Origin of the sequence: Umezawaea sp., from assembly GCF_036375055.1 — a bacterium.
Lineage (GTDB): Bacteria > Actinomycetota > Actinomycetes > Mycobacteriales > Pseudonocardiaceae > Umezawaea.
In genome coordinates, this window is record NZ_DASUSQ010000133.1 from 1 (window position 1) to 56,670 (window position 56,670).

Sequence of the window (56,670 nt, forward strand, 5' to 3'; positions counted from 1 at the left end):
GCGGATTCAGGACAGCGACCGCAGGTGTCGCACCTTCGCAGGCCCGTCGACGTGGCCCGCGGTGATCCGCCTGGTGAGTTCTTCCAGCCGTTCCCCGGTGATGTGGTCGTCGGGCTGGTAGACGACCACCCTGGTCTGCGGGCTCTCCTGGAGCAGCATCGTGATCGGGCGCAGGGCCAGCATGCCGACGTGCAGGGACAGGATGCGCTTGGCCTTCCGGGAGTCGGTGACCACGTCCGCCTGACCCCAGAGACGCGCGAACAGCGGTGAGTCGGCCCGGAGCCGAGCCAGCAGTGGTTTCCAGGCCGGATCGGTCACCGACTCGCCTTGACCCGCGCGGAGTGCGGCCACGATCGCGGCGCACTCCTCCTCGTGGTCCGCGTGCCCGGCGATCCAGTCGGGGTGGGTGAAATTCAGGTACGCGCAGTTGCGGTCCGCCTCGGGTACCGACTCAAGGTCGTCGATCATGAACCGGAACGGCGCGTTGTGGGCCACCGACTCGAACCAGGGTGTCATCACGACCGCCGGGTACGGAGCGAGCTGGTCCAGCAGCCCCTGCACCAGGCCGTCGACCCTCTCGTAGGCGGGTGCCTGTTCGGCGCCGGGATGCCCGCCGAGCAGCAACAGGTGACGTCGCTCGCCCCTCGACAGCCGCAGGGCGTCGGCGATGCCGAGGAGGACCTCCAGGCTCGGCTGGACGTCGCGCCCCTGCTCCAGCCACGTGTACCAGGTGCAACCGACGTTCGCCAGAACCGCCACCTCCTCCCGGCGCAGTCCTCTGACCCGTCGCCTGCCACCGCCGGGCAGGCCCACGTCCTCCGGCGAGAGGCGGTCGCGCCGCGCGCGCGGGTAGGCGCCGAGTTCGCGCGATCGCACGTTCGCCATGGCGATCACCATCTCACGGACCGACCGGTCCAGGCTGGTGGTCCGGCCACCAGCATCGAGCGGCCCTGGGCACTCGCGGGAGAGCCCGACAGGGTTGACCACGTGCGGAGCATCCGACCGGTCCCCGTCGCCGCCCACGGCACGACGTGCACCTCCAGCAGCGGCGACGTGACCGTCCCGAGCCTCGGAGAGCACCCCCGCGGGCCGCCGCGCCCGCGCGCCTCACCGGACAGCGCCGATCCCGAAACCCGCGAAGGACCCGAACCATGATCAAGATCATTGTCGCGCTCAAGCGCGCCGAGCACATGACCCACGACGAATTCGTCGACCACCAGAAGAACAGGCACCGGCCGCTGCTGATGTCGATCCCGGAAGCCGAGCAGTACCTCCGCCGGTTCGTCGTGTCCTACCCGGTACCGGCGCCCCGGTTTCCCGAGCCGGAGTTCGACTCGATCGTCGAGGCGTGGTTCGACGACATGGCCGACCTCGAAGCCCTCTTCCTCAGCGACAACTTCCTGGAGGTCGTCGACCCGGACCACGAGAACTTCATCGACCTCACCTCGGTCCAGCAGGTGGTCTGCGAGGAGGACGTCGTGGTCGATCGGGACTGACGAGGTCCTCGCCCCGTCGAAACCGCTGTCCGTGTTCCCGCTGGTCGCGTCCTCCCCGCACGGAGGTCGTCCGGACCGCCCGGGGGCAGCCCGCGGAGGCGGGGAGGTGGCACCGCGCACCGGTCGTGCGCATTCTCGTGGCCGGTGCTGCCGGAGGAGGCCGTCAGCGGGCGGGTGGGGAGAACGGGTCATGGGGTCGCCCATCGGGAGCTTCCCCATGACCCCTAACTGGAACGGGCGGGGCTCCCGAACCATGTCTGGTGTACGCGGTCCGCCCCCCTCGACGCCTCCCCTGCGCACCGGGGAGCGGACCGCGGTCGTGCGGCTGCCGTCCGCCCCGGACGACCCCCGAACCGCCGCACAGCACCTGTCTAGCCGCTCGGCGTTGTCCGGTGTCGGCGGGCGGAAGCCTGACAACCACTCCGGACAACGGTCAGGGCCCGTTGACCCCCGAGACCCAGCTCGTGGGCAGGCCGCTCTCGGTCAGCAGGAGCTGCCAGTCGCCGAACCCGGCAGGCGCGTCCGGCTGCCACGGCCAGTGGCCCTGCGGGGTGGGGACGATGATCTGCACGGCCGGGAAGTCGCCCTTGCCGTAGAGCAGGAACGCGCTGCCGAAGAACTCCGGGTAGAACCCCTTGAACACCTTCTCGACGGTGATCGGGATGCCGGTGAAGACGTCGTGGTGCAGCCGGCCCGGCACGAACCGCTCACCCGCTCGGGCACGGGAGACGTAGGTGGCGAGCAGGATCGTCGCGGCCTCCGACGGCAGGCCGACGACCACCGCCTCCGCCACGCCGAACCGCCGCCAGGCGCCCACCGTGAACGAGTACGGCGCGCCCTCGGCGTCCTGGGGCACGCTGATCGTGGCGTGCCCGTGCAGGTCGGCTTCCCTGAGCAGCCACTCGCGGAGGCGGATTTCCTCTTCGGGGTACGGCGGAATCGTCACGCCGCCCATTGTCCCGCAACGCGGAGGGGACCCCCACCACCGGTGGAGGCCCCCTCGGGACGGCGTCCTAGTCGATCTCGGCCATGACCTCGTCGGAGACGTCGAAGTTCGCGAAGACGTTCTGCACGTCGTCGCAGTCCTCCAGCGCGTCGATCAGCTTGAAGATCTTGCGGGCGCCCTCGGCGTCCAGCGCGACCGTCACGGACGGGAGGAAGTTCGAGTCCGCGGAGTCGTAGTCGTAGCCCGCGTCCTGGAGCGCCTTGCGCACGTCGACCAGGTCGGTCGCCTCGGACACCACCTCGAAGCTGTCGCCGAGGTCGTTGACCTCCTCCGCGCCCGCGTCGAGGACGGCCATCAGCACGTCGTCCTCGGACAGGTCGTTCTTCGGCAGGATCACGACGCCCTTGCGGCTGAACATGTACGACACCGAGCCGGGGTCGGCCATCGAGCCGCCGTTGCGGGTCATCGCGGTGCGCACCTCGCCCGCCGCGCGGTTGCGGTTGTCGGTGAGGCACTCGATCAGCACGGCGACGCCGTTCGGGCCGTAGCCCTCGTACATGATCGTCTGCCAGTCGGCGCCGCCCGCCTCCTCACCGCCGCCGCGCTTGCGCGCGCGCTCGATGTTGTCGACCGGCACGGAGTTCTTGCGCGCCTTCTGGACCGCGTCGTACAGCGTCGGGTTGCCATCGAGGTCGCTGCCACCGGTCCGCGCGGCCACCTCGATGTTCTTGATCAGCTTCGCGAAGAGCTTGCCCCGCTTGGCATCGATCGCGGCCTTCTTGTGCTTGGTGGTAGCCCACTTGGAGTGGCCGCTCATCTTTCCTCCGTCACATGCGACACAACACGCTCAGCCCGCTGAGCGAACGATTTCCACGAAAAGGCTGTGCACCCGACCGTCACCGGTGAGTTCCGGGTGGAACGCGGTGGCGAGCACGGGACCCTGCCGGACCGCGACGATCCTACCGGCGGCGTCACCCGCCGTCGGGGATTCCGGGACCCTCGCGAGCACGTCGACGCTCCCACCAGCGGATTCGACCCACGGAGCGCGGATGAAGACGGCGTGCACCGGGCCGCCCTCGACGCCCTCGAAGTCCAGGTCCTCCTCGAACGAGTCGACCTGGCGGCCGAACGCGTTGCGCCGGACCACGATGTCGAGCCCGCCGAGCTGGTGCTGGTCGGGGCGGCCGTCGATCGCCTTGTCCGCCAGCAGGATCATGCCCGCGCACGACCCGTAGGCGGGCATCCCGCCCGCGAGGCGCTCGCGCAGCGGCTCCAGCAGCTCGAACGTCGCCAGGAGCCTGCTGATGGTGGTCGACTCGCCACCGGGCAGCACGATCCCGTCCAGCTCGGCGAGTTCTTCCGGACGACGCACCGGGCGGGCGACCACGTCGCACTCGGCGAGCGCGATGAGGTGCTCGCGGACGTCGCCCTGGAGGGCGAGCACACCGACGACGGGCTGGGCTGCGGACACGGCTGCGGTTCCTCGGAGTGGTCGTGGACTGGTCGCACCACCCTAGTACCACCGGTGATCACGGCTGGTGAAGGGCTGTGGAACCACGAACGCGGGGAGGCACCCCGAGCACGTGGCCCGTGGTGCCTCCCCGGACGGGGGGTCAGCGCTCGCCGACCGCGACCGGCTCCGGATCGGCCGCGGAGCGGCGCGAGACGACCTTCCAGCCGACGACGAGCACGACGACGAGGACCGGGATGGACCAGAAGGCCACCCGCTCCGCCGTGCCCGCGAAGGCCATCAGCACGATCACCAGCGCCAGGAAGCCGAGGGTGCCCCAGTTCGTGTACGGGGCTCCCGGCATCCGGTAGGACGGGCGTTCGATCTCGCCGCGCAGCGCGGAGGCCCGCAGCCGCATCTGGCAGACGATGATCGTCGCCCAGGTCGCGACCACGCCCAGCGAGGCGACGGCGATCGCGATGTCGAACGCCTCCTTGGGCACCAGGTAGTTCAGGATCACGCCCGCCAGGTAGACCACCGAGGTGAACAGCACGCCGCCGTAGGGCACGTGGTTCTTGCTCATCCTCCCGGTGAACGCGGGCGCCTCGCCCTTCTGCGCCAGCGACTTGAGGATGCGGCCGGTCGAGTAGAGGCCGGAGTTGCACGAGGAGAGCGCGGCGGTGAGCACGACGGCGTTCATGACGTCACCGACCCACGCGATGCCCAGCTGCGAGAAGACCGTGACGAACGGGCTCTCCAGACCGCTGTAGGCGGTCCACGGCAGCAGCAGCGTGAGGAGCAGCACCGAGCCGACGTAGAAGACCGCGATCCGGTAGACGACGCCGTTGATGGCCTTCGGCATCACCTTGTGCGGTTCCTTGGTCTCACCGGCGGCGATACCGACGAGTTCGACGGCCGAATAGGCGAAGATGACCGCCTGGAGCGTCATCAGCGCGATACCCACACCGGCCGGGAAGAACCCCCCGAATTCGGTGATGTTGTGCACACCGGCCGTGGACCCACCGATTTCGGTGCCCTTGACGACCAGTGCGATACCCGTGAACAGGAACGCGACGATCGCGGTCACCTTGATGACGGAGAACCAGAACTCCAGTTCGCCGAACAATTTGACCGAAAGGAGGTTGACAACGACCAGGAACGCGAGCGCGACCAGCGCGGTGATCCACTGGGGCAGGTCGGGGAACCACCGGTGCATGTAGATGGCGACCGCCGTGATCTCGGCGATGCCCGTCATCGCCCAGTTCAGCCAGTACATCCAGCCGGACGCGAACCCGGCCCACGGGGCGATGAACTCGCGGGCGTACTCGACGAAGCTGCCGGTCGTCGCGCGGTGCAGCACCAGCTCGCCCAGCGCTCTCATCACGAAGAACGCCGCCAGACCGCACAGCGCGTAGGAGAAGACGAGCGCGGGCCCGGCGGCGGCGAGCCTGCCACCGGCACCGAGGAACAGGCCGACGCCGATGGCGCCGCCGATCGCGATCATCTGCACCTGGCGCTTGCTCAGCGCCTTGCTGTACCCGTCGACGTCGGGCAGGTGTTCGTCCTTTTCGGGCGAATTGGTCTGCGAATCCACGAGGCGGTTCCCTTCCCCATAAAACACGTGCGTCGGAACCTCCCGCGCTCCGACCCGGACCAGTGGAGTGACGCCGACCACCCCACTGGTCGCAGGACGTTAGAGGTTGTGCGCACTCAGTGGGAAATCACTTGGGGAAGACTTGATGTAATCGAGATCACAAGGCGCGCTTTTCCCGGAAAGGGCCCGGTCCAGGTCGTCCCAAATGTCTTCCACGTCCTCCAGACCGACACTCACCCGCAATAGGTTCTCCGGCACTCCGCACGCATTCCGGTCGGCGCTGGGCACGAGTCGGTGCGTGAGGGCGGCCGGGTGCTCGATCAGCGTGTCGACCGATCCCAGGCTCACCGCGGGCGTGATCAGGGACAGGCCGCGGACCACCTCGGTCGGGTCCTCGCGGGTGGTGAACGCCAGCACCGCGCCGGGGCCGCGCAACTGCCGCCCGAGCAGGCCCGCCGGGTCCGCGCCGGGCAGGCTCGGGTGCCGCACCACGCCCACGGCGGGGTGCTCGGCGAGCCTGCGGGCCAGTTCGACCGCGCCGCGCTGGGCCGCTTCGACGCGCAGCGGGAGCGTCGCCAGCCCGCGGTGCATCAGGTAGCCGCCGAGCGGGTGCAGCACCGCGCCGGTGACGATCCGGACCTGCCGCAGCGCGGCGGCCCGGTCGGCGGAGCAGGCCACCACGCCGCCGAGCACGTCGCCGTGGCCGCCGAGGTACTTGGTGCCGGAGTGCAGCACGTAGGTCGCGCCGTGCGCGGCGGGGTTCTGGAGCACGGGCGTGGCGAAGGTGTTGTCCACCATGACGGGAACGGCACCGGCCCGCGCCACGACGGCGGCGATGTCGACGAGGTCCAGGTTGGGGTTGGCCGGGGTCTCCAGCACCACCAGCCCGGTCTCCGGCGTGATCGCCTCGGCGACCCGGTCGGCCGTCGCGTAGGTCGTGCGGACGCCGAGCAGGCCGGAGGAGAGCAGGTGGTCGGTGCCGCCGTAGAGCGGTCGCACGGCCACGACGTGGGGCTTCCCGCCCATGACGGCCGCGGCCTGCACGACCGCCGTGACCGCGGCCATGCCGCTGCCGAACGCCACCGCCTGCTCGGTCCCCTCCAGCAGGGCGAGTGCCTTCTCGAACCTCGCCACGGTCGGGTTGTGCAGGCGGGCGTAGACGGGCGAGGACGCCTCGGCGACGCCGTCGGCGAGGGCCTGGAGCGCTTCGCCGCCCCTGGCCTGGTCGGGTACGGGGTAGGTGGTCGACAGGTCGAGGGGCGCCGCGTGGACGCCGAGGGCCGCGAGGTCGTCGCGGCCCCCGTGCACGGCCTTCGTGTGGAAACCCGCCATGGTGACCTCCGTGTTTCGTGCGGTCCGGTGGCACGATCGTGACAACCGGGGCAGGTTTCGCGGTGGACTTCCGCAGGGACTGCGGTGGGTGGAGGAGATGACCGTGATGGATTCGGTGGACGCCGCGATCGTGCACGAGTTGCAGAAGGACGCGCGGCTGCTCAACAAGGACCTGGCGGACCGGGTCAACGTCGCGGCGTCGACGTGCGTGGTCCGCCACCGGGCCCTGCGCGACCGCGGGGTGATCACCGGCTACCACGCCGAGGTGGACCTGAAGGCCGTCGGACGGCCCGTGCAGGCGATCATCGCGGTGCGGATCCGGCCGCACACGCGCGCCATCGTCGGGCCGTTCATGGAGTACGCGCTGGCGCTGGAGGAGACGCTCGCCGTGTCGCACGTGACGGGTCCGGACGACTTCCTGGTGCACGTGGCGGTCGCGGACACCGCGCACCTGCAACGGCTGGTGCTCGACCGGTTCACCGCCCGGCGCGAGGTCACCGAGGTGCACACGAACCTGCTGTTCGAGCACGTCCGCAAGCACACGGTGCCGCCGCTGGGCTGATCGCGGCACGCCGTCGCGGGTCGCGGTGCCGCTCCGGCCGGGGCACGACGGGCGGGTGGCCCCGACCTGGCGGGCACGACAACGGCGTGGCGCGGACCGCCCGGGGGCTCGGCGGGACCGGGAGGTCGTCGCCCCGCCGCCGCGACCCCTGCGGCGGCTCCGCGCCCGTGTTAGGAAAGGCCATGGCGAACGACGTTCTGCGCGACGTGCTCGACGGCCGCTGGGCCGATCTCCGCCGGAGGTCCCGCGAGCTGCTCGGCACGCTGGAACCGCCGCCGGTGCTGGACCTGGAGGCGCAGCGGGCCCTGGTGTTCGAGCAGCTCGGGCTGCTCGCGAAGGGCGGGCACTCGCTGATCGGGTTCCCCGAGGCCCACGGCGGTGACGACGACATCGGCGGGTCGGTGGTCGCGTTCGAGGTGCTGGGGTTCGGCGACCTGTCGCTGATGGTCAAGGCGGGCGTGCAGTGGGGGCTGTTCGGCGGGGCCGTGCAGGCGCTCGGGACGCGGCGGCACCACGACGAGCACCTGCCCGCGATCATGAACCTCGACCTGCCCGGCTGCTTCGCCATGACGGAGACCGGGCACGGGTCGGACGTGCAGCACCTGCGGACCACGGCCACCTACGACGCGGACGCCGAGGAGTTCGTCGTCCACACGCCGGACGTGCAGGCGCGCAAGGACTACATCGGCAACGCCGCTCGGGACGGGCGGATGGCCGTGGTGTTCGCGCAGCTGGCCTCCGGCGGTCAGGAGCACGGCGTGCACGCGCTCCTGGTGCCGTTGCGCGACGAGCACGGGCAGGTCCTACCGGGAGTGTCCATCGAGGACTGCGGCCACAAGGCCGGGTTGAACGGCGTCGACAACGGCCGGATCGCGTTCGACCGGGTGCGGGTGCCGAGGACGGCGCTGCTCGACCGGTACGGGTCCGTGGCGGCGGACGGCACGTACAGCAGCCCGGTCGACGGGGCGGGGCGGCGGTTCTTCACGATGCTGGGAACGCTGGTGCGCGGGCGGATCAGCGTCGCGGGCGGTGCGGGCAGCGCGACGAAGAAGGCGCTGGCGCTGGCGGTCCGCTACGGCGAGGCGCGGCGGCAGTTCACCCGGCCCGACGGCGAGGAGGTGGTGGTGCTGGACTACCTCGCGCACCAGCGGAGGCTGCTGCCCGCGCTGGCCACGACCTACGCGCTGCACTTCGCGCAGGAGGAGCTGGTGTCGGCGCTGCACGACACCACCGACGACCGCGGTCGGCGCGAGCTGGAGTCGCGGGCCGCCGGGCTCAAGGCGGTGTCGACGTGGCACGCCACGGCGACGATCCAGACGTGCCGGGAGGCCTGCGGTGGCGCGGGGTACCTGGCCGAGAACCTGCTCCCCCAGCTCAAGGCGGACACGGACGTGTTCACCACGTTCGAGGGCGACAACACCGTGCTGCTGCAACTGGTCGCGAAAGGACTGTTGACGAGCTACCGCGACCACGTGGGGGACCTGGACGCGCTGGGCACGGTCCGGTTCGTGGCGGACCAGTTCGTCGGGGCGGTCGTCGAGCGCACGGCGGCCCGGTCGATCATCGCCCGGCTGGTCGGCGGCAGCGGTGACGGGCTGCTGGAGCGCGGCTGGCAGGTCCGCCAGTTCGAGTTCCGCGAGACGCACGTGCTGGAGGGGCTCGCGCGGCGGCTGCGGAGGGCGGGTGCGGGCGCGGAGGACCCGTTCGAGACGTTCAACAACGCCCAGGACCACGTGCTGCACGCGGCTCGTGCGCACGTGGACCGGGTGGTGCTGGAGGCGTTCGTCGCCGCTGTGGACCGGTGTCCCGACGCCGGGACGGCCGCGTTGCTGGACCAGGTGTGCGATCTGTACGCGTTGTCGGTGCTGGAGGGGGACCGGGCCTGGTTCCTGGAGCACGGGAGGTTGACCGCGGAGCGGTCGAAGGACTTGTCCAGGGCCGTGAACGAGCTGTGTCGGGGGTTGAGGCCTCGGGCGCGGGAGTTGGTCGACGCCTTCGCGGTGCCCGAGGCCTGGTTGGCTTCGCCCATCGCCGGGGGAACTGGAGGCTCGTCCTCGGGGATCGGGTAGCCGCTGATCCTCGGGGACCGGGTAGCCGCCGGTCCTCCGAGATCGGGTCACCGCCGGTCCCGGCGTGCTGTGGCCGATTTGACTCGGCGCCCCCTCGATTCGACCCTTGATCGGGCTGGAAGGGCAGTCCCAGAAGCCTGCCCGATCAAGGGTCGAATCCGCCGAGCAAAATCGGCCACTGGTTTCGGGAAATCCCCGTCTTGCTCTTTCTCACCTTATTCCCGCGTACCGCAGTGCCGCTGTTACCGCTGCCGCCAGTAGCACCACCAGTACGAAGGGTGCTTTGCGCCAGGCCGCCAGCGCGCCCGCCGCTACGCCCAGCGGTAGGGCGAAGCCCGCGAAGGAGTGGCCCTTGGTCAGGGTTGCCGTTGCCACGAGTGCTACCAGCAGGACTGTTGCCGCCGTTGACATCGTGGTGCGGGCCCTGTCGGAAAGGGTGATGCGGTCCCTCAGCAGCGGGCCCGCCAGGCGGAACGCGTAGGTGCCTGCCGCCAGGGCCAGGATCGCCAGGATCGTCATCGGCTCGCCGGGACCGGGAGTCGCAGTGCCACCAAGCCTGCCAGTGCCAGCAGCACCGGTACGCCTGGCGGTGTGAAGGGTGTCGCGGCCAGGGCTGTCGCCGCGCCCGCCAGGGCCGCTCTGGTGGTGGCCTTGTCCTTCAGCGCCGGTAGCACCAGTGCCAGCAGGGCTGCTGGGAACGCGGCGTCCAGGCCGAAGGTCGCCGGGTCGCCTATCCCCTGGCCCAGCAGGGCGCCCGCCAGCACGCCCGTGTTCCAGGCGATGAAGAGGGTGGTGCCGCACAGCCAGTACGCGGTCCTGGCCCTGGCCGGGTCTCGCTGGGCCAGGGCGAAGGCGACTGTCTCGTCTGCCATCAGGTGGCTGCCCACGAGTCTGGCCGGTAGTCCTGAGCCGATCACGCCGCCTACCGCCATGCCGAACGGGAGGTGCCTGATGTTGAGGATCAGGCCCGCCAGGACGGCCGCCGGGGGTGAGCCGCCCGCCGCGACTATGCCTACCGCCATGAACTGGGCGCCACCCGCGAAGATGACCAGTGACATGAGGACCGGTGTCCACCAAGGGGAACCGGAGGCCACCGTGATCGCTCCGAAGGAGGCTCCCGTCACGGCCGCGCTCGCCGCTATCGCCAGGGCGTCGCGGAGCAGCCCCGGATCTGGTGTTCGCCATGTCGAACGCATAGTCCTATACAATGAACACTTGGCGAGCGTTCGTCAAGGCGAACGACTTGACCGACATGTCGAACGACTGGAGTGCCGTGAACCGGACCGCGCCGCTGGAGGTCATCTCCGCGTCCCTGCGTCGTGAGCGTGAGCGCGTTGGCCTGTCGCTCAGCGAGCTGGCGAAGCGGGCGGGGATCGCGAAGTCGACGTTGTCGATGCTCGAAGCCGGTAGCGGGAACCCGAGCGTGGAGACGCTGTGGGCGCTGGGCGTGGCGCTGGGCGTGCCGTTGAGCAGGCTCGTCGACCCGCCCACCACGCGGGTGCGGGTGATTCGCGCCGGCGAGGGGCCCGCGATCTACTCCGAGCGCGCGCACTACACGGCGACGCTGCTGGCGTCGTGTCCGCCCGGCGCTCGGCGGGACGTGTACCACCTGGCGCTGGAGCCGGGGGCCGCGCGGGAGTCGGATCCGCACATGGCGGGCACGGTCGAGCACCTGGTGGTGAGCAGCGGGCGGATGGTCGCCGGCCCCGCGGACGAGCCGGTGGAGATCGGTGTCGGCGACTACCTCGCCTACCCTGGCGACCAGCCGCACACGTGCCGCGCGCTGGAGCCCGGCACCACCGGGATCATGCTGGTGGAACACGTCTGACGCGGGCGAGGCCCGCACCGGCGGCGGTGCGGGCCTCGCCTGCGGGGCGTCCTTCTACCAGCCGCGCTCCGCCAGGCGGTGCGGCTCGGGGATCTCCTCCACGTTGATGCCGACCATGGCCTCGCCCAGGCCGCGCGAGACCTTGGCGATGACGCTCGGGTCGTCGTGGAACGTGGTGGCCTTGACGATGGCCTCCGCGCGCTGCTCCGGGTTGCCGGACTTGAAGATGCCGGAACCGACGAACACGCCCTCGGCGCCGAGCTGCATCATCATCGCGGCGTCGGCCGGGGTGGCGATGCCGCCCGCGGTGAACAGGACGACGGGGAGCTTGCCTGCCTCGGCGACCTCGCGGACGAGGTCGTACGGCGCCTGGAGCTCCTTGGCGGCCACGTACAGCTCGTCGGGGCTGAGGTTCTGGAGGCGGCGCAGCTCGCCGCCGATCTTGCGCATGTGGGTGGTGGCGTTGGAGACGTCGCCGGTGCCCGCCTCGCCCTTGGAGCGGATCATCGCCGCGCCCTCGGTGATGCGCCGCAGCGCCTCGCCCAGGTTGGTGGCGCCGCAGACGAAGGGCACGGTGAACTGCCACTTGTCGATGTGGTTCGCGTAGTCCGCGGGGGTCAGCACCTCGGACTCGTCGATGTAGTCGACGCCGAGGGACTGGAGGACCTGCGCCTCGACGAAGTGGCCGATGCGGGCCTTCGCCATGACCGGGATGGACACGCTGGCGATGATCTGGTCGATCATGTCCGGGTCGCTCATCCGGGACACGCCGCCCTGCGCGCGGATGTCGGCCGGAACGCGCTCCAGCGCCATGACGGCGACGGCGCCCGCGTTCTCCGCGATCTTCGCCTGTTCGGCGTTGACCACGTCCATGATCACGCCGCCCTTGAGCATCTCCGCCATGCCGCGCTTGACGCGCGAGGTCCCGGTCGCCTGACCGGTGTCGGAGTTGGAAGAAGTGGTCACGGCCAGCCTTTCGAAAAGGGGTGTTCGGGCCAGGCCATCGTACGACCGACGTGGACCGCCGGCGCGGGCCAATCCACCCCGTTCCCGGCAGGCCACTTCACATTCCGCCGCAGGTGGTGGCCTACGACACGTCGCGTGGCCGCCGCGCCAGCGCGGCCAGGCCCGCGCGGGGGACCCGGCACCGGGAATCGACTCCACGACTTGTCCCCTCCACCCGTCCGGGTGTGAGATCGAACACTAAACACTTGCAATCGAAGGCGTCTGCGAGTTGTGGAGGGCAATTCCATGGGAGCGAAGAACAACGACAACGGCCACTCGGCAGGCTCGGTCGCTGTGGACGACCCGGCCAAGGTCCGCAACGTCGTGCTGGTCGGCCCGTCGGGAGCGGGCAAGACCACCCTGACCGAGGCACTGCTCGCGGCGAGCGGCGTGCTCACGCGGGCCGGGTCGGTCGTCGAGGGCAACACGGTGTGCGACCACGACCCCGCGGCCGTGCGGCAGCAGCGGTCGGTGGGCCTCGCCGTCGCGCCGCTGCGGCACCGCGATGTCAAGATCAACCTCATCGACACCCCCGGTTACGCCGACTTCGTCGGGGAACTGCGCGCGGGCCTGCGGGCCGCCGACGCCGCCCTGTTCGTGGTCAACGCGTTCGAGGGCGTGGACGCCTCCACCACCTCGCTGTGGGCGGAGTGCGCCGCCGTCGGGATGCCGCGCGCGGTCGTGATCACCCGCACCGACCACCACCGGGCCGACGTCGCCACCGCCATCGCGGCGTGCCAGGAGGCCTTCGGCGCCGGCGTGGTGCCGATGTACCTGCCCAGGGGGGACGGTCTGGTCGGCCTGATCACCGGGGACACCGAGGGCTTCGAGGCCGAGCGCGCCGAGCTGATCGAGGCGATCATCGCCGAGAGCGAGGACGAGTCGCTCATGGAGCGCTACCTGGAGGGCGAGGAGATCGACCAGGCGACGCTGGTCGCGGACCTGGAGACGGCGGTGGCGCGCGGCTCGTTCCACCCGGTGCTGCCGGTGTGCGCGGCGACCGGGACCGGTCTGGTCGAGCTGCTCGACGGCATCGCCCGCGCGTTCCCCTCCCCGCTGGAGCACCCGCTGCCCGAGGTGACCGGCCTGGACGGGATCCCGGGGCCCCGCCTGGCGGCCGACCCGAACGGGCCGCTGGTGGCCGAGGTCGTGCGCACCGCCGTGGACTCCTACGTGGGCCGCGTGTCCGTGGTCCGGGTGTTCTCCGGGACGCTGCGGCCGGAGAACGCGGTGCACGTGTCCGGGCACGGGATGGCCGACCGCGGCCACGAGGACCACGACGTGGACGAGCGGGTCGCGCACGTCTACTCGCCGCTGGGCTCGACGCTGCGCGAGGTGCCGTACTGCGTGGCGGGCGACGTGTGCGCGCTGACGAAGCTGGGCTCGGCGGAGACCGGCGACACCGTGTCCGCGCCCGGCGAACCGCTGCTGGTGTCGCCGTGGCTGATGCCGGAACCGCTGCTGCCGGTCGCGGTCGTGCCGCGCAGCCGCAGCGACGAGGACAACCTGGCGCGCAACCTGAACCGGCTCGTCGCGGGCGATCCGACGCTGCGGCTGGAGCGCAACGCCGAGACCCATCAGATGGTGCTGTGGTGCATGGGCGAGGCGCACGCCGACGTGGTGCTGGCGCGGCTGCGCGCGGGCGGCGCGGAGGTGGACACCGAGCCGGTGCGGGTGGCGCTGCGCGAGACGTTCTCCGGCGCGGCCAAGGGCCACGGGCGGCACGTGAAGCAATCCGGCGGGCACGGCCAGTACGCGGTGTGCGACGTCGTGGTGGAGCCGCTCCCCCGCGGCGGCGGGTTCGAGTTCGTGGACAAGGTCGTCGGCGGCGCGGTGCCGCACCAGTTCATCCCCAGCATCGAGAAGGGCGTGAAGGCCCAGCTGGCGCGCGGGCTGCGCGACGGCCACCCGGTCGTCGACGTCCGGGTCACGGTGGTCGACGGCAAGGCGCACTCGGTCGACTCGTCGGACGCCGCGTTCCAGACGGCGGGGTCGCTGGCGCTGAAGGACGCGGCGGCGAACAGCGGGCTGTCGCTGCTGGAGCCCGTGGACGAGGTGACGATCCGCCTGCCGGACGACTACCTGGGCACGGTGCTGGGCGACCTGTCCGGCAGGCGCGGCCGGGTGCTCGGCACGGAGACGGACTCGACGGCGCACACCACGATCCGCGCGGAGGTGCCGAGTTCGGCGCTGCTGCGGTACGCGATCGAGCTGCGGTCGCTCACCTCGGGCACGGCGACGTTCACCCGCCGCTTCGTCCGCTACGACCCGCTGCCCGGCTGAGGCCCGGCCGGTCCCGGCCCCCCGTCCCGCACGGCGACGCGGGGCCGGGGGACGGGACCGTCACCACCGGACGACCTCGGCCGAGCGCGGGCCCGCCATGCGCAGCCGGAAGACCGTGACCCCGTGGTCGACGCGCACGTCCACGGCCTCGCAGATCTGCCGGGTGATCCACAGCCCCTCGCCGAGCTCCGCGGGCGCGCACACCTCGGGCGGCCGGAAGCCCGCGAACGGGTCGAGGCTCGCCGCGCCCGCACCGCTGAGCTCGCACACGACCGCGCCGTCGCACGACCACACGGCGACGTGGCCGTCGTCGCGCAGGAACGCGAGCGTCTCCCCGACCGCGACGGTCAGCATCGCGGCCCGGTCCTCGTCGAGGCCCAGCTCCACCGCGCGGCCGACGACGAAGCGCCGCAACCCGTTCAGGTCGCCCCGCAGCGGCAGCACGGCGGCGTCGGGCGGGCGTTCGGGGAGCGGCACGGAGTCGCACGCGTGCGCGTACTCGACCGGGTCGACGTAGTCGGGCGACGGGACCGACTCGGTGCCGCGCACGTCCGCGGGGTGGGTCTTCAGCGCGTGCGCGACGCCCTCGGCGTCCACCACCCTGGTGTCGTACGGGCAGATCATCCACACGTTCGTGCACGAGAGGACGACGTTGAGACCGGACTCCATGCGCCGCCACGCGCGCACGTCGCTCTCGGTGCGGCCTGCCCACAGCGGTTCGGCCAGCACCCGCACGTTGCGCCCGACGCCCGACGCGCCCTTGCGCTGCCAGTAGCGGAAGAACTCCGTCGCGCGCTCGGGCGGCCTGCGCCCGAAGTAGGCCGTCTCGGCGTGGTCGAACGAGTCCGCGGCCTTGCCGAGGGCGCCGCGCAGCAGGGTGATGTTGGCGGGGGTGGTGGTGACGAGGACCGGCTCGCCCAGCTCGACCCCTTCGGAGACGAAGGGCACCGCCATGGCCAGGAACTCGTCGTCGTCCGAGTACACGGACGCGTCGTGCCGGAAGTTCTCGTGGTTCACCGCGGCACTTCTCCGTTCGCCATGACCAGGCCGGGGGCGTTCGCCCAGCCGACCGCGCCGATGGCCCATTCGTGGTGGGGCGCGAGGTTGAGCACGAGGCTGCGCCCGTCCTCCGCCAGCTCCCCCGCCGTTCTGACCAGCGTGCGCACGGTCGCGAGCGGCAGGAAGGGGACCTGGCGCAGGTCGACCCTGACCTCGCCGCGGGGCGAACCCGCTCCGCCGTCGAGGAGGGTCGAGCGCAGCGCTTCCAGGTCCGCCGCGTCGATGTTCCCGGTCAACACCAGATCGGGTGGGTCGCCTTGAGGCGTGATGGCCACTTCAGGGTTCTCCTAGCACGATTTCCGTCACGCACCAGTACCCCGGCGCCGGATGCGCGCGTCCGGATCGAGAGTACGCGGTCGTTCGACGCGACTCCAACTTCCCCGGAACAACGGACGGGTATTCCACCCGGTCACAGAAAAATGGGGCCGCGAACATTTCGCGACCCCATCCGACAATTTCGGAACACATTCATAAGAAATGGAAGCAGAGCGCGGGAAATGGTCGTGGGACGTGGTTCCCACGACCGCTCCCGGTCAGGTGTTCCGCGGGAACCCCAGGTTGACGCCGCCGTGCGACGGGTCGAGCCACCGGCTGGTGACCACCTTCGTGCGGGTGAAGAAGTGCACGCCCTCCGGCCCGTAGGCGTGGGAGTCGCCGAACAGCGAGTCCTTCCAGCCCCCGAACGAGTAGTACGCGACCGGGACCGGGATCGGCACGTTCACGCCGACCATGCCGACCTCGACCTCGTTCTGGAACCGCCGCGCCGCGCCGCCGTCGTTGGTGAAGATCGCGGCGCCGTTGCCGTAGGGGTTGTCGTTGACGACCTCCACCGCGTCGTCGTAGGTCGGCACGCGCAGCACGGACAGCACCGGGCCGAAGATCTCGTCGGTGTACACGCCCATGTCCGTGCGGACGTGGTCGAACAGCGTGGGTCCCAGCCAGAACCCGCCCTCGTCGCCGTCGATCGGGTGACCGCGCCCGTCGACCACGAGCGACGCGCCCTCGGCCACGCCGGTGTCCACGTAGGACACCACCTTGTCCCGGTGCGCGCCCGTGACCAGCGGCCCCATCTCGCAGCCCTGGCGGCGGCCGTCGCCGACGCGCAGGTCCGCGATCCGGTCGCGGATCTTGTCCACCAGCTCGTCGGCGACCGGGTCGACCGCGACGACGACGGAGATCGCCATGCAGCGCTCGCCCGCCGAGCCGAAGCCCGCCGACACCGCCGCGTCCGCCGCGAGGTCGAGGTCGGCGTCGGGCAGCACCACCATGTGGTTCTTGGCCCCTCCCAACGCCTGCACGCGCTTGCCGTGGGCGGTGCCGGTCTCGTAGACGTACCGGGCGATCGGCGTGGAGCCGACGAACGACACCGCCTTCACGTCCCGGTGCTCCAGGATCCGGTCCACCGCGACCTTGTCGCCGTGCACGACGTTCAGCACGCCGTCGGGCAGACCCGCCTCGGCGAACAGCTCCGCGATGAAGTTCGCCGCGGACGGGTCCTTCTCGCTCGGCTTGAGCACCACGGTGTTGCCGCAGGCGATGGCGTTCGGCACGAACCAGAGCGGCACCATCGCCGGGAAGTTGAACGGCGAGATCACCCCGACCACGCCGAGCGGCTGGAGGATCGAGTAGACGTCGACCTTGGTGGAGGCGTTCTCGCTGAAGCCGCCCTTGAGCAGGCTCGGGATTCCGCAGGCGAACTCGACGGCCTCCAGAGCCCGCTGGACCTCCCCCGCGGCGTCGGAGAGCACCTTGCCGTGCTCGGCGGTCACGATCGCGGTCAGGTCGGCCTTGCGGGCGTTGAACAGCTCGCGGAACGCGAACACGACCGACGCGCGCTGAGCGAGGGACGCGCCGCGCCACCCGGTGAACGCCGCCTTCGCCGCCGCCACGGCCTCGTCCACGTCGGCCGCGCTGGCGAAGTCGACCCTGGCGGCGACGCGGCCGGTGGCCGGGTCGTAGACGTCGCCGGAGCGCTCGGCGGTGCCGGTCCACGGCTTGCCGCCGATCCGGTGCGTGATCCTCACGCCGACGCCCCCTCGATCGCCCCGCGCAGCGCCACGAGGGCCTCCTCGACCTCGTCGTCGGTCAGCGTCATCGGCGGCGCGAGCCGGATCACGTTGCCGTACAGGCCGCCCTTGCCGATCAGGAGACCGCGCTCGCGCGCCCCTTCGAGCACCGCGACGGCCGCCTTCGGAGCGGGCGCGCCGTCCGCGTCCACCAGTTCGACGCCGATCATCAGCCCCTTGCCGCGCACGTCGCCGATGACCGGGTTCTCCGCCGCGATGGCCCGCAGGCCCTCGAACAGCCGGGCGCCGAGCTTCGCGGCGTTGGCCTGGAGGTCGTGCTCCAGCACGTAGTCCAGCGTCGCCAGGGCTCCCGCCGTGGACACGGGGTTGCCGCCGAACGTGGACAGCGAGTTCGCGCCGAGGCAGTCCATCAGGTCGCCGCGCGCCACGACACCGCCGATCGCGAGCCCGTTGCCGAGGCCCTTCGCGAACGTCATCGCGTCCGGCACCACGCCGTGCGCCTGGATGCCCCAGAAGTGCTCGCCGGTCCGGCCCCAGCCGGTCTGCACCTCGTCGGAGACCAGCAGGACGCCGTACTCGTCCAGCACCTCCTGGAACGCGGCGAACAGCCCGTCCGGCGGCAGGGTGAACCCGCCGACGCCCTGGATCGGCTCGACGATCATGCAGGCCACGTCACCGGACGTGGTCACCTCGATGACCTCGCGCAGGTCGTCCACGCAGGCCTTGACGTAGTCGGCGTCGGACAGGTGCCGGAACGGGCTGCGGTAGCGGTAGCCGCCGTGCACCCAGCTCACCTTGACCGGGCTCAGCGAGCTGGCCGACCAGCCGCGGTTGCCGGTGATCGCGACGGTCGCGAACGCGCGCCCGTGGTAGGAGTTGCGCAGCGCGATGACCTGGTCGCTGCGGCGGTACTGGGTGGCGAGCATGAGCGCCGTCTCGTTGGCCTCGGTGCCCGAGTTGGTGAAGAACACCTTGGCGTCCGGGATGCCCGACAGCTCGGCGATCTTCTCGGCCAGCTCCACCTGCTTCTCGATCAGGTAGAGCGTCGAGGTGTGGAACACGCCGGTCGCGAGCTGGGCGCGCACGGCGTCGCTGATCTCGGGGACGTCGTAGCCGACGGCGTTGGTCAGGATGCCCGCGAAGAAGTCGAGGTACGTGCGACCCTCGCGGTCGGTCACCCGCCTGCCGCTCGCGCTCGCGATCTCGATCGGCTCGTCGTAGTACAGGGCCATCCAGTTGGGCATGACCGCTCGGTGCCGGGCCAGCAGCTCCCGGTGCTTCCCCTGTTCTTGGGCAGCCATCAGCGTCCTCCGTGAGGTAGGTCCTGCTCAGGAGTCTGGTGGCGCGGGCGACCGCCCGCCATGCACAACGTGTACCGCTTTCGCGGTGACCGCATTACGTTGTGTCCATGTACCCGACGGTCGCCGAAGCGCTCGCCCTGCCGGTGGTCCGCCGCGGCGGTCCGACGGTGGTCGCGGGTGCCTCCGGGATGCAGGGCAGGGTGCGCTGGGCGCACGTCGCCGAGGTCGCGGACATAGCCCACCTGCTGCGCGGCGGCGAACTCGTGCTGACGACCGGGCTGCTGCTCCCGGCCGACGACGCGGGCCTCACCCGCTACGTCGACGACCTGGCCGCCGTGGGCGCCGCGGGGCTCGTCGTGGAGCTGGTGCGGCGGTGGAGCGAGGAGATCCCCCGCTCCCTCGTCGCCGCGGCCGAGAAGCACGGGCTGCCCCTGGTCACGCTCGCCAACGAGACCCGGTTCGTGACCGTCACCGAGGCCGTCGTTGCGCTGATCGTGGACGCCCAGCTCGCCGAGCTGCGGGCCGCCGAACAGGTGCACGAGACGTTCACCGCGCTGACGGTGGCGGGCGCCGAACCCGCCGAGGTGCTGCGCGAGGTGGCCCGCACCGCCGGGCTGCCGGTCGTGCTGGAGACGCTCGGCCACGAGGTGCTGGCCTACGACGCGGCGGGCGCGGACCCGACGGCGCTGCTCGCCGACTGGGGCCAGCGGTCCCGGTCGGTCACGGTGACCGAGCGCACCGCCTACCACCGGGACGCGGGCTGGCTCGTCACCGTCGTGGGCGCGCGCGGGGCCGACTGGGGCAGGCTCGTGCTGGTCTCCCCCGAGCCGCCGCCGCACCGGCACGTGGTCGTCGCCGAGCGCGCCGCGTCCGCGCTCGCCGTGCACCGCCTGGTGGCCCGCGACCGCGAGTCGCTGGAACGCCAGACGCACCGCACGCTGCTGGCCCAGCTGCTCGGCGAGGCGCTGCCGCCCGCGGACCTGTCGGCCAGGGCCGCCGCGCTGGGCGTGCCCCTGGAGCGCAGGCAGCTCGTCGGCGTCGCGATCCGCCCCGGCACGTCCCCGGCGCCCGCGCAAACCCTTGCCACGCAAGAGGTCCTGCGCGACCTCGCCGAGGCCACCGCGCTGGCGGCCCGGCGCGTGACCGTACCCGCGCTCGTCGGCGTCGTGGACGACACCAGCGTCCGGGCGCTGCTGTCCCTGCCACCTCAGGCGGGTCTGGACGGCGTGCTGCGACGGCTGGCCAAGGAGGTGCACCGGGTGGCCGCCACGACCCAGCACGGGCTGCCGGTGGTCGTGGCGGCGGGCACGACCGTCACCGTCGTGGCCGACGTGCGCCGCAGCCTCGGCGAGGCCGTGCACATCGCGGGCGCCGCGCTGCGGTCACCCGGCACCCGGCTCTACCACCGGCTGGACGACGTGCGCCTGCACGGGCTGCTGCACCTGCTGCGCGAGGACGAGCGGCTCCGCGCCTTCGCCGACCGCGAACTGGGGCCGCTCCTGGCCCGCGACACCAACCAGGGCAGCCGGCTGGTGGAGCTGCTGCGCCGCCTGTGCGAGCACGGCGGCAACAAGTCGGCCGCCGCGGCGGCGGCGCACCTGTCCCGCACGGCGTACTACCAGCAGCTGGCCCGCATCGAACAGGTGCTCGGTGTCTCCCTGGAGGACCCGGAGTCGATCCTGTCGCTGCACGTGGCGCTGCTCGTGCACGACCTGGGGTCGTGACGGTTCGGCCCGAGTCGGGGGCTCGGGCCGAACCGGTCCGTCAGGTGCGGTCCACGCGCGTCGGCGAGCAGACGTCCTGGAACTCGGTGTCCACGCACACCTGGTAGGTGATGCGCAGTCCGGTCGGGGTGTCGAGGTACCAGCGCGCGACCGAGCCCGGCCCGCCGCGGTTGTACCCGACGACCGGCGAGCTGCCCTGCACCTGCCACCGCGCGTAGACGGCGTGGCCGTCGTCGGCGGTGTCGTACAGGGTGAAGACGTGGGTCGGCGTGTCGAACGTCAGCCGTGCGCCCGGAACCACGACCTCCCCGCTGGCGGAGGCGACCCCGGACAGGCCGAGCACCGCGGCGGACGCGACGACGAGCACGGTGGTGATCCGGCGTACTGGCATGAGTTCCCCCTCGGTTCTCCCCGTCCCGCAACGGTAGCAACGCGGGGGACGCGCCCGCCGGGAATTCGGGAGGATCCGCGGATGTGCCGGGTGAGGGGGAATACCCCGCCGCCACAACGGAACGCCGACCGTCCACACGCGACAAGCCCATGACGCAGGTGCCACTGCGCCATGGGCTTGCGGGGGTGCGAGGTCTAGCCCAGACCGGGCAGCGACACCGGGAGGTTGCCGAGCTGCGGGAGCTGGACGGGCAGTTCATCGGTGCTCGGGAGCGTGTCGGTGCTCGGGAGCTGGTTCAGCGGGAGCTGGTTGAGCTGGACCTGGTCCGCGAGCGGCAGGGAGGAGGCCGCCGGGAGGGCGCGCGCCTCGGACCCGCCGAGCACGGCCGGGCTCTGGGGAGCGGGCAGCGCGTGCGAGGGGTCCGGGGCCTGGGGAGCGGGCTGCTGGAGCACGGTGGAGTTCCGCACGTCGGTGGGCGCGGGCAGCCCGACGGACCTGCCGCTCGCGATCTTGCCTGCCTGGTCCGTGACGGCGCTGGTCAGCTCGGGTCCCTGTCCGATCGCGCCCCCCAGACCGTCGAGCGACGGCGCGGGGGCGGCTGCGGCCACTCCTGCGAGCAGCGGCGAGGCGCCGACGGCGAGCAGGGCGGCGGCACGGAGGGAACCACGCGGGCGGGTACGAAACACAGTGTTCCTAACCTTGAGGGGACCTGAAGTGGTCTTCTCAGACATCGGCACGAACGACGTCGATCTACATCCACACGATGGGGTGATGCCCGCCGGGGCCCGGTTCCCCGCGCGGGAACCCTGGTGCGCCGAACCCGGCCGCGGGTAGAACTGTCCGATGGGCAACAAGGTCACCGGTGAGGTCAACGGCCAGGTCGTGCAGGCCGAGAGGGTCGGCACGGTGGTCCTGCACCAGGCCCCGGACCGGCCGACCGCCCTCAACGGGCTGCCCCCGGTCTCCGGCGCCTTCGCGGGCCGATTACCGGACCTGGAGGAGCTCGCCGCGGGCACCGGCCTGACCCTGGTCCACGGCCTCGGCGGCGTCGGCAAGACCGAGCTGCTGCTGCGGTACGGCCACCTGACCCGCTTCCCCGGCGGGAAGCTCTACCTCGACCTGCACGGCTACGACCCCGAGCACCACGTGGCCCCGTCGGAGGCGCTCTCCTCGCTGCTGTGGATGCTCGGCGTCGAGAGCCCGCCGGGCGAGGCGGAGCGGGCGGCCCTGTTCCGCACCGAGATGGCCCGCCGCGACCGCACGCTCCTGCTGTTGGACAACGCGTCGTCCACGGCCCAGGTCCGGCCGCTCCTGGTCGACGGCCACCGGGTGGTGGTCTCCAGCCGCAACACCCTCACCAGCCTCTCTGCCGACCAGCTCGAACTGGGCGTGCTGAGCCTGGCCGAGGCGGTCGAGCTGGTCGACGACGAGGAGATCGCCGAGCGGTGCGGGCGGCTGCCGCTGGCGCTGCGGATCATGGCCGCGCTGATCGAGTCCGACCCGGACAACGACTGGGCGGCGGAACTGCGCGAGGCGCGCCTGGACGTGCTGGACGACGGCGACGACCGGGCCGTGCGCGCGGCCTTCCGCCTGTCCTACGACGCGCTCGCCCCCGACCGGCGGCGGCTGTTCCGCCTGCTCGCCCTGCACCCCGGCGACATCGACGTCGCGAGCACGGCCGCGCTCGCGGACGTGCCGCCCACCAGGGCCCGCAGGCTGCTCGCGGACCTGCGGGCGGCGCACCTGCTGGAGCGGGACAACCGGTTCCACGACCTCGTCCGGCTCTACGCCCTCAGCTGCCTGGAGGACGAGGGGGTGCCCAACCCCGACGGCGTGGCGGCGCTGGGGCGGCTGGCCGCGTACTACCCGCGCACCGCCGCCGAGCACGCCGAGCACATCCAGAACCACCTCTGCGACCGGACGTCGCTCGCGTGGATGGACCTCAACCACGAGACCGTCCTGGCGATGGCGGTCCAGGAGCACCGGCGGGGCGGGAACGTGGTCCCCTTCGCCAACGCGATGTACCGCTACTTCTCCCTCCGCAAGCGCCTGGCCCCGTGGCTGCGGTTGCAGACCCTGGCCGTCGAGTCCGCCCGCGCGTCGGGCGACCGCGGGGTGCTGGCGAAGGAGCTGAGGCGGCTCGGCACGGTGCACCGGCACGCGCGGCGGTTCGACGAGGCCGTCGCACTGGGTCGGGAATCGCTCCGCCTGCACGAGGAGGCGGGCGACCGGATCGGCATCGGCTCCACGCTGGTCACGCTGTCCGCGACCTACCGGCTCATGGGCCGCCCGGACGAGGCGCTCGCCTGCTGCGAGCGGTCGCTGCGGATCAGGGAGGAGATCGGCGACCGGTACGGCCTGGGCATCACCCTCACCAACCTCGGCGCCACCCACCTGGTGCTGGGGAACCCGGACGAGGCCATCGCCCACTACCGGGAGGCCCTGGAGCTCCAGCGGCGGCTCGGGTACGAGGGCAGCGAGGCGATCACCCTGCACGACCTCGGCAAGGCCCACCACGCCAGGGGCGAGCCGGGCCCGGCCGTCGAGCACTTCCTCGCGGCCCTGCGGATCCACCGGCACCGCGACGACCGGTTCCAGGCGGGCGTCACGCTCAGGGACCTGGGCACCGTCCACCGCGAACTGGGCCGCCGCGCCGAGGCCGACGAGGCGTACCGCCAAGCGCTGGTCGCGTTCGAGGAGGTGGACGACCGGTACGACGCGCACGTGGTCCGGGAGCTGCTCAGCCGGTGACCGCCCGCGCCCCGAGCACCGGGGCCGGGTCGACGTGCAACCGACGGAGTGTTCACTGATCATGGCAAACGTGGACACTTCGACACTGCCCCCGGCGCACCCGCCATCCCAGGATTCCGGGATGGAACGCGCACACCGACCACGCTGTTTCACCAGCGTAACAGGGATGTGACCGATGGCCGTCGAGCCCTCAGAGCCCACCTCAGCAAGCCACATCACATCGACGAGGCAGATCAGCCACCCGGATGGGCGAGTCGAGCTGCGCGACTTCTCCGGGATCTCGGAGAGCCGGTACTTCAACCCCGAACTGGCCCCGGTGCCGCTGGAGCAGCGGACCTGGACGACGTACAACTTCTTCGCGCTGTGGATGGGGATGGCGCACAACATCCCCAGCTACACGCTCGCGGCGTCGCTGATCGCGCTGGGCATGGACTGGGTCCAGGCGTTCATGACCATCACGCTCGGCAACCTGATCGTGCTGGTCCCGATGCTGCTGAACAGCCACGCGGGCACGAAGTACGGCATCCCGTTCCCGGTGTTCGCCCGCGCGTTCTACGGGGTGCGCGGGGCCAACCTGGTGGCGCTGCTGAGGGCGTTCATCGCGTGCGCCTGGTTCGGCATCCAGACGTGGGTCGGCGGCCTGGCGCTGCACGTGATCGTGGGCAAGCTGGTCGGCGGCTGGTGGCTGGCCGCGCCGGAGGTGCTGGGGCAGAAGTGGACGCTGTGGCTGTGCTTCCTGGGCTTCTGGGTCGTGCAGATGCTGATCATCTGGCGCGGCATGGAGGCGATCCGCAAGTTCGAGAACTGGACGGCGCCGCTGGTGTCGGTCGGCTTCCTGGTCCTGCTGGCGTACGTGGCCGTGAAGGCGGGCGGCTTCGGCCCCATCCTGTCCGAACCGTCCAAGCTGGGCTGGGGCGCGGACTTCTGGAAGGTGTTCTTCCCGTCGCTGATGGGCATGATCGCGTTCTGGTCGACGCTGTCGCTCAACATGCCGGACTTCACCCGCTTCGGCGGTAGCCAGAAGAAGCAGGCGCTCGGCCAGGTGCTCGGCCTGCCGACGACGATGTCGTTCATCGCGATCGTGGCGATCCTGACGACGTCCGGCTCGATCGCCCTGTACGGCGAGGCCATCTGGGACCCGGCGACGCTCGCGAGCCGGTTCGACAACCCGCTGGTCGTGGTCGTCGCGCTGGTGGCGCTGGTGCTCGCGACGATCTCGGCGAACCTCGCGGCGAACGTCGTCAGCCCGTCCTACGACTTCTCCAACGCGTTCCCGAAGCGCATCACGTTCGCGGTCGGAGGGCTGATCACCGGCGTGATCGGCGTGGTGATCCAGCCGTGGCGGCTGATCTCCGACCCGAGCATCTACATCTTCGCGTGGCTGGGCTTCTACGGCGGCCTGCTGGCGTCGGTGGCGGGCGTGTTCATCGCCGGGTACTGGCTGCTCGGCGGGACCCGCATCGAACTCGACGCGCTCTACATGGACGGCAGGGGGGCCTACTGGTTCTCCGGGGGCTGGAACTACCGCGCGGTCGTCGCGACCGCCGTCGGCGGCGTCCTCGCGGTCGGCGGCGCCTACGGCGGCCCGTTCCCGGCCGACGGGCTGATCCCGTTCCTCAAGCCGCTCTACGACTACAACTGGGTGGTCGGCCTGGTCGGCGGACTCGTCACCTACCTGGCGCTGTCGCGGACAGCGGCCGACCGCAGCAACGAGGGAGTGATCAAGTGACGAACATCGTCCGAGCCGGCCTGATCCAGGCGAAGTGGACCGGCGACAAGGAGTCGATGATCGCGAACGCGGTCGCGGCCATCGCCACGGCGGCCTCGCGGGGCGCGCAGGTGGTCTGCCTCCAGGAACTGTTCTACGGCCCGTACTTCTGCCAGGTGCAGGACGCGGACTACTACTCCTACACCGAGCAGATCCCCGACGGTCCGACGACCCGGTTGATGTGCGAGGTCGCCGCGCAGCACGGCGTGGTGCTCGTGGTGCCCATGTACGAGGAGGAGCAGCCCGGCGTCTACTACAACACCGCCGCGGTGATCGACGCGGACGGCACGTACCTGGGCAAGCACCGCAAGAACCACATCCCGCAGGTCAAGGGGTTCTGGGAGAAGTTCTACTTCAAGCCGGGCAACCTCGGCTACCCGGTGTTCGACACCGCGGTCGGCCGGATCGGCGTCTACATCTGCTACGAGCGCCACTTCCCCGAGGGCTGGCGGGCGCTCGGCCTGGCGGGCGCGAAGATCGTGTTCAACCCGTCGGCGACCAGCCGCGGCCTGTCGGAGTACCTGTGGCGGCTGGAGCAGCCCGCCGCGGCCGTGGCGAACGAGTACTTCGTCGGCACGATCAACCGCGTCGGCGTGGAACCGCTGGGCGACAACGACTTCTACGGCCAGACGTACTTCGCCGACCCGCGCGGCCAGCTCGTCGGCGAGGCGGCGTCCGACACCGAGGAGGAGATCGTCGTCCGCGACCTGGACATGGACCTGCTGACGGAGGTCCGCGACCTGTGGGCGTTCTACCGCGACCGCAGGCCCGACACCTACGACTCGCTGGTGCGGCCGTGAGCACCCTGATCCGCGGTGGCACCGTCGTGAACGCGACGGGCGCGGTCGCCGCAGACGTGCTGGTGCGGGGCGAGAAGATCGCCGCCCTCGTGGCTCCCGGTTTCGAGGTCCAGGCCGACACCGTCATCGACGCGACCGGCAAGTACGTGATCCCCGGCGGGATCGACGGCCACACGCACATGGAGATGCCGTTCGGCGGCACGTCCAGCGCGGACACGTTCGAGACGGGGACGGTGGCCGCCGCGTGGGGCGGCACGACGACGATCATCGACTTCGCCGTGCAGGCCAAGGGGACCTCCCTCCTGTCCACACTGGACAAGTGGCACGCCAAGGCCGACGGCAACTGCGCCGTCGACTACGGGTTCCACATGATCGTCTCCGACGTCAACGACTCGTCGTTGAAGGAGATGGAGTCCTGCATCGACGCGGGCGTGAACACGTTCAAGATGTTCATGGCCTACCCCGGCGTCTTCTACGCCACGGACGGCGAGATCCTGCGCGCCATGCAGAAGGCCCGCGAGACCGGCGCCACGGTCATGATGCACGCGGAGAACGGCATCGCGATCGACCAGCTCGTCGCGCAAGCGCTCGCGAACGGCCGGACCGACCCCGTCCAGCACGGCCTCACCAGGCCGCCGGAGCTGGAGGGCGAGGCGACGTCGAGGGCCATCGCGCTGGCGAAGGTGACCGGTTCCCCGCTCTACATCGTCCACCTGTCGGCGTCGCACGCGCTGGACGCGGTGACGAAGGCTCGCGACACCGGCCAGAACGTCTTCGCCGAGACCTGCCCCCAGTACCTGTTCCTGTCGCTGGAGGACCTGGCGAAGCCGGACTTCGAGGGCGCGAAGTACGTGGCCTCTCCCCCGCTGCGCCCGAAGGAGCACCAGACCGAGCTGTGGCGCGGGCTGCGCACCAACGACCTGTCGCTGGTGTCGACCGACCACTGCCCGTTCTGCTTCAAGGACCAGAAGGAGTTGGGGCGCGGCGACTTCTCCAAGATCCCGAACGGGATGCCGGGCGTTGAGCACCGCATGGACCTGCTGCACCAGGGCGTCGTGCGCGGCGAGCTGTCCCTCGAACGCTGGGTCGAGATCAGCTCCACCACGCCCGCCAGGATGTTCGGCCTCTACCCCCGCAAGGGCGTCATCGCGCCGGGGGCGGACGCGGACGTCGTCGTGTACGACCCGTCGGCCGAGCAGACGCTGTCGGCGGCCACGCACCACATGAACGTGGACTACTCCGCCTACGAGGGCATGGAGCTGACCGGCAGGGTCGACACGGTGCTGTCGCGCGGCGCGGTCGTCGTGGACGGATCGGGCTTCCACGGCGGCGCGGGCCACGGCAAGTTCCTCGGCCGCGACCTCAACCAGTACCTGATCTAGGAGGGGTGGCGGCATGGACTTCGGTGTCGTACTGCAAACCGACCCGCCCGCGAGCGACGTCGTGGCGGGCATGAGATCCGCCGAGGACAACGGCTTCAGCTACGGCTGGACGTTCGACTCGGCCGTGCTCTGGCAGGAGCCGTTCGTCATCTACTCCCAGGTCCTGGCGAACACCACGAACCTCGTGGTGGGGCCGATGGTGACCAACCCGAGCACCAGGGACTGGTCGGTGACCGCGTCCCTGTTCGCCACCCTCAACGACATGTTCGGCAACCGCACGGTGTGCGGCATCGGCAGGGGCGACTCGGCGAGGAGGGTCATCGGCAGGCCCCCCGCGACCCTCGCCACCCTCGGCAGGGCCATGACGGTCATCAAGGAGCTGGCGGAGGGCCGGGAGGTCGAGCACCACGGCACCCCGGTCCGCATCCCGTGGGTGCGCGACGGGAAGCTGGAGATCTGGATGGCCGCCTACGGCCCGAAGGCGCTCAAGATGGTGGGCGAGCAGGCGGACGGCTTCATCCTCCAGACCGCCGACCCGGACATCGCCAGGTGGACCATCGGCTCGGTGCGCGACGCCGCCACGGCGGCGGGCCGCGACCCCGACGCCATCACCATGTGCGTGGCGGCGCCCGCCTACGTCGGCACGGACCTGGCCCACCAGCGGGACCAGCTCCGCTGGTTCGGCGGCATGGTCGGCAACCACGTCGCGGACCTGGTGGCGCGGTACGGCGACTCGGGCGTGGTGCCCGAGGCGTTGACCGACTACATCAAGGGCCGCGAGGGCTACGACTACAGCCACCACGGCAGGGCGGGCAACCGGTCGACGGACTTCGTCCCGGACGAGATCGTCGACCGGTTCTGCCTGACCGGCCCGGCGGAGGCCCACGTCGACCGGCTCCAGGAGCTCGCGGAGATCGGCGTGACCAACTTCGCCCTCTACCTCATGCACGACGAGAAGGACAAAACCCTGGCCGCGTACGGCAGCGAGGTCATCACCGCCGTGTAGCGGGGCGGCGTCCGGCCCCTCCCGCCACGGCGCGGGAGGGCCCGGACCGCGTCACCCGTCCACGACCCGCTGCCCGGCCAGCACCGCCACCATCGCCGCCCTGGTCGGCACGTCGAGCTTCGCGAAGATCCGCCGCAGGTGCGTCGACACCGTGTAGAGGCTGATCCCCAGCGCCGCCGCGATCATCTTGTTGGTGAACCCCAGCCCGACCATCCGCGCGACCTCGCGCTCCCGCGGGCTCAACACGGCCCCGTCCCCGCGGTCGGCGGGCGTCAACACGCACCGCACCCCCAACTCCTGCACGTCCAGCACCGGTGCCCCGCCCTCCAGCGGCCCCAGCTCGTGGACCCTCCGCACCAGCGCTCTCAGCAACGTGCGGACACGCTCGTCCTGCCCCACGACTTCCCCCACAACGCCTCCCCCGGCGTGATTCCCCGACCACCAGGAAAGCCGATCCAGTGGAGAAACGCGTCCCCAATACAGGTGACACCCGTTTGCCGCAGCGCACTCAGCCGAGTGCCCGGCGCGGCTCCACGAGGTACGGCCCGGCGTCGAAGCAGATCAGCGGGACCAACGCCGGGGCCGACCACGAGCAGCCCGAACAACCCGGTGGACCTCACCGGTCGGCACGGCTAGCGCACGGTCCGCAGCGACCCGTCCCACACCCCGCCGAGCACGTCCGGCAGCAGGTCGGCCAGCTGCACCGGGTACACGGCGTCCTCGGTCGCGCGCAGCTCGTCCGAGGACCACCAGCGGTGCCGCCGGATGGTCAGCCGCTCGACGTCGTCCCAGCCCGAGGTGTCGACCTCGAAGCCCTCCGGCACCGCGTCCGCGAGGAAGAACCACTCCTCGGCCGCGTAGCTCAGGCCGTCGAAGCTGAACACGGTGTGCCGCTTCCACACCGGCCCGACCAGGTCGGCCTCGGCGAGCTTCAGGCCGGTCTCCTCGGCGACCTCGCGCACGGCCGCCGCGCGCAGGTCCTCACCGGGATCGACGCCGCCGCCGACGGTGAACCAGAACGACTCCTGCGGCCTCGCCGGGTCGTTGCCCTCGAACAGCAGCACCCGTCCCGAGCCGTCCACGAGCAGCACGCGCGCCGACGTGCGGGGCGTGAGGACGGTCGACTCGGCGGCTTCGAGTGGTTCGGCGATCTCGAAGTACTCCGGCCGCGGCGCGGTGCCCGCGAGCTTGAGCCACCGGACGGCCCGCCTCCCGCGCAGCGACAGCGTGTCGCGCACGGCGTCGTTGTGCACCCGCCGCGCCAGCACGACCCGCTGCTCGGCGTCGGCCAGCTCCGCCGCCAGCACGGGGGGCAGGGCGGCGCGGTCCAGGTCGGCGAGCAGTCCGCTCAGCTCGTTCTCCGCGGCCTCCCGCTCGGCGCGCGGCGCGCGTTCCGCCCGGTCGGCCACGTTGCGCAGCATCGTCGCCTCGTCCGCGTCGAGCACGGCCGTGACGACGGTCCTGGTCACGACGGCGCGGCGGGCCAGTGCCGCGTCCAGGCCCGCCCAGGCGGCGTCCGTGCGCACGTGCAGCCGGTCGAGCCGGTTCGCCGTGCCGAGCACCCAGGGTCCGATGAGGACGACCAGCGCGAGGACGACCAGCAGCGTCGTCACGAACCACGAACTGGTCACTCCTCGGCCTCCCCGACGCGGCGCGGGTCGGCGGCCATGGCGCTCTCGTACACGCGCAGCACCTGGTTCGCGACGACGGACCAGTCGAAGGTCATCACCCGCTGCCGGGCGACCTCGACGAAGTCGGCGCGACGCCCCGCGTCGGCGAGCAGGTCCCGCAGCCCGTCGGCCAGCGCCGCGGAGTCCTCGACCGGCGTCAGCACCCCGGCCTTGCCGTCGTCCAGCACCCGCCGGAACGCGTCCAGGTCGCTGGCGGCGACCGCCGCGCCCGCGGACATCGCCTCGGTCAGGATGATGCCGAAGCTCTCGCCGCCGGTGTTCGGCGCGCAGTACACGTCGACGCTGCGCAGCGCGCGCGCCTTGGTCTCGTCGTCGACCTGCCCGAGCAGCACGATCCGCCGGGCCAGCTCGGGTCCGGCGTCCTTGAGCAGCTCCTCGTCGTCACCCCGCCCGACCACCAGGAGCTGGAGGTCCGGCAGTTCGGCGGCGAGCACGCGGAACGCCTCCAGCAGCACCTGCATCCCCTTGCGGGGCTCGGTGAAGCGGCCGACGAACCCGATCGTGCCGCCCTCGCGCGGGTAGCCCTCCAGCGGCTCCGCGTCGGCGAAGAACCCGACGTCCACGCCGTTGGGGATCTCGACCGCGTCACCCCCGAGGTGCTCGACCTGCACCCGCCTGGCCAGCGCGGACACCGCGATCCGGGCGGTGATCTTCTCCACGAACGGCTGGAGCACGACCTGGAACGCGGCCAGGATCTTCGAGCGCGGCGTGGAGGTGTGGAACGTGGCCACGATCGGGCCGTCCGCCACCATCAGCGCGAGGAACGACAGGCTCGGCGCGGTCGGCTCGTGCAGGTGCAGCACGTCGAAGTCGTTGTCGGTGATCCACCGCCGGACCCGCGAGTACGACACGGGGCCGAAGGAGAGCCGGGCCACGGAACCGTTGTAGGGGATGCCGACGGCGCGGCCCGCGGACGTGACGAAGTCCGGCAGCGCCGTGTCCTCGTCGGCGGGCGCCAGCACGTTCACCTCGTGGCCGAGGCCGATCAGCGCGCGGGCCAGGTCGACGACGTGCGCCTGCACCCCTCCGGGGACGTCGAGGGAGTACGGGCAGACGATGCCGACCTTCACGGCGACCCCCGCCTGCGGGCGAGGGCGCGCTGCCTGCTCTCCGGCAGGTCGGACAGCCAGAGCTTCTGGAGCATGTGCCAGTCGGCGGGGTGCGCGGCGATGTCGGCGGCGAAGACGTCGGCGAGCGCCTGCGTGGCCACCGGGACCTGCGCGGTGCCCGCGACCCGGATCGGCGGGTGGATGCGGAACACCCAGCCGTCCTCGGTGAACCACAGGCCCACCGGCAGCAGCGCCGCTCCGGTCGTCGCGGCCAGGTGCGCCGGACCGGCGGGCATCATCGTCTGCTCGCCGAAGAACGTCACCGGGACTCCGGTGGCGGTGAGGTCGCGGTCGGCCAGCAGGCAGACGACCTTGTTCTCGCGCAACCGTTCCGCCAGCACCTTGGCGGGCGCGCGGTCGCCGCCGGTCAGCGGCAGCACCTCGAAGCCGAGGGTTTCGCGGAAGTCGATGAACCGCCGGTACAGCGATTCGGGCTTGAGGCGCTCGGCGACCGTGGCGAACGTGCCGGAGTGGCCGACCAGCCAGACGCCAGCCATGTCCCAGTTGCCGCTGTGCGGGAGCGCGATGACCGCGCCCGACCCCTGCTCCAGCGCGGCGTCCAGGTACTCCTGGCCGCTGACGAGCGAGTCGCACGTGGCGTAGACGGCCTTGAGGTCCATCGACGGCAGCCGGAACGCCTCGCGCCAGTAGCGGGCGTAGGACCGCAGCGACTGGCGGACCAGCTCGTCGAGCTCCTTCTCCCCCGCCTGCGGCACGACGCGGGACAGGTTCGCGCGCAGCTGCCGGACCCCGGGCCCGCCGCGCGCGGCGGCCCGGTCCGCCGCGAAGTCGAACGCGCGGCGCACCCACTGCTCGGGCAGCACCCGGACGAGCTTCCAGCCCGCCGAGTACCCGAGCACGGCCAGTCTCTCCCCGATGCTCATCCGACGACCTCCGTGGCGGCGCGGTGCGCCGCGAGCAGGCGCTGCACGACCGTCGCGGCGGTCAGCACCGCGCACAGCCACAGCGCCACGTCCAGGATGTACGGCACCCCGAGCCCGGACAGGCCCGAGCCGACCAGCACGACGATCAGCCGCTCCGCCCGTTCGGCGAGGCCGCCGTCCGCGTTGAGCCCGGACGCCTCGGCGCGCGCCTTCACGTACGACACGACCTGGGCGGCGACCAGCGAGACCAGCGCCGCGACGGCCAGCCACCGGTTGCCGACGCCGAACGCGTACCAGGCCAGCGCCGCGAACAGGGCGCCGTCGGCGATGCGGTCGCAGCTCGCGTCCAGCACGGCGCCGAAGGGCGTGCCGCTGCCCTGCGCCCTGGCCATGGCCCCGTCGAGCAGGTCGAACAGCACGAACGCGGTGACCGCGAGCGCGCCGACGAAGAGCTGGCCGCGTGGGAAGAACCAGAGCGTGGCGGCGACCGTGCCGATGGTGCCCAGCACGGTGACGGAGTTCGGTGTGAGCCCGCGTCGGACCAGCCACGCCCCGATGGGATCGGTGACGCGCGAGACCGAAGCTCGGGCGAAGATGTTCAGCATGAGGCTGGGACTGCACCTACCGGCGGGGACGATGTGTCCACGGCAGAGTAACCGCCCAGCTCAGCCGAGCTGCCGGTGGTCCCTGGAGATTCGGGCGAGCAGCGCTTCGAGCTGATCGCCACGGGCCGCCAGGCGCTCCAGCCTGGTGAACAGCGCCACGTACTCGCGCACGTCGTGCGGGTCGGTGATGGTGGCGTTCCCGGTCAGCACGCTGATCGTCACCACCCGCTCGTCGTAGACCTGGAACCCGTGCAGCGCAACGAGGTTCGCGTCCGCGGACCACGGCACAACACCCAGCTGGACGTTGGGTCGGCGCATGGTCTGGGAGAGGTGGTCGATCTGGTCGCACATCAGGTCGGCGGACCCCATGCGCCACCGCAGCGCGCTCTCGCTCAGCAGGAAGATGAACTTCTTGTTCGGGTCGTCCAGCCGGGCGCGTCGGGCTCTCAGCGTCGTCACGGCGGAGTCCTGCTCGCGGCCCGGCGTGGCCGCCAGCACCACGCGGAGGTAGTTCTCGCTCTGGAGCAGGGACGGAACGCCCGCGAGCTGGAAGAAGCGGCTGGTGGTGGCGCGGGCCTCGATGCGGGCCACCGTCTGCTGGTGGCGGTGCGCCCCCCGGTGCAGGACCACCCGTCTGGTCTCGGCTTCGGCGTGGAGCTGGCGGGCCAGTTCGACGAGCTCTAATCGGGTCTCCCTCGTGGCGGACAACTCCGCCACCAGGCGTTCGACGTCGATCACCGACGGCAGCAACATGCCGTTCTCGATCTTCGAGAGCTTCGACTGGCTCATACCGGTCGCCTGCGCCGTGGCCGTACCGGTCATCCGGGCCTCGGTCCGCAGCCTGCGTAACTCGCGCGACAGTCGATCTCGCGCGAGCCTAGAGCGCTCGGGTGCGGTCATGGATCGCACCGTATCGAGCGGCGTGGAGCTTGACGATCAGCCAACCGGGTCTCCGATAGATCACCCGATTTCGGAGAGTGATCCATGACACAGCGGGGAATCACTTTAAACGTCAAGCGTTGTAGTTCAATGTTCAACCAGAGCCACTACGACCCCCTCACGGAGGACAACGCAATGACCACCGCCATCCAGATCCCCGGCTACGTCGCCGGCACCTGGACCATCGACGCCACCCACTCGGCCGTCTCGTTCAGCGTCCGGCACCTGATGGTCAGCAAGGTCCGCGGCAGCTTCCGCACGTTCGAGGGCACCCTGGTCACCGCGGAGAACCCCGCCGACTCCTCCGTGACCGCGACGATCGACCTGACGTCGATCGACACCAACAACGCGGACCGCGACAACCACATCCGCTCCGCGGACTTCTTCGAGGTCGAGAAGTACCCGACCATGACCTACCGCTCCACCGGCCTGCGCGCCGACGGCGACGACTTCATCCTCGACGGTGAACTCGACCTGCACGGCGTCGTGAAGAGCGTCCCGCTCAAGCTGGAGCTGAACGGCTTCGGCCCGGACCCGTACGGCGGCACCCGCGTCGGCTTCTCCGCCACCGCGGAGATCTCCCGCAACGACTTCGGCATCGACATCCACATGCCGCTCGACGGCGGCGGCGTGGTCATCGGCGACAAGATCGCCATCTCCCTGGAGATCGAGGCCGTTCTCCAGGCCTGATTCCCAGACATCGACAAAGGACCCCGCTGGTGGCGGGGTCCTTTTCGTTTTCTTGATCCGCCGGACGGGTGAAGACGGTCACTCGATCGGAAGACCCGGCTCAGCCAATAGATACGGAACCGGACAGAGCAGACTGGAGACGGAGACGGAGACGGAGACGGGAGCGAAACCGGACTCGGGCTGGGGCTGGGGCTCGGACTGGGACTTGAACAGATCGGGACCTGCCTGACCTGGCTGATCAGGATGTGTGCCGATTGACCGACAAACCGGAGGTCGGTGCCCTAGACCGTGGCCGATTTCACTCGGGGGATTTGCCCCTTACCCTGGTGGATCGGGCAGGCCACCGCCCCTGCCCGCAAGCCCGATCAAGGGGCAAATCCAGGGGCCCTCGAGTCAAATCGGCCACCCCGCTGGGACCAGCAGCCACCCGATCCGACGAGACCGACAGCCACCCGATCCGGATAGGACCAGCAGCTACCCCAATCCGACGAGGACCAGCAGCCACCCCGATCCGACGAGGACCAGCAGCCACCCCGATCCGACGGAACCGGCAGCCACCCGACCAGCCACCAAAGCCCCCTACTCCACCATCCCCCAAGAATCCGCCAGCATCTGCCGAGTCTCACCCAGCAACTGCGGCAGCACCTTCGTCTGCCCGATCACCGGCATGAAGTTCGCATCCCCACCCCACCGCGGCACCACGTGCTGATGCAGGTGAGCAGCGATCCCGGCCCCGGCCACCACCCCCTGGTTCATCCCGATGTTGAACCCGTGGGGCGCGGCGGCGTGCCGAACCACCCTCATCGCCTTCTGCGTGAACTCGGCGAACTCCACCGTCTCAGCCGCCGTCAGGTCCGTGTAGTCCGGCACGTGCCGATAGGGCAGCACCATCAGGTGCCCCGGGTTGTACGGGTACAGGTTCAGGATCGAGAACACCGCGACCCCGCGCGCCACGATCAACCCGTCGGCATCGTCCAGCTCCACCACCTGGCAGAACGGGCACCCGGCTGGCGACGACCCGACCGGTTTCCCCTCCCCCTTGATGTAGGACATCCGGTGCGGGGTCCACAACCGCTGCAACGCGTCGTGGACCCCGACACCGGCCTGCTCCTCCAAGCCGGAGCCCGCGGATCCCTCGGAACTCACTGCGCCGCCGAGACGGACTCGGCGGTCGGCGACGAGTTCTCCCGCCGCCCGATCCAGTCCACGATCGTCCGCACGGCGCTGTCCACCGGCACCCCGTTGATCTGCGTGCCGTCGCGGAACCGGAACGACACGGCACCGGACTCCACGTCGTTCCCGCCCGCGACCAGCATGAACGGCACCTTCTGCATGGTGTGCGTGCGGATCTTCTTCTGCATCCGGTCGTCCGACACGTCCACGTCGACGCGCACGCCACGGGCGCGCAGGGCGTCGCGCACCGCCAGCAGGTGGTCGACGTGCTCGTCGGCGATCGGGATGCCGACGACCTGCACGGGCGCCAGCCACGCCGGGAACGCGCCCGCGTAGTGCTCGGTCAGCACGCCGAAGAAGCGCTCCACCGACCCGAAGAGGGCGCGGTGGATCATGACCGGGCGCTGGCGCGTGCCGTCGCTGGCGGAGTACTCCAGCTCGAACCGCTCGGGCAGGTTGAAGTCGACCTGGATCGTCGACATCTGCCACGTGCGGCCCAGGGCGTCCTTGGCCTGCACGGAGATCTTCGGGCCGTAGAACGCGGCGCCGCCGGGGTCGGGCACGAGTTCGAGGCCGGAGTCCTCGGCCGCGACGCGCAGCGCCTCGGTCGCGGTCTCCCACACCTCGTCGGAGCCGACGTACTTCTCGTCGTTGCGGGTCGACAGCTCCAGGTAGAAGTCGTCGAGGCCGTAGTCCTTCAGCAGCCCCAGCACGAACGACAGCAGCGACTTCAGCTCGTCCTGCACCTGGTCGGGCGTGCAGAAGATGTGCGCGTCGTCCTGCGTCATGCCGCGAACGCGGGTCAGGCCGTGGATCACCCCGGACTTCTCGTACCGGTACACCGAGCCGAACTCGAACATCCGCAGCGGCAGCTCGCGGTAGGACCGCCCGCGCGACTTGAAGATCAGGTCGTGGAACGGGCAGTTCATCGGCTTGAGGTAGTAGTCCTGGCCCGGCTTGCGGACCGTGCCGTCCTCGTTGTGCTCGGCGTCGAGGTGCATCGCCGGGTACATGCCGTCCTTGTACCAGTCGAGGTGACCGGAGGTCTCGAACAGCGTGCCCTTGGTGATGTGCGGCGAGTAGACGAACTCGTAGCCCTCCTCGGTGTGCCGCTTCCGGGAGTAGTTCTCCATCTCCTGCCGGATGATCCCGCCCTTGGGGTGGAACACGGCCAGGCCGGACCCGATCTCGTCGGGGAAGCTGAACAGGTCCAGCTCGACACCGAGCTTGCGGTGGTCGCGGCGCTCGGCCTCGGCCAGCAGCTCCAGGTGCTTGTCGAGCGCCTCCTGCGACTCCCACGCCGTGCCGTAGATGCGCTGGAGCTGCGGGTTCTTGTCGTTGCCCCGCCAGTACGCGGCGGCGACGCGGCTCAGCTTGAACGCCGGGATGTGCTTGGTCGTCGGCACGTGCGGACCGCGGCACAGGTCGCCCCAGATCCGGTCGCCGGAGCGCGGGTCCAGGTTGTCGTAGATCGTCAGCTCGCCGCCGCCGACCTCCATGACCTCGGCGGTGTCCACGTCGGACTTGATGTCCACCAGTTCGAGCTTGAACGGCTCGGCGGCCAGCTCGGCCTTCGCGGCGTCGACCGACTCGACCACGCGGCGGGAGAACCGCTGCGAGCCCTTGACGATCTGCTTCATCCGCTTCTCCAGCGCGGCCAGGTCGTCGAGCGTGAACGGCCGTTCCACCTGGAAGTCGTAGTAGAAGCCGTCCTTGACCGGCGGGCCGATGCCCAGCTTGGCCTCGGAGAACTGCTGCTGCACTGCCTGGGCCAGCACGTGCGCCGTCGAGTGCCGGATGACCGCGCGGCCGTCCTCGGTGTTGGCCGCGACGGCTTCGACCTCGACGTCCACCCGCGGCACCCACGACAGGTCGCGGAGGTGCCCCTCGGGGTCGCGGACGACCACGATCGCGTCCGGCCCCTTCCCCGGCAGGTCGGCCTCGCGCACCGCCGCCCCCGCGGTGGTCCCCGACGGCACCACCACGCGCGGTGGGGTGACGACGGCTGCGGGACGCGACTCGGACACGGTGACTCCTAGGTGGGTGGGTGCAGGTGCGAACCCGTCAGATGTTATCGGTGCGCAGCGCGCCCATGAGCAGAGCGTCGTGCCACCGGCCGTCCCAGCGCAGCGCGTCGCGCTTGCGCCCCTCCTCCACGAAGCCGCACTTGAGGTAGGACGCGATGGCGCGCGGGTTGAAGTCGTACACCTCCAGCTCGACGCGGTGCAGGCCGATCACGTCGAACGCGTAGCGCAGGACGAGTCGGATCGCCTCGGTCCCGTAGCCCTCGCCCTGCTCGGCGACGAGCGCGATGCGGAAGCCCATGGACTCGTTGTCGACGTCGAGGTCGTTCAGCACGACGTCGCCGAGCAGCTTCCCGTCCTCGGCGCGCAGGACCGCCAGGTCGACGCGGTCGGTCTGCTCCCGGCGGGTCGCGGCGTACCGCTCGACGTCCTCGTAGGTGTGCACGCGGTGGGTGCCCGTCAGCCGGGTCACCTCGGGGTCCTTCCCGCCCTCGTACAGGTCGCGGGCGTGGGTGACGTCCAGCGGGACCAGGCGGACCCGCTCGCCCACGAGGGTCGGTTTGTCGATGACGGCGTGAACGTTGACCATGACGTCGATGCAACCCGGTCCGGGCCGTCTTGTCGCCTCATTTCCGCCTTTCAGGCGAGCGACAGGTTCTCCTCAGCGTCCGCACAGGTCAGGGGCGCACGCTGGCGGTGGGACCGGTGCCGGGCCGGCCCGCGAGACCAGGAGCGCGCCGTGCCCGACCCGAAGGACCTCCCTGGTTCGACCCCCGAACCGACACCTCGGCCACCACGGGCCGAGCAGCCGACGACGCCGCTGCCCTCGACCGACCCGCCGCCACGGCCCGCGCCCGAACCGGCGGCCGCCGCGGCGCAGCAGCCACCTCCCCAGCCCGCGCCGACACCCCGGCCCACCGCTGAGCCGCCCACCTCCGGCGCATCCCGGCCCACCGCCGAACCGCCCACCCCCGAAGCACGGCACCCCGCCGCAGCTCCCCCACCTCCCGGCGCACCGGGCCCGACCGCCCAGCAGCCCGCCGACCAGGTCTCGACCGCTGCCGAGGCACCTCCAGGAGCCCCGGCCCCGCTCCCCGCGCCCGCCCCGCGCCGCCGGTTCCGGCAGGTCGTCGCCCACCGCGCCACCCAACTGGTCGCCGTCGGCGTGCTCGGCCTGATCATCGGCGGCGGTCTCGTGGCCCTGCTGGACCGCGACGGCCACGGCGGCGGCCACGGCCGTCCCGGCATCTCGCGCACGGACGACCGGGGCGCGCCCGGCCCGCGCGGCGGCCACGGCCCGCGCTGGGACGACCACGGCCGCTTCGAGCGCTGACACCCGGCGGCCGCACGTCCGCGGCACCGTGCGACCGGTACCCGGTCGGGTTCCTCGAACACGACGTCGTGATCCACCGCGCCCACTAGTTTCGGGGGATGGATTTCTCCGTCTCGCGGCACGAGGGCGATCCGCTCGACGCCGTCGCCGCGTTCACCGGGACGCACGCTCTCGTCGTGGTCGCCGACCCGGCGTCGTGGGAGAGGATCAGCCTGGGCCTGGAACCGGGGCGGGCGACCACGACCGTGGTGTCCCGCCCGGCCAGGATGTTCACCGCCGTCGCGATCGACCTGCGCGACTTCAGGCAGTCGGCCCGCAAGGCGGCGCTCGCCCTCGTCACCGACGTGCCCGGCGACGTGCTGGCCGTGCACGAGAACAGCCGCTGGGGCAAGGCGGCCTCCACGAACTTCCGCAAGCAGCTCCTCGGGCTGGGCAAGCCGGTGGTGCTCTTCGTCGAGGGCTGGACGGAACTGCCCGGCCTCGACCGGACGGCCGTCCTCGTCGGGACCATCGGCGACACCACCGTGACCGGCTCGCCCGTGCGGGGCGCGGGGAGCGCCCGCGTCGACGACGTCCTCGCGCGGTTCGACTCCTCGCCCGGTCCCGTCCCAGGGCCATGGCGCGACGGCCCCGTCCCAGGGACATGGCCCGACGGCCCCGTCACGACCCCCTGGTCGGTGAACGTCCCGCAGGGCACCTCTGGCGGCACCTACCAGGGCGGTTCCCCGTACGACGGTCCTCACCAGGGATTCCCGCAGCCTCCCGCGTACGAGCAGCGCACCGACCGGCCACGCCTGCGCCCGGCCCGTCCGGAGGCGCGGGCGGTCAACTCGCTGGTCGTCGAACCGGGGCGGGACGACCCCGTCCCCGGCTCCGGGCCGCTCCGACCGGGCGCCGACTACGAGGTGCTGGTGAACATCGGCCCGCACCGCACCGCGAGCCTCCTCACCGAGGCGGACGCCCGCTGGCCCGCCGAGAACCTGCCGGACGGGGCCCTGGCGCTGCGCGCCGTGCTGAGCATGGACGGGACGCTCACCCCGCAGGTCGTCCGCTTCACCCTGCCGGACGACGGGTCCAGCTTCGTCTGCCACTGCGACGCCGGGCACGGCCCGTACTGCGCCCGCCAGCCCTGGGTGCGGTTCCCGATCACCGCGCCGGGAACGCCGACCGTGTGGACAGGTGAGCTGGTCGTCTACTACGGCGTGGTCGCCGTCCACTCCCAGCAGCTCGTGCTGCCCGTCGGCACGACCACCGACAGCGGCCCGCACGCCCGCCTGCTGCACCGCCTGACCAGCACCTTCGCCGACCTCGGCCCGCTCGCGGAACGGGCGGCGAGCATCCTGGTCACCGACGACGGCGCACGGGCGCTGGTCAACGGCGTGCGGTTCGCGGACAACCCGACGTGGATCAGCCCGAACGCCGCCGACAACGCCATCCGCGCGGCGCGGCAGCTCCTGCACGACATCCACCTGGCGGCGGGTCCGGTCAGCAGGATGGACGCCGACCACGGCAAGAGCCTCGCCGACTACACCACCGACCTGGCGAACCTGGCCAGGCACGGCGCGGTGCTCTACGACCGCCTGTTCCACGACAACGTCGTGTTCGACACCCTGCCCGACCTCATCAGGCACGAGGCCGCGTCCCGCGCCCGGCCCGCGGTCCTCAACATCGCCGATCCGGCGATCAGCAACCCCGACCGCGCCCACCCGGTCCCGTGGTCCCTGGTCTACGACCTGCCGATGCCGCAGGACCCGAACGGCGCCTACGCCGTGTGCCCGTCGGTCGCCCGCTTCGGCCCCGGCGCGCCCGCCACCCCGGTGCCGCCGCACTGCCCGGAACCCCACCACAGCGGCAACACGTTGTGCCCCTTCGGTTTCTGGGGCCTGTCGTGCGTGGTCGAACAGCCCGCGAGCACCGGTTCGGTCACCTGGCACGTGCACTCCGGCCGAGCACCGGCGTCGGTCGCGGTGGCCGTCGACCCCGGCCTCGACCCCCGCCTCACCGACGGCCACCTGACCGAGCTGCGAGCGGTGCTGCCACCCGGTTCGGTGGCGTCCAACCTGGTGACGTCGCCGGTCCAACTCGCCAGGGCGCTCGCACCGGAGACGATGGACATCGCCTACCTGTACTGCCACGGCGGCTACTACCGGCTCGCCGCGAACGCCCTGCCGTCCCCGGTGCTCCGCTTCGGCGGCAGCATGGTCGACCCGGTGGAGGTCTCCAACTGGAGGCGCGACCAGGCCGTCTGGCCCCGCCCGCACTGGCCGTCCCGCAAGCCGCTGGTGGTGATGAACGGCTGCCACACCTCGGAGATGACGACCGCGACGCTCTCGAACTTCGTGGACGCCTTCGCCAACCGCGCGGGCGCAGCCGGTGTGGTCGGCACCGAGGTCACCGTCGAGCAGGGCATGGCGGGCTGGGCGATGACCCGGTTCCTCAGCCTCCTGGTGGACGGTGCCGGCGCGGGCCAGGCGCTGCGAGAGGTCCGCTGGCACATGGTCAACCGGGGCAACGTGATGGGTTTGGCCTATACCCTTTACGCGGTCGCGGGGCTGCGCCTGCGACCGCCGTCCTGAGGGGGATAAATGGTGTTCGTGACCGCTGTCGGCGCGCTGCTCTTCGGTCTGGTCGTCGGGTTCATCACCTACCGGACCCTGGTGCGCACGACGGAGAAGGCCGCCATCACCGACCTGGTCGCCGTCGTGGGCGTGCTCGGCGGTGGTGTCGTGACCAACCTGTACGACCCGGCGGGTGAGCAGTTCGCCTGGTACGCCATCGGCCTCGCGCTCGGCATGGCCGCCTTCTTCCTCGCCTACTGGAAGATGAACGGCAAGAAGGCGATCGCCAAGGTCATGGGCGACGACACGATCGTCCTGGGCGCCCCCGCGCCGACGCCCGCCCCGCCCGACCCCACGGGTCCCCAGGCGTAGAGCCCGTCCAGTTCCCGGCCTCTAGCTGAGGAACCCCCGGAGCAGCGCGGCCGTGCCCGACAGGTGCTCGGCCATCTCGCGGCGCGCGGCGTCCGCGTCGCCGTCCAGGATGGCGGTGACGATCCGCTCGTGCTGCTCGTTGGAGTGCGCCAGGTTGGGCTCCAGCAACGGGATCGCGTCCAGCAGCTCGTTGGTCCGCATCCGGACGTCCGCGACGGCCGCGGTGAGCGACGCCGACCCGGTCGCCTCCGCGATGGCCAGGTGCAGGCGCGAGTCGCGGCGCCGGTACTCGGCCACGTCGGCCGCCACGCACTCGGCCAGCCTGCCGCGCAGGTTGCGGCGGTCGTTCTGGCCGAGCGACCGGCTCGCGGCGGCTTCGGCGGCCCCCGCCTCCAGGACCTGCCGCAGCGTCAGCGCGTCCGCGAGGTCCGCGCCGCTGCCCCGGTCCGGCGTGGGCTGGGGCAGCGGCAGGACCTCGTTGACGAACGTGCCGCCGTAGCGGCCCCGGCGCGACTCGACGTACCCGGCCTGCTGCAACGACCTGATGGCCTCGCGCAGGGTCACCCGGCTCACGCCGAGCCTGGTGGCCAGTTCGCGTTCGGCGGGCAGGCGTTCACCGGGCACCGCGACGCCCAGCCGGATCGCTTGCAGCAGGCGTTCGACGGTCTCCTCGAACGCGTTGCCCGCGCGGACCGGCCGGAACACCGCGGCGTCCGCGGTGGACGGTGCCTCCTGCCAGGGCTGGGCCATTACAAGGGCGTCACGTAGGCGCCGGAGATGCCGCCGTCGACCAGGAAGTTCGACGCGGTCATGAACGACGAGTCGTCGCTGGCCAGGAACGCCACCGCGGCGGCGATCTCCTCGGGCTCGGCGAACCGGCCGAGCGGCACGTGCACGAGCCGCCGGGCCGCGCGCTCGGCGTCCTTCGCGAACAGCTCCTTGAGCAGGGGCGTGTTCACCGGGCCGGGGCTCAGGGCGTTGACGCGGACGCCGTCGCGGGCGAACTGCACGCCCAGCTCGCGGCTCATCGCCAGCACGCCGCCCTTGGAGGCGGTGTAGGCGATCTGCGAGGTGGCCGCGCCCATCGTGGCGACGAACGACGCGGTGTTGATCACCGAGCCCCTGCCCGCGTCGAGCATGTACGGGATGACGTACTTGCAGCACAGGTACACCGACGTGAGGTTGACGCGGTTGACCCGCTCCCAGGCCTCGATGCCGGTGGTCAGGATCGAGTCGTCCTCGGGCGGCGAGATGCCCGCGTTGTTGAACGCGATGTCGATCCGCCCGTGCATCCCGTGCACGGCCGCGTAGAGCGAGCGCACGTCCTCCTCGTTGGTCACGTCGACCCGGTGGAACTTGCCGTCCACCTCCTTGGCCGCCGCCTCCCCCGCCTCGCGGTCGATGTCGACGATCACGATCCGCGCGCCCTCCGACGCCAGCCTGCGGGCGGACGCGAGTCCGATGCCGCTACCGCCACCGGTGATCACCGCGACGCGGTCTTCGAGCCGTCGTACCATCAGTTCTGCTCCTCAGACGAGATGAACACGTTCTTGGTCTCGGTGAACGGGTCGAGCGCGTCGGGCCCCAGCTCACGGCCGAGCCCGGACTGCTTGAACCCGCCGAAGGGCGTGGAGTAGCGCACGGACGAGTGCGAGTTGACCGACAGGTTCCCGGCCTCGACGCCGCGCGAGACCCGCAGGGCCCGCCCGACGTCACGGGTCCAGATCGAGCCGGACAGGCCGAACTCGCTGTCGTTGGCCAACCGGATCGCGTCGGCCTCGTCGGTGAACCGCAGCACGGACACGACGGGCCCGAAGATCTCCTCGACGGCGGCCGGGTCGGTGGGCGACACCGGCGCCAGGACCGTTGGCGGGAACCAGTAACCGGGCCCGGAAGGAGCGCTGCCGCGGAACGCCACGGGCGCGTCGGACGGCACGTAGGACGACACCCTCGCGCGGTGCGCGGCGGAGATGAGCGGCCCCATCTCGGTCTTCTCGTCACCGGGGTCGCCGACGACGACCCCCTTGACGGCGGGCTCCAGCAGCTCCATGAACCGGTCGTAGACGCTGTCCTGCACCAGGATCCGCGACCGCGCGCAGCAGTCCTGGCCCGCGTTGTCGAACACGCCGTAGGGCGCGGTGGCGGCGGCCCTCTCCAGGTCGGAGTCCGCGAACACGATGTTCGCCGACTTGCCGCCCAGCTCCAGGGTCACCCGCTTCACCTGGTCCGCGCAGCCCGCCATGATCTGCTTGCCGACGCCGGTCGACCCGGTGAACACGACCTTCCGCACGGCCGGGTGCGTGACGAACCGGTGGCCCACCACGGAACCCCTGCCCGGCAGGACCTGGAACACGTCCTCCGGGATGCCCGCCTCGCGGGCCAGCTCACCGAGCCGGATCGCGGTCAGCGGCGTCAGCTCGGCAGGCTTGAGCACCACCGTGTTGCCCGCCGCCAGCGCGGGCGCGAAGCCCCAGCCCGCGATCGGCATCGGGAAGTTCCACGGCACGATCACGCCGACCACGCCGAGGGGCTCGTGGAAGGTGATGTCCACGCCGCCCGCGACCGGGATCTGCCGCCCGAACAGGCGTTCCGGCGCGGCGGAGTAGTAGTGCAGCACGTCGCGGACGTTGCCCGCCTCCCACCGCGCGTTGCCGATGGTGTGCCCGGAGTTCAGCACCTCCAGCGCGGCCAGCTCCTCCACGGCGGAGTCCACGGCGTCGGCGAACCGGCGCAGCAGCCGCGCCCGGTCGGCGGGCGCGACGGCCCGCCACGACACCAGCGCCCTCTCCGCGCGCGCGATGGCCGCGTCGGTCTCCTCGACCGAGGTGAGGTCGACACCGCGCACGACCTCCTCGGTCGCGGGGTTGATCACGTCGAACGTGCTGGTCACCTGCGGACCCCCTCCTTCGCTGCCCGGACGAGCGCGGCGAACAGCCGCACGTCCTCGATGTCCTGCTCCGGGTGCGACTGCACGCCGAGCACGAATCCGGAGCCCTCCAGCTCCACCCCCTCGACGACCCCGTCCGGCGCCGTGGCCACGGCCCGCAGGCCGGTGCCGAGCGCGTCGAGGGCCTGGTGGTGGTGGCACCGCACCGCAGTCCGCTCGCCGACGATCGCGGCCAGCGCGCTGCCGCGCGCGACGTCGACGACGGTCTCGGCGAACACGCCGGGGCTCTTGACGTGCCCCTCCACGTGCTGGTGCAGCGTGCCGCCGAGGACGACGTTGAGCACCTGCATCCCCCGGCACACGCCGAGCAGCGGCAGGTCCAGCTCCAGGGCGGCGCGGGCGAGCGCGAACTCCGAGTCGTCCCGGCTCTGCCTGGGGGCGTCGGTGAGCGGCCCCGGCTCCTGCCCGTAGGCGGCGGGGTTCACGTCCGCGCCGCCGGTGATCACCAGGCCGTCGAGCCAGCCGATCGTCGAGGACCGCCAGTCCCCGCCGGGCGGCAGCAGGACGGGGTTGCCGCCCGCCGCGCGCACGCACTCGACGTAGGTCTCGTGCAGCACCGCGGCCCTCGTGTCCCACAGGCCGAACCGCACGGGTTCGGCGTAGGTGGTGAGGCCGATGAGGGGTTCAGAGCCGTTCGAAGCCACGCACGCGCTCCCAGTCGGTGACGGCCGCGTCGAACGCGGTCAGCTCGACCTTCGCGGCGTTGAGGTAGTGGTCGACCACGTCGTCGCCGAACGCCTCGCGGGCCAGCTCGCTTCCCGCCAGCGCGTCCGCCGCGTCGCGCAGCGTCGTCGGCACGGTCTCGCGGCCGGAGCTGTAGGCGTTGCCGGAGAACGGCTCCTCCAGCTCCAGCTCGGCGTCCACGCCCTTGAGGCCCGCGGCGATCAGGGCCGCGACGGCCAGGTAGGGGTTCACGTCGCCACCGGGCACGCGGTTCTCGAACCGCAGCGACTGGCCGTGGCCGACGACGCGCAGCGCGCACGTCCGGTTGTCGCGGCCCCAGGCGACGGCCGTCGGCGCGAAGCTGCCGGGCACGAACCGCTTGTAGGAGTTGACGTTCGGCGCGAGGAAGTACGTCAGCTCGCGCAGGTGGGCGAGCTGTCCGGCGAGGAAGTGCTCCATCAGCGTCGAGAACCCGTGCTCGCGGTCACCGGCGAACGCGGGCCGGTCGTCGTCGGTGCGCAGGCTCAGGTGGATGTGGCACGAGTTGCCCTCGCGCTCGTTGTACTTCGCCATGAACGTCAGGCTCTTGCCGTGGTTCGCGGCGATCTCCTTGGCACCGTTCTTGTAGATGCTGTGGTTGTCGCACGTGGCCAGGGCCTCGGTGTAGCGGAACGCGATCTCGTGCTGGCCGGGGTTGCACTCCCCCTTGGCCGACTCGACCTGCATCCCGGCGCCCTCCATACCGCGGCGGATGTCGCGCAGCAGGGGTTCGATCCGGCCGGTGCCCAGGATCGAGTAGTCGACGTTGTACTGGTTGGCGGGCTGGAGGCCGTGGTAGGCCTTGTCCCAGGCCTGCTCGTAGGTGTCGTTGAAGACGATGAACTCCAGCTCCGTGCCCACGAACGCGCGCAGTCCGCGTTCGGCGAGCCGGTCGAGCTGGCGGCGCAGGACCTGCCGGGGCGAGGCGGGGACCGGGTCGCCGTTCTCCCACCGCACGTCGCACACCACCAGCGCGGTGCCGGGCAGCCACGGCAGGCGGCGCAGCGTGCTCAGGTCGGGCTTCATGACGAAGTCGCCGTAGCCGGTGTCCCACGAGGACATCGCGTAGCCGCCGACGGTGTTCATGTCGACGTCCACCGCCATCAGGTAGTTGCAGCCCTCGGTGGCGTGCGACAGCACCTCGTTGACGAAGTACCGCGCGGCGCAGCGCTTGCCCTGGAGCCTGCCCTGCATGTCGACGATGGTGACCAGCACGGTGTCGATCGTGCCCGCCTCCACGTGGGAGCGGAGTTCGACCACGCTGAGCAAACCCTCGCTGTGCATCCAGGTTCCCTTCGCTAAAGGTCTGTTGCGGAACCATTGAGGACTATTGCTACACGGACGCAACAGTCGTGTCAACGCAAGCGTTACGCAGCTAGACACGCATTTGGACGCTTGACACTCCCACGTGACCGGGACCACTCTCAAGTCCCTGTCAAAGGACTACCCCGACTCCAATAGGGAGTGCTGTGGCCGCCGAGGGACGCAAACACGTGGCCTACCAGAAGGTGGGCGAGGACTACCTGGAACACCGTCAGCTGAAGCGGGGTGCGGCGGGCTGGGTCCTCCTGGCCGGCCTCGGCGTCTCGTACGTCATCTCCGGCGACTTCGCGGGCTGGAGCTTCGGCCTGGCGCAAGGCGGGTGGGGCGGCCTGCTGATCGCCACCGCCCTGATGGCGACCATGTACACCTGCATGGTGTTCGGCCTGGCCGAACTCGCCGCCGCCCTGCCCGTCGCGGGAGCGGGCTACGGGTTCGCCCGGCGCGCGCTCGGCCCGCTGGGCGGGTTCGCCACCGGCGTCGCCATCCTCATCGAGTACGCCATCGCACCCGCCGCGATCTCCATCTTCATCGGCGGCTACGTCGAGACGCTGGGGCTGTTCGGCCTCACCAACTCGTGGCCGGTGTACCTGTTCTGCTACGTCGTGTTCATCGGCATCCACGCGTACGGCGTGGGTGAGGCGCTCCGGGTGATGTTCGTGATCACCGGTGTCGCCGTGGTCGCGCTGCTCGCCTACGTCGTCGGGATGATCCCCAAGTTCGACGCGGACAAGCTGTTCGACATCGTGCCGACCGATGCCGTCGGGGCCAGCTCGTTCCTGCCGTTCGGGTTCGTGGGCGTGCTCGGCGCGCTCGTCTACGGGATCTGGTTCTTCCTGGCCGTGGAGGGGGTCCCGCTCGCCGCCGAGGAGGCGCGCGACCCGAGGAGGGACATGCCGCGCGGCATCATCGCGGCCATGGCGGCGCTGCTGGTGTTCGCCGCGCTGATCCTCGTCGTCACGCCCGGCGGCGCGGGCTCGGACGCGGTGAAGAGCGCGGACAACCCGCTGCCGCTGGCCGTGCGGGCGGCGTACGGCGGGGACAACCTGCTCGCGCAGGTGGTGAACTACGTCGGTCTCGCAGGCCTGGTCGCCAGCTTCTTCTCGATCATCTACGCCTACTCGCGGCAGCTGTTCGCGCTGTCCCGCGCGGGCTACCTGCCGCGCTGGATGTCGCGGACGGGCAGGCGCAAGACGCCGTACCTGGCGCTGATCGTGCCCGGCACCATCGGATTCGTCCTCGCCGTCGCCACGAAGGACGGCGCGCTGCTGATCAACATCGCGGTGTTCGGCGCGGCCGTGTCGTACGTGCTGATGATGGTGTCGCACATCGTGCTGCGGATCCGCGAGCCGAACATGGAACGCCCCTACCGCACGCCGGGCGGCGCGATCACCACCGGCGTGGCGCTCGTGCTGGCGCTCGCCGCCGTGGTCGCGACCTTCGTGGTCGACCTGCTCGCCTCCGGCATCACGGCGGGCATCTTCCTCGTCGCCATCGCCTACTTCTGGTTCTACAGCCGCCACCGCCTGGTGGCCGCCGCGCCGGAGGAGGAGTTCGCCGCCATCCAGCAGGCCGAGGCGGAGCTGGCCGACGACTGACCAGCGGTGGAACGGGGCTGGCGTGCCCGTCCCGTTCCACGACCTGGCACGATCGCGGTGTGAGTGACATTCAACGTGTGGGAGTGGTCGGCTCGGGGCTCATGGGCTCCGGGATCGCCGAGGTGTGCGCGCGAGCCGGTCTCGACGTCCTGATCGCCGAGGTGGACCTGGGCGCGACCGAGGCGGCGAAGAAGCGGATCGCGACCTCGCTCGGCCGGGGCGTGCGCAGCGGCAAGCTGTCCGAACAGGACCGCGACGCCGCGCTGGACCGGATGCGGTTCACGACCGACGTCGCCGACTTCGCCGACCGGAACCTGGTCGTCGAGGCCGTGGCGGAGCAGGAGCAGGTCAAGACGGAGGTGTTCACGGCCCTGGACAAGGTCGTGGAGGACCGGAACGCGATCTTCGCGTCGAACACCTCGTCGATCCCGATCATGAAGCTGGGCATGGCCACGAGCCGCCCCGAGCAGGTCATCGGGGTGCACTTCTTCAACCCCGTGCCGGTGCTCAAGCTGGTCGAGCTGGTGCCGTCGCTGCTGACCGGGCAGGAGACGCAGGACCGGGCGCGCGAGTTCGTGACGACCGTGCTGGGCAAGGAGGTCATCCGGTCGCAGGACCGCGCGGGCTTCGTGGTGAACGCCCTGCTGATCCCCTACCTGCTGTCGTCGATCCGGATGCTCGAATCCGGCTTCGCGTCGGCCGAGGACATCGACAACGGCATGGTGCTGGGCTGCGCGCACCCGATGGGCCCGCTGCGCCTGGCCGACCTGATCGGCCTGGACACCACGAAGGCCATCGCCGAGTCGATGTACGACGAGTTCAAGGAGCCGCTGTACTCCCCGCCGCCGCTGCTGCTGCGGATGGTGGACGCGGGTCTGCTGGGCAAGAAGAGCGGTCGGGGCTTCCACAACTACGCGTGACGAGCGTCGAGCGAGGGCCGTTCCACTCCCGTGGGGCGGCCCTCCGGCGCCCTGGAGCGTGCGCGGCGCCGCGGGTTCGCGCGCCCGCGGCACCGCGCACACCCACCCCCCAGTCCCCCCTGGCGCGGTTCCACCACAACGGGGAGGCCGGGCGGAACCGCACCACCATGTCTACCGGAGTGACGTGTTGAACCCAATCCCCAGTTACCGAATCACCCCGATGGAGCACGGCGTTCCCCACGGAGGTTGCCCGCTCCCTTAACTGGGATTGATACTTGCCGCCCGATGCGGGCGTCGTCACGTCGCGTGGGACAGTGATCATCTCAAGCGCGACAGGAGGCGCCGGAGTGACGCAGGACGACCCGCGCGACGCCATCGGAGGCTTCTCCACGTTCGCCGAGCGGTTCGACCACCTCATGTCGCACATCCCGCGGTCGCGGCCGGACGAGAACCGCCGCCGCCGGTCGCCGTTCTACTCCAACGCCGAGATCGGCCGCCTGATCGGCAAGAGCGAGCCGTACATCTCGAACCTGCGGAACAACAAGAGCGACAACCCGACCATGGACGTGATCGTCGCCATCGCGGAGGTCTTCGCGGTGCACCCCGGCGACCTCATACCGGTCGCCACGACCCACCGCAGGACCCACTCCAGCCGGGCCATGCACATCGCCGCCCGCGCCCAGCACCTGAGCCCCCGGTCGCTGGAGACCCTGGAGGCGATGGTCGAGCACTTCGCGGCGACCGACGCGGCGCACGACGAGACGTGACCGGCCGGGACCGGTTCGACGACGTCCAGCACGTGGTCGACGCGGCCCTGGCCGCGCTGCGCCGGAACGGCGTCACCATCCCGTCCCCGTGGGACGCCCGCGCGCTGTGCGACGACCTGGCCGCGCTGCGCGGCAGGCCCGTCCACCTCGTGCCCGGCTCCCGGTTCGGCTGGCGGTTCGACCACCTGTGGACCTCCGGCGACAACGCGGACTTCATCGTCCGGGCCGACCGCTCCAGCCCGGTGCACCAGCGGCACGGCGTCCTGCACGAGATCGGCCACCTGGTCCTCGGGCACGCCTGCGTGCCGATCGCTCCCGGAGCGGGGCCGGGGGCACCGCGCCCGCGCCTGGGCTACGACGACCCGGACGAGGTCGAGGCGGAGTGCTCCGCCACCACCGCGGGTCTGGAGGCCGAGGCCAGGCCGGGTGCCGTGGTCAGCACGCTCACCCCGGAGGACCGGGCCGCCGCCGACCGGCTCGCCGTGATGCTGGGCACCGAGGCGGTCACGTGGAACTGACGTCGTGGGTGCTGGTCGGCTCCACGGCGTCGGGCGCGGCGGCGGTCGTGAGCACCGCCTACGCGCTGCTGCGCGGCGGCTCCGCGGCGACGCGCCACCTCGCCGCCGGGGTCGCGCTGCTGACGACCGCGCTGTTCGTCCAGGCGGCTCCCGCGCGCACGTTCACGTTCGGCTCGCCGCACCTGGCGTGGACGCTCCAGCACGTCGCCGCGCTCGGAGCCGCCTACCTGGTCCCGTCGGGGTTCGCGCGCGTGGTCGAGGGCTCGCAGGACGGGGTCGACCGCTTCCCCCGGCCGCGCCTGGCGCTGCTGTGGGTCGCGCTCGCGGTGGTCGTCGGGTGCTTCGCCGCCCGCCCGCACGCGTCGGACTGGCTCTTCAGCCCCGCGGGCCGCTACGAGGCGGGCGGGCCCGGCGACCCGTTCGCGGCACTGGCCCACGCCACCTTCGGCGCCTACCTCGCCCGGGCCGTGGCCGCGGTGATCGGGCTGTCCCGGCGCACGGCCCGCCTGGCGAGGGCGGCGGGACGCGGACGCGTGGCGACCGGGATGCTGGTGCACGCGTGGGGCGAGGTGCCGATCCTCGTCTTCGCCCTGCACGTGGTCGCCGACAACACCGCCCTGCTGTTCGGGGTGGTGCCGCCGTGGCCGGAGGCGGCCGTCGACCAGGTGCTGATGCCGTTCGGCACGTGCCTGCTCCTGCTGGGCCTCGCCATCGCGCGGCGGGCGGCGGGAGCCACCTCCGGCGCTTCCGTTACCACCGGTACCGCGCGCTCGTCCATCCACTGTGGACCGGGGTCACGGGGGTGGTGCCGTCCGTCGCCCACACCGACCTCCCCGCGGCAGGCGGGTTCCTGCCCGGCCCGCACGCCGAGCGGCACGCCTACCGGACGTGGTGGAGCTGCGCGACGCGCTGGTCCCGCTGTGCCAGGTCGGGATCGACGTCCCGGACTCCGACGGGACCGAGGAGGGGGCGGCGAGACGGGCGGCCGAGGTGTTCGCGGCGGGTCTGCCCGCCTGGCGGGCGGGCGCGCGTCCCGGTGACGGGGAACCCGTGGACCCGCCGGTGACCTCGGCGCCGACCCTCTTGATCGAGTTGCGCTGGTGGGTCCGGGTCGTGAAAGTGGCGGACTCGATAACGACGGATCCTCACAACTCACCCCTGGTGAACGGGACATCCGACGACCCCCCGAACGGCAAAACCAATTCGAAACACGGCTTCCGCAACCTGGGTTAAGTTTTCCACCCACGGGAATCAGGCGAAACTACAACCCGTGACCAGAGTCTCAGGTGGACTAGTGCAAGCGAATGAACAGGGTGGGAGTCAAGGGTCCGAATAGCCTACCATCGCTTACCCGAGCCACCCCGACAAAGGCCCCTAATTGACGCTTGACCCTGAGTCAATTGTGTGGAGGTTCACTCAGAGTCCAGCTAGCACAACGGCATTCGGGTGGACAAAAGCCTCCAGCGGAGCGTACCTTTTCCCACGCCACGGACAAGGAGTGTCGCATCGTGAACCCCACAGGCGTCTCGATTCGAGATTTTGGCGGTAGTCAACTTCGCGACCTACTTCATTCCGTCCACCTGGGTGGTATCGCGAATAATTCAGTCGAACTCCTGAGCGAGACACTTGGCCCAGGCGGCTTTCGGCCATTGTCCAATTCCCCCTCGTGGCGCTCGGGCGTGGCCGACGACCACACACCGTTCGAGTTCTCCACGGCCTTCGCGGTCGGCGAGCCCGCGATGGTCAGGGTGCTCGTCGAGCCGACGGCCGCCGAACCGAGCCCCGCGGCCAACATGGACGCGGCGCTGGACGTGCTGGACTCGCTCGCCGGGCGCCACGGGCTCCCGCTGGACCGCTTCGACGCCGTGCGGGACCTGTTCCTGCCGTCCGAGCCGCAGGGCGAGTTCTCCCTGTGGTTCTCCCTGGTGTTCCGCGCCGACGCGAAGCCGGTCATCAAGGTCTACCTGAACCCCGAGGTGCGCGGCCGGGCCGAGGCCCCGCTGCTGGTCGGCGAGGGACTGGCCCGCCTCGGCTACGGCGCCGGGCACGCCACGATCGTCGACCACGCGCGCAGGCGCGGCGACCTGGACCGGTACTCGTTCTTCGCGCTCGACCTCACCGAGTCCTCGGGCGCCCGCGCCAAGGTCTACCTGTCCCACCAGGACGCCACCCCGGACGACGCGGTGGTCGCCGCGAGCGCGGCCCACGGCGTGGACGCCGAGACCGTGCGCGACTTCTGCCTGGTCGCGGGCGGGCGGTCCGATCCGTTCACCGGACGGCCCCTGATCTCCAGCTACACGTTCCTGCCCGGCGACGTCGACCGGCCGAGCGGCTACTCGCTCTACCTGCCGGTGCGGTCCTACGTCAACGACGACAGCGAGGCGCGGCTGCGCGTCCTCGCCACCCTCGACCAGCACCTGATCGACCCCACCGCGTTCCGCAGCGCGCTGGGGGCCGTCGCGAGGCGTCCGCTCGCCGACGGCGTCGGGCTCATCGCGCACGTGTCGCTGCGCATCGGCGCACCGCGTCCCGGTGTCACGGTCTACCTGTCGTCGGAAGCCCACAGCACGGCTTCGCCGAGAGTCGCAACGCTGGTCAGCTAGGAGAAAGAACACCGTCATGCCCCTCATGGAGCCGTACCGGATCAAGGTCGTCGAACCGATCCCGATCACCACACGCCCCTACCGCGAGCTCGCCCTCGCCCGCGCCGGGTACAACCAGTTCAACCTGACGGCCGAGGACGTCACCATCGACCTCCTCAGCGACTCCGGCACCGGCGCGCTGTCCGCCGAGCAGCAGGCCGCGGGCATCAGGGGCGACGAGACCTACGCGGGCTCCAGGTCGTTCTTCCGCTTCCGCGACGTCGTGACCGAGCTGACCGGGTACGAGCACATCTACCCCGTGCACCAGGGCCGCGGCGCCGAGCGGATCCTGTTCTCCTCGCTGCTCAAGCCGGGCCAGGTGTGCGTCAGCAACACGCACTTCGACACCACCCGCGCGAACGTCGAGCTGGCCCACGCCGTGGCCCTGGACCTGCCGTGCCAGGAGTCGAAGGACCTCGACAGCGACCACCCGTTCAAGGGCGACGTCGACCTGGCGGCGCTGCGGGCGGTGCTGGAGGGCCCCGAGGACGTCGGCCTGGTGCTCATGACGATCACCAACAACGGCGGCGGCGGTCAGCCGGTGTCGATGGCGAACCTGGAGGCCGTCGCGGGGCTCGCCCGCGCGCACGGCGTGCCGTTCTTCCTGGACGCGGCCCGGTTCGCCGAGAACGCGTGGCTGGTGACCGAGCGCGAGCCCGGCTACGGCGACCAGACGCCGCGCGAGGTGGCCCGGCGGGCGTTCGCGCTGGCCGACGGCTGCGTGGCCAGCCTGAAGAAGGACGGCATCGTCCACATCGGGGGGCTGCTCGCGATGCGGGACCCGGAGCTGGCCAAGCGGTGCGAGCTCCTGCTGATCGCGACCGAGGGCTTCAAGACCTACGGCGGACTCGCGGGCCGCGACCTGGACATGCTGGCCCAGGGGCTGCTGGAGGTCACCGAGCCGACCTACCTGCGCGCCCGCGCCTCCGCCACGGCGTACCTCGCGGACCTGGCGCGGCGCGGTGGCGTGGACAGCGTCCGGCCGACCGGGGTGCACGCGGTCTACCTGAACGCGGGCAGGCTGCTGCCGCACCTGCCGTCGGAGAGCTTCCCCGGTCACGCGCTGGCGTTGGAGCTGTTCCTGGCGGGCGGCATCCGGTGCGCCGAGGTCGGCTCGCTGTACCTGGGCGAGCTGGACGAGGACGGGAGGATGCTGAAACCCGCGCCCTACGAGCTGGTGCGGCTCGCGATCCCACGCCGCGTCTACACCCAGAGCCACCTGGAGTACGTGGGCGAGGTCATCGCGGGCATCGCGAAGGACCCGGAGCGCGTCCCCGGCTACCGGATGGTCTACGCGCCGCCCCTGCTGCGGCCGTTCAACTGCACGCTGGAGCCGCTCGCACAACGGTCGTAGCGGCCCACCGGCACCCCGCCAGCCCGACACGGCGAAAGGCCCCCCACGAGTCCGTGGGGGGCCTTTCCCGCGTGGTCGTCAGGCCATCGCGTCGAGCCGCGACATCGCGTGCTCGATGATGCCGACGAGCACGGACTTGCTCGACTCGCGGTCGCGCACGTCGCACAGCATGACCGGGATCGACTTGTCCAGGTCGAGCGCTCCGCGCACCTCGTCGACGGCGTACTTGTGCGCGTCGTCGAAGCAGTTCACCGCGACGATGAACGGGATGTCGCGGCGCTCGAAGAAGTCGATCGACGGGAAGCTGCTGTCCAGCCTGCGGGTGTCGACCAGCACGACGGCGCCGATCGCGCCCTGCGCCAGCTCGTCCCACATGAACCAGAAGCGACCCTGTCCGGGCGTGCCGAAGAGGTACAGCACGATCTCGGGGCTGATCGTGATGCGGCCGAAGTCCAGGGCGACCGTGGTCGTGGTCTTGCCCTCGACGCCCGCCAGGTCGTCGACGCCGACGCTCGCCTCGGTCAGCAGCTCCTCGGTGTGCAGCGGAGCGATCTCGCTGACCGACTTGACCATCGTCGTCTTGCCGGTGCCGAAGCCACCGGCGATGACGATCTTGACTGGGGTGGGAACGAGCAGCTCTCCGCCCGGCCGCTCAGATTCCACGGACGCCATCCAGCACCGCCTGAAGTAGGTTCCTGTCCGGAATTTCCGCGACCCGCGCGGGGTCGCGGATGACGACGTCACCGCGCTGGATGAGGTCGCTCAACAACACCTTCACCACGACGAGCGGGACGTCGAGGTAGGCGGCGACCTCGGCGACCGACAGCGGGCGCCTGCACAGCTCCATGATCTCCAAGTGCTCCACCGTCAGCGACTCCGGGTCGGAGGCCGACGGCATCGCGCGCACCTGGGTCACGAGGTGCAGCTCGGCGGTCACCGGGCGGGTGCGGCCACGCACCATCGCGTACGGACGCACCACCGGACCGGCGGCCTCGTCGTACCACCAATCGCCGCGGCCGGTCATCAGGACGACCTACGGGCCGAAGGCAGCGGCGGTACTACTTCGACCCTCGGCGCCGAGGAGAGGTAAGTACCGACTCTTTTCACGAGCATGTTCATCTCGTAGGCGATCATGCCCATGTCGGCGTCCTCCTCCCCGAGCACAGCGAGGCACGCCCCGTGGCCCGCCGCTGTGACGAACAGGTAGGCGTGCTCCATCTCGACGATGGTCTGCCGCACCGCTCCTCCGCCGAACTGCCGTCCGGTCCCTCTGGCGAGGCTCTGGAACGCGGACGCCATCGCGGACAGGTGGTCCGAGTCGTCCTTCGACAGTCCCGGAGACCGGCCGAGGAGGAGCCCGTCCGCGGAGAGGACCACGGCGTGCCGTGCTCCCACCACGCGGCCGACCAGGTCTTCCAACAACCAGTTCAGTTCGTGGTGCTGGCTGTTCATGTCGTTCATGTGGAGATTGCCCCTTCCAGGCTCACGTCATCCACGACGAATCACGGTTCGAGGTCGTTGTCGCTGCGACGAGCCTCGCGCGCGCCCTTTTGGAATGCCGCCAAGCCCTGACGTGTGCGTTCGGCCGACCGTTCTATCTCGGCCTCCGCGATGGGTGCGGGGGCCGTGAGGTGTTCGTCGGTCGCCAGTTGTGGCGCCAGGTTCTGCTGGCGGCGTCTGCGAGGGAGCTCTGGCCGGTCCCGCGGCGAATTCATCTCCATCTGCACGGTCTCCGGCGCCTCCGGGTCGT

The 56,670-nt window shown here is 71.2% G+C and carries 55 protein-coding genes (1 of these 55 only partly in view); 22 read left to right on the plus strand and 33 right to left on the minus strand.

All coding sequences use genetic code 11. The features are described from left to right. Positions 1-6: 6 nt before the first annotated feature. Complete coding sequence (locus VFZ92_RS33135; RefSeq protein ID WP_330880256.1) at positions 7-885, minus strand: helix-turn-helix transcriptional regulator; 879 nt, start codon at positions 883-885, stop codon at positions 7-9. Between the two features lie 266 nt (positions 886-1,151). Between VFZ92_RS33135 and VFZ92_RS33140 the strand changes: the two genes are divergently transcribed. Further along, positions 1,152-1,496, plus strand: coding sequence for an EthD domain-containing protein (locus VFZ92_RS33140; RefSeq protein WP_330880258.1), 345 nt, complete (start codon positions 1,152-1,154; stop codon positions 1,494-1,496). A gap of 433 nt (positions 1,497-1,929) precedes the next feature. Here VFZ92_RS33140 and VFZ92_RS33145 read toward each other — a convergent pair whose 3' ends face one another. The 5 genes from VFZ92_RS33145 to VFZ92_RS33165 form a co-directional block, all read right to left on the minus strand. After that, positions 1,930-2,451: a DUF4262 domain-containing protein gene (locus VFZ92_RS33145; RefSeq protein WP_414720084.1), complete on the minus strand. Its 522-nt coding sequence runs from the start codon at positions 2,449-2,451 to the stop codon at positions 1,930-1,932. A gap of 58 nt (positions 2,452-2,509) precedes the next feature. After that, positions 2,510-3,259: a YebC/PmpR family DNA-binding transcriptional regulator gene (locus tag VFZ92_RS33150; RefSeq protein WP_330880261.1), complete on the minus strand. Its 750-nt coding sequence runs from the start codon at positions 3,257-3,259 to the stop codon at positions 2,510-2,512. 30 nt (positions 3,260-3,289) lie between these two features. Beyond that, positions 3,290-3,913 (minus strand): pyridoxal 5'-phosphate synthase glutaminase subunit PdxT, encoded by a 624-nt coding sequence (gene pdxT, locus VFZ92_RS33155; RefSeq protein ID WP_330880263.1) that lies wholly within the window; start codon positions 3,911-3,913, stop codon positions 3,290-3,292. 142 nt (positions 3,914-4,055) lie between these two features. Next, complete coding sequence (locus VFZ92_RS33160) at positions 4,056-5,396, minus strand: amino acid permease (protein ID WP_330880375.1); 1,341 nt, start codon at positions 5,394-5,396, stop codon at positions 4,056-4,058. Positions 5,397-5,585: 189 nt separating this feature from the next. After that, positions 5,586-6,818 (minus strand): trans-sulfuration enzyme family protein, encoded by a 1,233-nt coding sequence (locus VFZ92_RS33165; RefSeq protein ID WP_330880265.1) that lies wholly within the window; start codon positions 6,816-6,818, stop codon positions 5,586-5,588. Between the two features lie 97 nt (positions 6,819-6,915). Here VFZ92_RS33165 and VFZ92_RS33170 point away from each other — a divergent pair, with 97 nt between their 5' ends. Continuing rightward, positions 6,916-7,380 carry an Lrp/AsnC family transcriptional regulator gene (locus VFZ92_RS33170; RefSeq protein ID WP_330880268.1) on the plus strand — a complete coding sequence of 155 codons (465 nt, stop codon included), beginning with the start codon at positions 6,916-6,918 and terminating at the stop codon, positions 7,378-7,380. A 182-nt stretch (positions 7,381-7,562) separates the two neighbouring features. Further along, the gene (locus VFZ92_RS33175; protein ID WP_330880270.1) at positions 7,563-9,449 is read left to right on the plus strand and encodes an acyl-CoA dehydrogenase; all 1,887 of its coding nucleotides are present in this window, start codon (positions 7,563-7,565) and stop codon (positions 9,447-9,449) included. 210 nt (positions 9,450-9,659) lie between these two features. On the opposite strand, the gene VFZ92_RS33180 is transcribed toward VFZ92_RS33175, so the two are convergent. Both VFZ92_RS33180 and VFZ92_RS33185 read right to left on the minus strand, forming a co-directional pair. Next, the gene (locus VFZ92_RS33180; RefSeq protein ID WP_330880272.1) at positions 9,660-9,968 is read right to left on the minus strand and encodes an AzlD domain-containing protein; all 309 of its coding nucleotides are present in this window, start codon (positions 9,966-9,968) and stop codon (positions 9,660-9,662) included. Then, positions 9,965-10,645, minus strand: coding sequence for an AzlC family ABC transporter permease (locus VFZ92_RS33185; protein ID WP_330880274.1), 681 nt, complete (start codon positions 10,643-10,645; stop codon positions 9,965-9,967). The genes VFZ92_RS33180 and VFZ92_RS33185 overlap by 4 nt, the downstream gene beginning before the upstream one ends. Positions 10,646-10,701: 56 nt before the next feature. On the opposite strand from VFZ92_RS33185, the gene VFZ92_RS33190 reads away from it, so the two are divergent. Then, positions 10,702-11,277 carry a helix-turn-helix domain-containing protein gene (locus tag VFZ92_RS33190; RefSeq protein WP_330880377.1) on the plus strand — a complete coding sequence of 192 codons (576 nt, stop codon included), beginning with the start codon at positions 10,702-10,704 and terminating at the stop codon, positions 11,275-11,277. Between the two features lie 54 nt (positions 11,278-11,331). Here VFZ92_RS33190 and pdxS read toward each other — a convergent pair whose 3' ends face one another. Then, positions 11,332-12,243, minus strand: coding sequence for a pyridoxal 5'-phosphate synthase lyase subunit PdxS (gene pdxS, locus VFZ92_RS33195; protein ID WP_330880276.1), 912 nt, complete (start codon positions 12,241-12,243; stop codon positions 11,332-11,334). 285 nt (positions 12,244-12,528) lie between these two features. On the opposite strand from pdxS, the gene VFZ92_RS33200 reads away from it, so the two are divergent. Next, the gene (locus VFZ92_RS33200; RefSeq protein ID WP_330880278.1) at positions 12,529-14,565 is read left to right on the plus strand and encodes an elongation factor G-like protein EF-G2; all 2,037 of its coding nucleotides are present in this window, start codon (positions 12,529-12,531) and stop codon (positions 14,563-14,565) included. A gap of 60 nt (positions 14,566-14,625) precedes the next feature. Here VFZ92_RS33200 and VFZ92_RS33205 read toward each other — a convergent pair whose 3' ends face one another. The 4 genes from VFZ92_RS33205 to VFZ92_RS33220 all read right to left on the minus strand — a co-directional run bounded on the left by VFZ92_RS33205 (position 14,626) and on the right by VFZ92_RS33220 (position 18,952). Next, positions 14,626-15,582: an MEDS domain-containing protein gene (locus VFZ92_RS33205; protein ID WP_330880280.1), complete on the minus strand. Its 957-nt coding sequence runs from the start codon at positions 15,580-15,582 to the stop codon at positions 14,626-14,628. Further along, positions 15,579-15,860, minus strand: a complete 282-nt coding sequence (locus tag VFZ92_RS33210) for an STAS domain-containing protein (protein WP_330880282.1) — start codon at positions 15,858-15,860, stop codon at positions 15,579-15,581. Before VFZ92_RS33210 ends, VFZ92_RS33205 begins: the two co-directional genes overlap by 4 nt. Before the next feature lie 297 nt (positions 15,861-16,157). Further along, positions 16,158-17,648 (minus strand): CoA-acylating methylmalonate-semialdehyde dehydrogenase, encoded by a 1,491-nt coding sequence (locus VFZ92_RS33215; protein ID WP_330880284.1) that lies wholly within the window; start codon positions 17,646-17,648, stop codon positions 16,158-16,160. Further along, complete coding sequence (locus VFZ92_RS33220; RefSeq protein WP_330880286.1) at positions 17,645-18,952, minus strand: aspartate aminotransferase family protein; 1,308 nt, start codon at positions 18,950-18,952, stop codon at positions 17,645-17,647. The genes VFZ92_RS33215 and VFZ92_RS33220 overlap by 4 nt, the downstream gene beginning before the upstream one ends. Positions 18,953-19,059: 107 nt before the next feature. On the opposite strand from VFZ92_RS33220, the gene VFZ92_RS33225 reads away from it, so the two are divergent. Beyond that, positions 19,060-20,676, plus strand: a complete 1,617-nt coding sequence (locus tag VFZ92_RS33225) for a PucR family transcriptional regulator (protein WP_330880288.1) — start codon at positions 19,060-19,062, stop codon at positions 20,674-20,676. 40 nt (positions 20,677-20,716) lie between these two features. Here the strand turns inward: VFZ92_RS33225 and VFZ92_RS33230 are convergent, their stop codons facing one another. Beyond that, the gene (locus tag VFZ92_RS33230) at positions 20,717-21,067 is read right to left on the minus strand and encodes a hypothetical protein (protein WP_330880290.1); all 351 of its coding nucleotides are present in this window, start codon (positions 21,065-21,067) and stop codon (positions 20,717-20,719) included. Positions 21,068-21,261: 194 nt separating this feature from the next. Further along, positions 21,262-21,753, minus strand: a complete 492-nt coding sequence (locus tag VFZ92_RS33235; protein ID WP_330880292.1) for a hypothetical protein — start codon at positions 21,751-21,753, stop codon at positions 21,262-21,264. A 157-nt stretch (positions 21,754-21,910) separates the two neighbouring features. Here VFZ92_RS33235 and VFZ92_RS33240 point away from each other — a divergent pair, with 157 nt between their 5' ends. From VFZ92_RS33240 to VFZ92_RS33260, 5 genes are all read left to right on the plus strand, one after another. Further along, a complete protein-coding gene (locus tag VFZ92_RS33240; protein ID WP_330880294.1) occupies positions 21,911-23,818 on the plus strand; it encodes a tetratricopeptide repeat protein in 1,908 nt (635 codons plus the stop codon). Between the two features lie 175 nt (positions 23,819-23,993). After that, positions 23,994-25,547 (plus strand): NCS1 family nucleobase:cation symporter-1, encoded by a 1,554-nt coding sequence (locus tag VFZ92_RS33245; protein ID WP_330880296.1) that lies wholly within the window; start codon positions 23,994-23,996, stop codon positions 25,545-25,547. Then, a complete protein-coding gene (locus VFZ92_RS33250) occupies positions 25,544-26,386 on the plus strand; it encodes a nitrilase-related carbon-nitrogen hydrolase (RefSeq protein ID WP_330880298.1) in 843 nt (280 codons plus the stop codon). Before VFZ92_RS33245 ends, VFZ92_RS33250 begins: the two co-directional genes overlap by 4 nt. Beyond that, complete coding sequence (gene hydA, locus VFZ92_RS33255) at positions 26,383-27,768, plus strand: dihydropyrimidinase (protein ID WP_330880301.1); 1,386 nt, start codon at positions 26,383-26,385, stop codon at positions 27,766-27,768. Before VFZ92_RS33250 ends, hydA begins: the two co-directional genes overlap by 4 nt. A 13-nt stretch (positions 27,769-27,781) precedes the next feature. Further along, a complete protein-coding gene (locus VFZ92_RS33260; RefSeq protein ID WP_330880303.1) occupies positions 27,782-28,774 on the plus strand; it encodes a TIGR03842 family LLM class F420-dependent oxidoreductase in 993 nt (330 codons plus the stop codon). A 51-nt stretch (positions 28,775-28,825) separates the two neighbouring features. Here VFZ92_RS33260 and VFZ92_RS33265 read toward each other — a convergent pair whose 3' ends face one another. The 6 genes from VFZ92_RS33265 to VFZ92_RS33290 form a co-directional block, all read right to left on the minus strand. Then, positions 28,826-29,185, minus strand: coding sequence for a helix-turn-helix transcriptional regulator (locus VFZ92_RS33265; RefSeq protein ID WP_330880305.1), 360 nt, complete (start codon positions 29,183-29,185; stop codon positions 28,826-28,828). A gap of 221 nt (positions 29,186-29,406) precedes the next feature. After that, the gene (locus tag VFZ92_RS33270; protein WP_330880307.1) at positions 29,407-30,405 is read right to left on the minus strand and encodes an NUDIX hydrolase; all 999 of its coding nucleotides are present in this window, start codon (positions 30,403-30,405) and stop codon (positions 29,407-29,409) included. Continuing rightward, complete coding sequence (locus tag VFZ92_RS33275; protein WP_330880308.1) at positions 30,402-31,535, minus strand: glycosyltransferase family 4 protein; 1,134 nt, start codon at positions 31,533-31,535, stop codon at positions 30,402-30,404. The genes VFZ92_RS33270 and VFZ92_RS33275 overlap by 4 nt, the downstream gene beginning before the upstream one ends. Then, entirely contained in the window at positions 31,532-32,458 is a 927-nt protein-coding gene (locus VFZ92_RS33280; protein WP_330880310.1) for a phosphatidylinositol mannoside acyltransferase, read from the minus strand. Before VFZ92_RS33280 ends, VFZ92_RS33275 begins: the two co-directional genes overlap by 4 nt. Beyond that, positions 32,455-33,063 carry a phosphatidylinositol phosphate synthase gene (pgsA, locus tag VFZ92_RS33285; protein WP_330880312.1) on the minus strand — a complete coding sequence of 203 codons (609 nt, stop codon included), beginning with the start codon at positions 33,061-33,063 and terminating at the stop codon, positions 32,455-32,457. The genes VFZ92_RS33280 and pgsA overlap by 4 nt, the downstream gene beginning before the upstream one ends. 60 nt (positions 33,064-33,123) lie before the next feature. Beyond that, on the minus strand, positions 33,124-33,963 hold the full coding sequence (locus tag VFZ92_RS33290) for a helix-turn-helix transcriptional regulator (protein ID WP_330880314.1): 840 nt from the start codon (positions 33,961-33,963) through the stop codon (positions 33,124-33,126). Positions 33,964-34,137: 174 nt separating this feature from the next. On the opposite strand from VFZ92_RS33290, the gene VFZ92_RS33295 reads away from it, so the two are divergent. Beyond that, positions 34,138-34,692 (plus strand): YceI family protein, encoded by a 555-nt coding sequence (locus tag VFZ92_RS33295; protein ID WP_330880316.1) that lies wholly within the window; start codon positions 34,138-34,140, stop codon positions 34,690-34,692. 579 nt (positions 34,693-35,271) lie between these two features. On the opposite strand, the gene VFZ92_RS33300 is transcribed toward VFZ92_RS33295, so the two are convergent. The 3 genes from VFZ92_RS33300 to VFZ92_RS33310 are packed head-to-tail and all read right to left on the minus strand — an operon-like array spanning position 35,272 to position 38,478. Beyond that, the gene (locus tag VFZ92_RS33300) at positions 35,272-35,808 is read right to left on the minus strand and encodes an HIT domain-containing protein (protein WP_330880318.1); all 537 of its coding nucleotides are present in this window, start codon (positions 35,806-35,808) and stop codon (positions 35,272-35,274) included. Positions 35,809-35,834: 26 nt separating this feature from the next. Then, positions 35,835-37,892 carry a threonine--tRNA ligase gene (gene thrS, locus VFZ92_RS33305; protein WP_330880320.1) on the minus strand — a complete coding sequence of 686 codons (2,058 nt, stop codon included), beginning with the start codon at positions 37,890-37,892 and terminating at the stop codon, positions 35,835-35,837. A 37-nt stretch (positions 37,893-37,929) separates the two neighbouring features. Then, entirely contained in the window at positions 37,930-38,478 is a 549-nt protein-coding gene (locus VFZ92_RS33310) for a GNAT family protein (RefSeq protein WP_330880322.1), read from the minus strand. Positions 38,479-38,628: 150 nt separating this feature from the next. On the opposite strand from VFZ92_RS33310, the gene VFZ92_RS33315 reads away from it, so the two are divergent. The 3 genes from VFZ92_RS33315 (at position 38,629) to VFZ92_RS33325 (ending at position 42,152) form a co-directional block, all read left to right on the plus strand. Then, on the plus strand, positions 38,629-39,222 hold the full coding sequence (locus VFZ92_RS33315) for a hypothetical protein (protein WP_330880324.1): 594 nt from the start codon (positions 38,629-38,631) through the stop codon (positions 39,220-39,222). A 98-nt stretch (positions 39,223-39,320) separates the two neighbouring features. Next, entirely contained in the window at positions 39,321-41,798 is a 2,478-nt protein-coding gene (locus VFZ92_RS33320) for a hypothetical protein (RefSeq protein WP_330880325.1), read from the plus strand. A 9-nt stretch (positions 41,799-41,807) separates the two neighbouring features. Beyond that, positions 41,808-42,152 (plus strand): hypothetical protein, encoded by a 345-nt coding sequence (locus VFZ92_RS33325; RefSeq protein WP_330880327.1) that lies wholly within the window; start codon positions 41,808-41,810, stop codon positions 42,150-42,152. Positions 42,153-42,173: 21 nt separating this feature from the next. Here the strand turns inward: VFZ92_RS33325 and VFZ92_RS33330 are convergent, their stop codons facing one another. From VFZ92_RS33330 to VFZ92_RS33350, 5 genes are read right to left on the minus strand one after another with little or no spacing between them, the layout of a single operon-like run. Beyond that, complete coding sequence (locus tag VFZ92_RS33330) at positions 42,174-42,902, minus strand: FadR/GntR family transcriptional regulator (protein ID WP_330880329.1); 729 nt, start codon at positions 42,900-42,902, stop codon at positions 42,174-42,176. Then, entirely contained in the window at positions 42,902-43,669 is a 768-nt protein-coding gene (locus VFZ92_RS33335) for a 3-oxoacyl-ACP reductase (protein WP_330880331.1), read from the minus strand. The genes VFZ92_RS33330 and VFZ92_RS33335 overlap by 1 nt, the downstream gene beginning before the upstream one ends. After that, positions 43,669-45,042, minus strand: coding sequence for an aldehyde dehydrogenase family protein (locus tag VFZ92_RS33340; RefSeq protein WP_330880333.1), 1,374 nt, complete (start codon positions 45,040-45,042; stop codon positions 43,669-43,671). Before VFZ92_RS33340 ends, VFZ92_RS33335 begins: the two co-directional genes overlap by 1 nt. Further along, positions 45,039-45,743, minus strand: coding sequence for a gamma-glutamyl-gamma-aminobutyrate hydrolase family protein (locus tag VFZ92_RS33345; RefSeq protein ID WP_330880334.1), 705 nt, complete (start codon positions 45,741-45,743; stop codon positions 45,039-45,041). Before VFZ92_RS33345 ends, VFZ92_RS33340 begins: the two co-directional genes overlap by 4 nt. Beyond that, on the minus strand, positions 45,724-47,085 hold the full coding sequence (locus VFZ92_RS33350) for a glutamine synthetase family protein (protein WP_330880336.1): 1,362 nt from the start codon (positions 47,083-47,085) through the stop codon (positions 45,724-45,726). The genes VFZ92_RS33345 and VFZ92_RS33350 overlap by 20 nt, the downstream gene beginning before the upstream one ends. Before the next feature lie 209 nt (positions 47,086-47,294). Between VFZ92_RS33350 and eat the strand changes: the two genes are divergently transcribed. From eat to VFZ92_RS33385, 7 genes are all read left to right on the plus strand, one after another. Continuing rightward, positions 47,295-48,719 (plus strand): ethanolamine permease, encoded by a 1,425-nt coding sequence (eat, locus tag VFZ92_RS33355; protein WP_330880338.1) that lies wholly within the window; start codon positions 47,295-47,297, stop codon positions 48,717-48,719. A 59-nt stretch (positions 48,720-48,778) separates the two neighbouring features. Further along, positions 48,779-49,639, plus strand: coding sequence for a 3-hydroxybutyryl-CoA dehydrogenase (locus VFZ92_RS33360; protein WP_330880339.1), 861 nt, complete (start codon positions 48,779-48,781; stop codon positions 49,637-49,639). Positions 49,640-49,986: 347 nt separating this feature from the next. Further along, a complete protein-coding gene (locus VFZ92_RS33365; protein ID WP_330880341.1) occupies positions 49,987-50,406 on the plus strand; it encodes a helix-turn-helix transcriptional regulator in 420 nt (139 codons plus the stop codon). Further along, the gene (locus VFZ92_RS33370) at positions 50,403-50,924 is read left to right on the plus strand and encodes a hypothetical protein (protein WP_330880343.1); all 522 of its coding nucleotides are present in this window, start codon (positions 50,403-50,405) and stop codon (positions 50,922-50,924) included. Before VFZ92_RS33365 ends, VFZ92_RS33370 begins: the two co-directional genes overlap by 4 nt. Continuing rightward, complete coding sequence (locus tag VFZ92_RS33375) at positions 50,915-51,964, plus strand: hypothetical protein (protein WP_330880345.1); 1,050 nt, start codon at positions 50,915-50,917, stop codon at positions 51,962-51,964. The genes VFZ92_RS33370 and VFZ92_RS33375 overlap by 10 nt, the downstream gene beginning before the upstream one ends. A gap of 468 nt (positions 51,965-52,432) precedes the next feature. After that, positions 52,433-53,527 carry a tryptophan dimethylallyltransferase family protein gene (locus tag VFZ92_RS33380; protein WP_330880347.1) on the plus strand — a complete coding sequence of 365 codons (1,095 nt, stop codon included), beginning with the start codon at positions 52,433-52,435 and terminating at the stop codon, positions 53,525-53,527. Positions 53,528-53,543: 16 nt separating this feature from the next. Beyond that, positions 53,544-54,920 carry a tryptophanase gene (locus VFZ92_RS33385; RefSeq protein ID WP_330880349.1) on the plus strand — a complete coding sequence of 459 codons (1,377 nt, stop codon included), beginning with the start codon at positions 53,544-53,546 and terminating at the stop codon, positions 54,918-54,920. A 78-nt stretch (positions 54,921-54,998) separates the two neighbouring features. On the opposite strand, the gene VFZ92_RS33390 is transcribed toward VFZ92_RS33385, so the two are convergent. The 4 genes in view from VFZ92_RS33390 to VFZ92_RS33405 are tightly spaced (at most 41 nt apart) and all read right to left on the minus strand, a layout consistent with a single transcriptional unit that may run on beyond the window. Further along, positions 54,999-55,592, minus strand: a complete 594-nt coding sequence (locus tag VFZ92_RS33390) for an ATP/GTP-binding protein (RefSeq protein ID WP_330880351.1) — start codon at positions 55,590-55,592, stop codon at positions 54,999-55,001. Next, on the minus strand, positions 55,573-55,944 hold the full coding sequence (locus tag VFZ92_RS33395; RefSeq protein WP_330880353.1) for a DUF742 domain-containing protein: 372 nt from the start codon (positions 55,942-55,944) through the stop codon (positions 55,573-55,575). The genes VFZ92_RS33390 and VFZ92_RS33395 overlap by 20 nt, the downstream gene beginning before the upstream one ends. Beyond that, positions 55,944-56,381, minus strand: a complete 438-nt coding sequence (locus VFZ92_RS33400; protein ID WP_259628709.1) for a roadblock/LC7 domain-containing protein — start codon at positions 56,379-56,381, stop codon at positions 55,944-55,946. The genes VFZ92_RS33395 and VFZ92_RS33400 overlap by 1 nt, the downstream gene beginning before the upstream one ends. 41 nt (positions 56,382-56,422) lie before the next feature. Beyond that, on the minus strand, positions 56,423-56,670 hold the 3' end of the coding sequence (locus VFZ92_RS33405) for a nitrate- and nitrite sensing domain-containing protein (RefSeq protein WP_330880356.1). 2,197 nt of this gene lie beyond the right edge of the window; 248 of the gene's 2,445 nt are visible here — the last part of the coding sequence; the start codon falls outside the window, past its right edge; it ends in the stop codon at positions 56,423-56,425.

Coding starts and splice junctions, on each gene's coding strand:
- VFZ92_RS33320 (WP_330880325.1), top strand. CDS start 39,321: ATGGATTTCTCCGTCTCGCGGCACGAGGGCGATCCGCTCGACGCCGTC.
- VFZ92_RS33295 (WP_330880316.1), top strand. CDS start 34,138: ATGACCACCGCCATCCAGATCCCCGGCTACGTCGCCGGCACCTGGACC.
- VFZ92_RS33310 (WP_330880322.1), bottom strand. CDS start 38,478: ATGGTCAACGTTCACGCCGTCATCGACAAACCGACCCTCGTGGGCGAG.
- VFZ92_RS33180 (WP_330880272.1), bottom strand. CDS start 9,968: ATGACGATCCTGGCGATCCTGGCCCTGGCGGCAGGCACCTACGCGTTC.
- VFZ92_RS33350 (WP_330880336.1), bottom strand. CDS start 47,085: ATGCACAGCGAGGGTTTGCTCAGCGTGGTCGAACTCCGCTCCCACGTG.
- VFZ92_RS33390 (WP_330880351.1), bottom strand. CDS start 55,592: ATGGCGTCCGTGGAATCTGAGCGGCCGGGCGGAGAGCTGCTCGTTCCC.
- VFZ92_RS33200 (WP_330880278.1), top strand. CDS start 12,529: ATGGGAGCGAAGAACAACGACAACGGCCACTCGGCAGGCTCGGTCGCT.
- VFZ92_RS33225 (WP_330880288.1), top strand. CDS start 19,060: ATGTACCCGACGGTCGCCGAAGCGCTCGCCCTGCCGGTGGTCCGCCGC.
- VFZ92_RS33290 (WP_330880314.1), bottom strand. CDS start 33,963: ATGACCGCACCCGAGCGCTCTAGGCTCGCGCGAGATCGACTGTCGCGC.
- VFZ92_RS33280 (WP_330880310.1), bottom strand. CDS start 32,458: ATGAGCATCGGGGAGAGACTGGCCGTGCTCGGGTACTCGGCGGGCTGG.
- VFZ92_RS33330 (WP_330880329.1), bottom strand. CDS start 42,902: ATGGCCCAGCCCTGGCAGGAGGCACCGTCCACCGCGGACGCCGCGGTG.
- VFZ92_RS33185 (WP_330880274.1), bottom strand. CDS start 10,645: ATGCGTTCGACATGGCGAACACCAGATCCGGGGCTGCTCCGCGACGCC.
- VFZ92_RS33165 (WP_330880265.1), bottom strand. CDS start 6,818: ATGGCGGGTTTCCACACGAAGGCCGTGCACGGGGGCCGCGACGACCTC.
- VFZ92_RS33220 (WP_330880286.1), bottom strand. CDS start 18,952: ATGGCTGCCCAAGAACAGGGGAAGCACCGGGAGCTGCTGGCCCGGCAC.
- VFZ92_RS33260 (WP_330880303.1), top strand. CDS start 27,782: ATGGACTTCGGTGTCGTACTGCAAACCGACCCGCCCGCGAGCGACGTC.
- VFZ92_RS33335 (WP_330880331.1), bottom strand. CDS start 43,669: ATGGTACGACGGCTCGAAGACCGCGTCGCGGTGATCACCGGTGGCGGT.
- VFZ92_RS33150 (WP_330880261.1), bottom strand. CDS start 3,259: ATGAGCGGCCACTCCAAGTGGGCTACCACCAAGCACAAGAAGGCCGCG.
- VFZ92_RS33170 (WP_330880268.1), top strand. CDS start 6,916: ATGACCGTGATGGATTCGGTGGACGCCGCGATCGTGCACGAGTTGCAG.
- VFZ92_RS33230 (WP_330880290.1), bottom strand. CDS start 21,067: ATGCCAGTACGCCGGATCACCACCGTGCTCGTCGTCGCGTCCGCCGCG.
- VFZ92_RS33395 (WP_330880353.1), bottom strand. CDS start 55,944: ATGACCGGCCGCGGCGATTGGTGGTACGACGAGGCCGCCGGTCCGGTG.
- VFZ92_RS33240 (WP_330880294.1), top strand. CDS start 21,911: ATGGGCAACAAGGTCACCGGTGAGGTCAACGGCCAGGTCGTGCAGGCC.
- VFZ92_RS33145 (WP_414720084.1), bottom strand. CDS start 2,451: ATGGGCGGCGTGACGATTCCGCCGTACCCCGAAGAGGAAATCCGCCTC.
- VFZ92_RS33385 (WP_330880349.1), top strand. CDS start 53,544: ATGCCCCTCATGGAGCCGTACCGGATCAAGGTCGTCGAACCGATCCCG.
- VFZ92_RS33190 (WP_330880377.1), top strand. CDS start 10,702: ATGTCGAACGACTGGAGTGCCGTGAACCGGACCGCGCCGCTGGAGGTC.
- VFZ92_RS33245 (WP_330880296.1), top strand. CDS start 23,994: ATGGCCGTCGAGCCCTCAGAGCCCACCTCAGCAAGCCACATCACATCG.
- VFZ92_RS33325 (WP_330880327.1), top strand. CDS start 41,808: ATGGTGTTCGTGACCGCTGTCGGCGCGCTGCTCTTCGGTCTGGTCGTC.
- VFZ92_RS33135 (WP_330880256.1), bottom strand. CDS start 885: ATGGCGAACGTGCGATCGCGCGAACTCGGCGCCTACCCGCGCGCGCGG.
- VFZ92_RS33140 (WP_330880258.1), top strand. CDS start 1,152: ATGATCAAGATCATTGTCGCGCTCAAGCGCGCCGAGCACATGACCCAC.
- VFZ92_RS33175 (WP_330880270.1), top strand. CDS start 7,563: ATGGCGAACGACGTTCTGCGCGACGTGCTCGACGGCCGCTGGGCCGAT.
- VFZ92_RS33400 (WP_259628709.1), bottom strand. CDS start 56,381: ATGAACGACATGAACAGCCAGCACCACGAACTGAACTGGTTGTTGGAA.
- pgsA (WP_330880312.1), bottom strand. CDS start 33,063: ATGCTGAACATCTTCGCCCGAGCTTCGGTCTCGCGCGTCACCGATCCC.
- VFZ92_RS33160 (WP_330880375.1), bottom strand. CDS start 5,396: ATGATCGCGATCGGCGGCGCCATCGGCGTCGGCCTGTTCCTCGGTGCC.